The sequence below is a fragment of the Roseomonas genomospecies 6 genome (assembly GCF_008365375.1).
Taxonomy (GTDB): domain Bacteria; phylum Pseudomonadota; class Alphaproteobacteria; order Azospirillales; family Azospirillaceae; genus Azospirillum.
On record NZ_QOKW01000011.1, the window covers coordinates 56,577 to 114,247 of the forward strand.

Below are 57,671 nucleotides of genomic sequence, written 5' to 3' on the forward strand. Positions count from 1 at the left end.
CTGCTGACGCTCTACGACCTGCTGGCCCTGCGCCATCTGCGGCGGCCCCTGCCCTACCGCTGGGTGGCCTTCACCGCCTTCACAAGCTACGCCTTCAGCCACAGCCTGGGTTTCGCCAGCATCATCGGGGCCGCGGTGCGCTACCGCCTCTATGCCCCGCATGGGCTGAGCGGGGTGGAGGTGGCGCAGGTCACGCTGTTCGTCGTCACCACCTTCATGCTGGGGCTGGCGACCGTGATGCCGGTGGTCATGCTGATCGACCCCACGGCCCTGAAGGCGCTGCACGTCCCGCCGGGAAGCGCCGTTCTGCTGGGGCTGGCCGCGCTCGCGGTACTGGGGGCCTATGCGGTGGGCGGATTCTGGCTGCGGCGCCCCCTGCGGCTGTTCGGGCACGCCGTCGCCTTTCCCCGCCCGGCCATCGCGCTGCGGCAACTGCTGCTGGGGCTGTGCGATCTGTCGCTGGCGGGGCTGGTGCTCTGGCTCTGCCTGCCGCCGAGCGATGCGGTGAGCTACGCGGACGTTCTGGTGGCCTTCGGGCTGGCGCTGGTCGCCGGGATCATCAGCCATGTGCCGGGCGGACTGGGGGTGTTCGATGCCATCGTCCTGGTCAGCCTGACCCCGGCCATGCCCGGCAACGACGTGATGGCGGGGCTGCTGGTCTTCCGGCTGATCTATTATCTGGCGCCGCTGGTGATCGCCGGGCTGATGTTCGGCGCGCTGGAAGCCTTCCAGGCCCGGCACCGGATCGGCGGCCTGTCGCGCGACCTGTCCGCCGCCGTCAGCCCGGCGGTGCCGCTGGTGCTGGCCGCCTGCATCTTCATCACCGGGGCCTTCCTGCTGTTCTCCCGCGCCACGCCGGAGGAGACGCTGCCCTCGCCCTTCGACGCCACCGCCCTGCCCCTGATGGAGATGTCGCATTTCACGGGCAGCGTGGCCGGGGTCCTGCTGATCCTTCTGGCCCATGCGGTGCAACGCAGGCTGCACGCCGCCTGGGTGCTGTCGCTGGTGCTGCTGGCGACCGGCTGCGCCTCGGCGCTGCTGAAGGGCGGCGACTGGCAGGAGGCCATCGTGCCGGGGTTGATCTTCCTGGCCCTGCTGCCCGCCCGCAAGGAGTTCCACCGGCGCGGCAACATCCTGCGCAACCCCCTGACGCCGAGCTGGTTCATCGCCACCGGCGTGGCGCTGGCCAGCGCCTTCTGGCTGGGCCTGTTCTCGTACAAGCACGTCGCCTTCAGCGACGAGCTGTGGTGGCACTTCACCCTGCACGGCGACGCCTCCCGCTTCCTGCGGGCGTCGGTGGCGGTGGGGGTGATCGCACTCGGCGCGGCGCTGGTCCATCTGGTCTCGGCGGCCAGCCGCGACCGGCGGGACGAGGCCGCCCCCCGCTCCCTCACCGCCGCCAGAAGGACGGACTGAGCACCACCAGCACCGTGAAGAACTCCAGCCGCCCGAGCAGCATCCCGATGGACAGCGCCCATTTCGCCGCCTCCGGAAGAGTCGCGAAATTGCCGACCGGACCGATGACCGGTCCCAGGCCGGGACCGACGTTGCTGACCGCCGTCGCCGCCCCCGACAGGGCCGACACCAGATCAACCCCCAGGAAGGCCAGCACGAAGGCGAGGATGAACACCGTCGTCAGATAGACGAAGCCGAAGCTCATCACCGAGACCATGATCTCGGCGCTGACCGGCTTGTCGTTGTAGCTGAGCGGGATGACCAAGCTCGGGCTGTAGAGGCGGCGCTGGAGCGAGCGCAGCACGATGAACAGGATCTCGAACCGGAAGATCTTCAGACCGCCCGAGGTCGATCCGGTGCAGCCGCCGACGAAGGTCAGGATGAAGAAGGTCACCGACGCCATCGGCCCCCACCGCTCGTAGTCGATGGAGGCATAGCCGGTGGTGGTGACCACCGAAACGACGTTGAACGTCGAATGACGGATGGCTTCGTCCCACGGCATGTCCCGCGTCAGCGTCAGCCAGGCCGAAAGACCGAAGGAGACCGCCGCGAGGAACCCGACATACCAGCGGATCTGCGTGTCCCGCCAGAAGCTGGCCGCCCGCCCCTGGGCAAGGCTGATGAAGCGGACGAAGGGCATCCCGCCCAGCATCATGAAGACCACCAGAATCCATTCGATGGCCGGGCTGTTCCAAGCGGCGACCGAGGCGTCGCGGGTGGAGAAGCCACCGGTGGACACCGCCGTCATCGCGTGGTTGACGGCATCGAACCAGGTCATGCCCGCATAGGCGAGCGTCACCGTGCACACCGCGGTCAGGGACAGATAGATCCAGCCGACCGCGATGGCGAGGTCGCTGGCGCGCGGCGTCACCTTGTCCGACCGGTCGGAGGATTCGGAGCGGAAGAGCTGCATACCGCCCACCCGCAGGAAGGGCAGGATGGCGATGGCCATGCCGATGATGCCGATGCCGCCCAGCCATTGCAGCAGCGACCGCCACAGCAGCAAACCCGGCGGCAACCGGTCCAGGCCGGAAATCACCGTCGAACCGGTGGTGGTGAGCGCCGACATCGCCTCGAAATAGGCGTCGGCCGCCGACAGCTTGATCTGGGACACCATGAAGGGCACCGCGGCGAAGGCGCACACGATGATCCAGGCCAGCGCCGTCAGCAGGAACGCCTGACGCAGGTTGAGCGACATCCAGTCCATCCGGTTGGCCAGCATGAACTGGACGCCGAAGAACAGGGTCAGCGCGAAGGCGATGGCGAACACCATCCAGTCCGGATTGCCGACCGCCAGATCGACGGTCATCGGAACCAGCATGGCGACGGCCAGGACGCTGAGAAGCGCGCCGATGATGTAGAAGACGGGGCGGGTGTCGATGACAGTCATGCACAGGCCATGGCCAATCGGAATTGCGGCCTAAATTGTCACGATTGCGACCGTTCGGCATTCCCGAACCGCGTCCCTCGGCATTTTTCCGGGCAATTTTTTCATTGGAACCGCCCCATGCGCGGTTCTGGACGCGGCGACGTCCCCCGCGTCTCCCCATCAACGGCCCGTACCCCGAAAGATGTCGGGAATCGGACCTGTTTCCCCCCGGTCGGAATCGGCGGGGGGCTAGACGGCGGCGGGTATCCTGTGCACACTCCGCCCCGCTTCCGGCTCAAATCGTCGAGCCTTCCCGGACGGTCGGGACCCGCAGAAAACTGGAACAGACAATGGACTGGCGGCGTGCTTTCGGACGATGCCCTGATCTTTCTTCGACATTCCATCAAGACCGTGTGGACTCTGGAGATCCTGCTGATCTTGCGGCGTGATCCGGACAGGGCCTGGAATTCGGAGGATCTCATTCGCGAATCGCGCAGCAGCACGCTCATCCTCCAGGAAGTCTTTGAGAATCTCGAGCAGGCTGGGCTGATCGCCATGGAGGAAAACTGCCGCTTCCGCTACCGCGGCGTGAGCCCGCTCCCGGAACGGTTGGTGGAGGAGATCGCGTCGGTCCAGGCCCGGCGCCCCGCGGCGATCACGAAAGCCCTTCTGTCGGTATCGTCGGGCAAGGTCCGGACCTTCGCCGATGGGTTCCGCGGCGGCAGAAGCTCGTAAGGCCGCGATCATAAATTCACCCGCCGGTACAGGGTTGGATTTTGCTAAACTGCCGCCCGACACGCCTTGCTGTTCAGACCAGCGTTCCCCGGAGTCTCCATTATGCCGTTTCACCATCCGGCCCGCGCGCGCTCCCTCGCCGCCCTCGTCCTGGCCGGCTCCATGGTGGGCGCCCTCGCCGGTGCCGCCCACGCCGCGACCGCGGACCGCAACCCGTCGCCCGCGCCTCAAGGCACGGTCCAATCCGCTCCCGCCGCCGCTCCCGATGCGGCCCCCACCGCGGCCCCCACCGCGAAGGTCACGGGCTTCCGCTCCGCGCGATTCGGCATGTCCGCCGATGAGGTTACGAAGGCCATCACCAAGGATTTCAAGATCGCCGGCAACGACATCCGCCGCGAGACCAACGCGACCGAGCGGACGACCAGCCTGATCGTCAAGGTGGACGATCTCCAGACCGGCGCCGGTCCGGCGGCCATCGCCTACATCCTCGGCCATTCGACGCAGAAGCTCTTCCAGGTCAACATCCTGTGGGGCGGCGCGGTGAACCCGAAGATCGACCCCAACGCCCTGGTCGGCGCCGCCAACGCGCTGCGCAACTACTTCGTGGCGCAGGGCTACCGGCAGGAAGGGATGCTGCTGAACGCGCCCGTCGGCGACGGGTCGCAGGTGGTCGTCTTCCGCGGCACCGACGCCCAGGGGCGCATGTCCCTGCTGACCCTCTCCGTCCCGCCGAAGCCCTCGGACGATACCCCCGCCCTGCCGCCGTCGCTCCAGCTCTCCTACATCGAGAAGCCGAACGAGCCGGACGTGTTCAAGATCGAAAAGGGCTTCTGATCCGAGTTTTCCGAGCGATCCAGGCATGAAAAAGGGCGGCGCCGTCGTGGTGCCGCCCTTTCCATTCCCGGCAGGCCGGAAAAAACATCAGCCCTTGCGGGCGAGACGGTCCACCAGGCCCGACCAACTGCTGACCGAAATCAGGTGGGCGTAGACCAGCCCCAGCCAGCCGCGGTCGCGCCATTCCACCAGCGTCTCGGCGGGAAGCTGGTTGAAGGCCGCCTCGTCGATCACCTTGAAGCCAGCGAGGCTCAGCCGCTCACCGTTGTTCAGGGTGATGTCGGCGCGCTTCTCCGACAGCAGGCCGGCGCCGGTCACCGCCGCGACGAACTCCGCGGTGTAGCCGTTCTGGGCCTGGACCTCCTTGACGAACTCCAGCGCGTTGCTGGTCAGCGCGGACGGCTGCCCATCGACGAAGAAGGGGTTGTCCCGGCCCGGAACGACGGCGTCCGCCGCCTCGTCGATGCACAGGGTGAGCTGGGACTTGTCTTCGCTCTCCAGGAAGATGAAGGGGTAGCGGCGGACATAGGCGGGGATGTAGGCCCCCTCCTCCCAGACGCCGTCCGCATCGACGAACAGGTTCTCGCCCGTGCGCAGGCCGAGCAGCGCCACCGGCTGCACCACCGGGCCGTCGGAGAACAGGATCGGGAACTGCTTGCAGGCCGCCGCGAACTCCGCCGCCATCAGCGGCACGGAGTTGGTGCCGGCCGCGAAGGCGTAGTTCGGCTCGGCCCGCAGCGACAGGTCGGCGTCGCGGGCAGCCTGCAGCGGACGGGGGCTCTTGTAGAACAGGGGCAGGTTCGGGTCGGTCATCGTGCGCTATCCAAAGGGTAAAGGTCTGCCGGTGGGGAAGGCGCGCCTCAGCGCGCCTCCTCCTTCTCCGTCTGCTGGTTGCCGGTTGCGGACGGCGCGGGGCCGCCGTTGGTCAGGACCTCCGGCTGCGCGCCGGCACGCGTGGTGGTCGGGACGGCCCCCGAGCCGCCATTCCCCGGGTTGTTGGACAGAACCTCCGGCTGGGCACCCGCCCCGGTCAGGGACAGAACCTGCGGCGCGGCGTAGGCGGCCAGCGCGTTCGGCGTAAGGCCGGCGCCGGTCATCGTGCCGGTGAACAGGCTGGTGACGCCGGGGGTGCTGGGAACCGGAACCTCCACCACGACGGTGGCGGCGACCCGGCTGACCTGCTGCGTCGGCCCCCAGGGGGTGTTGTTGATGAAGTAGGGGGCGGCGCGCAGCGGGCTGTCGATCGCGCTGGCGGCCAACGCGTCCGTCTTGCCGGCCACGGTGCCGAACATCCGGGCGGAACCGGCCTTGGGAACGGTCAGGCTCAGCACGTCGATCTTCTGCAAGGCGCTCCCAGACTCCTGTCCGACGATCAGCGCCCCGCCGTCGGACGCCATGGTCAGCATCGTGGCCTTGCCCTGGAGCCCCGCCATGGTGATGGGGCCGCCCGCCGTGATGGACGCCTGCCCGTCCGGCAGGGACGCCACGGCGCCCAGCGTGATCGGGCCGTTCTTGGCCGTGATGCTGGCGGGCAGAACAATGCCCGATCCACCGGATTGGGTAAAGCCTTCCTCCGTGACAACCGTGGCATCGCGCCCGAACACCACCCGGCCCGCACCGTCGGTCATGGCGAGGGCCAGGGAGCCCGCGCTGTTCACCGCCGCGCCGAAGGTGAAGCCGGCACCGCTCAGGCGGAGGCCGCCCGTGCCGGTTGCGGTCAGCGCCTTGGCGAAGCGGCTCTCCCCGCCTGCCGTCTGGGTCAGCGAGCGCACGGTCACCGCCCCGTCGTGGAAGACGCCGCCCAAAGCCCGGACCGTGACGTCGCCCATCAGGCCCGAGGCGCCGACGTCGCCCGCCGCCCGGATCGCCGCGCCGTTCAGCGACAGCGAGGAGCGGTCGGCGCTGTCGATGGACCCGCCGAACACGAGGTCGCCGCCGGTGCTGGTCAGGACGCTGTCGCCGGCCACCGCCAGGGCGCCGCCGAAGCTCTGCGCGCCGGTGGTTGCGACGGTGGCGCCGGTCAGGCGGGTGCCGCCGCTGACGGCGATCTGCCGCAGCGCGCCGGTTTCGCCGAAGACCCCGGCCAGGACGGCGTCGCCGTTGACCGTCAGCCCCTGCGCCCCGGCCCCGGCGGCGTTGCCGCCGTTCAGCAGGGAGACGGTCCCGCCCGTCAGGACGGTGTCGGCTCCCAGCGTCACCGCGCCGCCGTAGCTCTGCTCCGCCACGGTGGTGACCGCGCCGCCGTTGAGGGCGGCGGTGCCGGTCACCGACAGGCGGCTCAGCGCCTGCGTGCCGCCGACGGTGCCGTTGATCACGGCGTTGCCGGTGATGGTCAGCCCCTGCGCGCCGCGGGTCGCGGCGTCCAGGCCGCCGGCCAGAACGACCGTGCCACCGGTCAGCCGGGTGTCGGTCCCCAGAACCGCCCGCTCCCCATAGGTCTGGGTGCCGGTGGTGTCGACCGAACCGCCGTTCAGGGCCAGCGTGCCCGCCGCGTCGGTGACGACCGAGGCCGCGCGGACCGACTGGGCGAAGCGGGTCTGGCCGGCGCTGTTCACCGTCAGGGCGCCCAGCCGCTCGGTCCCGCCGACCGCGCCCGCGAAGACGGCGTCGGCGGTCCCGCTGGTGACGGTCAGGGCCTGCCCGCCGTCCAGCGTCCCGGCGAAGGTGACGCCGGTGCCGGTCAGGGCCGACGGGGAACCGGCCAGACGGACCGCGCCGCCGTAGGTCTGCGCCCCGCTGGTGACCGCCGTGGCGCCGTTCAGCAGCGTCTCGCCGTTCACCGTCAGCGCGGCCAGCGCCTGCCGGGTGCCAAGCGCGCCGGAGAGCGCCGCGTTGCCGGCGATGGTCAGGCCCTGACGGCCCGCCTCAGCCGCATCGACGCCGCCGGACAACGACACGAGGCTGCCGGTCAGCACCGTGCCGGCCCCCAGCGTCACCGCGTCGGCGTAGCTCTGCGCCCCGGTGGTGTCCACGCTGCCGCCGTTCAGGATGGTGATCCCGGTGGCGTCGGTGGTCAGCGAGGCCGCCTTCACCGCACCGGCGACGATGGTGGCCCCACCGCCGTTCACGGTCAGGGCGCCCAGACGGCTGGTGCCGCCGACCGCGCCGCCGAGCAGGATGTTGCCGCTGCCGCTGGTCAGCGTCAGCGCCCGCCCGCCGTCGAGGGTGGAGGCGAGGATGATCCCGCCGTTGCCGGTGATCCGGCTGTCGCCGTCCAGCGTCACCGCCTTCGCCGCCGTGAAGGCCCCGCCGGACTGATAGGCGCCGTTCAGCGTCACGACGTCGTTATAGGTCTGCGCACCCGTGGTGGTCACCGACTTCAGGCTCGTCGTGCCGTCCGCGTCGGTGGTCAGGCTCGCCAGGGCCGTCGTGCCGCCGACCGCGGCGTCGAACCGGGTGGCGCCGCTGCCGTTGACGGTCAGCGCCCGGGCGCCGTCCACCGTGCCGCTGAAGGTCACGGCACCGCTGCCGGCGTTGACCGTCGCGGCCCCCGCCAGCGTCACCGGCCCGGCGATGGTGAAGGCGCCGTTGCCGGTCGTGTAGCTGCCGATCAGGCTGGCCGGCCCGCCGTAGCTCTGCGCACCCGCCGTGGTCACGTCCGTAAGGCTGGTGTAGCCCGTGCCGGTGGTCAGGCTGGACAGCGCCGTCGTGCCGCCCACCGCCGCGTTGAAGATCATCGCCCCGGTGGAGTTCACCGTCAGCGCCTGGGCGCCGTTCACCGTCCCGTTGAAGGTGATGGTGGCGTAACCGGCGTTCACCGCCGTGGCCCCGGCCAGAGTCGCCGCACCGTTGACGGTGATCGCGCTGTCGGCCGCGCCGTAGGTGCCGTCCAGGGTCACCGCGTCGTTGTAGGTCTGCGCGCCGGTGGTCGTCACCGACTTCAGGCTGCTCGTGCCACCCGCGTCGGTGGTCAGGCTCGCCAGAGCCGTGGTGCCGCCGACCGCCGCGTTGAACTGCGTCGTGCCCTTGCTGTTGATGGTCAGCGCCTGGGCGCCGTCCACCGTGCCGGCGAACAGGACGCTCGACCCGCCGTTCACCGTCGTGGCACCGGCCAGAGTCGCCGCACCGTTGGCGGTGAAGGCGCCGCCGCTGGCGTAGGTGCCGTTCAGCGTCACCGCGTCGTTGTAGGTCTGCGCGCCGCTGGTGGTGACGTTCAGCAGGCTCGTCGTGCCGCCCGCGTCGGTCGTCAGGCTCGCCAGAGCCGTCGTGCCGCCCACTGCCGCGGTGAACTGCGTCGTGCCCTTGCTGTTGATGGTCAGCGCCTGGGCGCCGTCCACCGTGCCGGCGAACAGGACGCTCGACCCGCCGTTCACCGTCGTGTCGCCGACCAGCGTCGCCGCACCGTTGGCGGTGAAGGCGCCGCCGCTGGCGTAGGTGCCGTTCAGCGTCACCGCGTCGTTGTAGGTCTGCGCGCCGCTGGTGGTGACGTTCAGCAGGCTCGTCGTGCCGCCCGCGTCGGTCGTCAGGCTCGCCAGAGCCGTCGTGCCGCCCACTGCCGCGTTGAACTGCGTCGTGCCCTTCCCGGCGATGGTCAGCGCCTGCGCCCCGTCCACCGCACCGGCGAACAGAACGCTCGACCCACCGTTCACCGTCGTGTCGCCGGCCAGCGTCGCCGCACCGTTGGCGGCGAAGGCGCCGCCGCTGGCGTAGGTGCCGTTCAGGGTGACCGCGTCGTTGTAGGTCTGCGCGCCGCTTGTGGTGACGTTGCGCAGGCTCGTCGTGCCGGCGGCATCGGTGGTCAGGCTGGCCAGCGCCGTCGTCCCGCCCACCGCGCCGGTGAACTGCGTCGTGCCCTTGGTGTTGACCGCCAGGGCGTGGGCACCGTCCACCGTGCCGCCGAACAGGACGCTCGACCCGCCGTTCACCGTCGCATCGCCGGCCAGCGTCACCGCGCCGTTGGCGGTGAAGGCACCAGTGGCGTTGTAGGTGCCGTTGAGCGTGGTGGCGGCGTTGTGGGTCTGCGCGCCCGTGGTGGTGACGTTCAGCAGGTTGACCGTGGCGCCCGCGTCGGTGGTCAGGCTCGCCAGAGCCGTCGTGCCGCCCACCGCCGCGTTGAAGTGCGTCGTGCCCTTCCCGGCGATGGTCAGCGCCTGGGCGCCGTCCACCGTGCCGTTGAAGGTGGCGGTCCCGGCGTTCACCGTCGTGGTCCCGGCCAGGGTGGCCGCGCCGTTGACGGTGATCGTGCTGCCCGTCACCGTGTAGGTGCCGTCCAGCGTCACCGCGTCGTTGTAGGTCTGCGCGCCCGTGGTCGTCACCGACTTCAGGCTGCTCGTACCGGCGGCGTCGGTCGTCAGGCTCGCCAGGGCCGTCGTGCCGCCCACCGCACCGGCGAACTGCGTCGCGGCCTTGCTGTTGATGGTCAGCGCCTGCGCCCCGTCCACCGTGCCGGCGAACAGAACGCTCGACCCACCGTTCACCGTCGTGTCGCCGGCCAGAGTCGCCGCACCGTTGGCGGCGAAGGCGCCGCCGCTGGCGTAGGTGCCGTTCAGGGTGACCGCGTCGTTGTAGGTCTGCGCGCCGCTTGTGGTGACGTTCAGCAGGCTCGTCGTGCCGGCGGCATCGGTCGTCAGGCTGGCCAGCGCCGTCGTGCCGCCCACCGCGCCGGTGAACTGCGTCGTGCCCTTGGTGTTGATGGTCAGCGCCTGGGCACCGTCCACCGCACCGGCGAACAGGACGCTCGCCCCACCGTTCACCGTCGTGGTCCCGGCCAGCGTCACCGCGCCGTTGGCGGTGAAGGCACCAGTGGCGTTGTAGGTGCCGTTGAGCGTGGTGGCGGCGTTGTGGGTCTGCGCGCCCGTGGTGGTGACGTTCAGCAGGTTGACCGTGGCGCCCGCGTCGGTGGTCAGGCTCGCCAGAGCCGTCGTGCCGCCCACCGCCGCGTTGAAGTGCGTCGTGCCCTTCCCGGCGATGGTCAGCGCCTGGGCGCCGTCCACCGTGCCGTTGAAGGTGGCGGTCCCGGCGTTCACCGTCGTGGTCCCGGCCAGGGTGGCCGCGCCGTTGACGGTGATCGTGCTGCCCGTCGCCGTGTAGGTGCCGTCCAGCGTCACCGCGTCGTTGTAGGTCTGCGCGCCCGTGGTCGTCACCGACTTCAGGCTGCTCGTGCCGGCGGCGTCGGTCGTCAGGCTCGCCAGGGCCGTCGTGCCGCCCACCGCACCGGCGAACTGCGTCGTGCCCTTGTTGTTGACCGCCAGCGCGTAGGGTCCGTCCACCGTGTTCATGAACAGCACGCTCGACGCGCCGTTCACCGTCGTGTCACCGGCCAGCGTCGCCGCGCCGTTGGCGGTGAAGGCGCCGCCGCTGGCGTAGGTGCCGTTCAGCGTGACCGCGTCGTTGTAGGTCTGGGCACCCGTGGTGGTGACGTTGCGCAGGCTCGTGGTGCCGCCCGCGTCGGTGGTCAGGCTGGCCAGCGCCGTCGTGCCGCCCACCGTGCCGGTGAACTGGGTCGCGCCCTTGCTGTTGATGGTCAGCGCCTGGGCGCCGTCCACCGTGCCGCCGAACAGGACGCTCGACCCGCCGTTCACCGTCGTGGCGCCAGCGAGCGTCGCCGCACCGTTGGCGGCGAAGGAACCGCTGCCGGTGTTGTAGGTGCCGTCCAGCGTCACCGCGTCGTTGTAGGTCTGCGCGCCGGTGGTCGTCACCGATTTCAGGCTGCTCGTCCCGGCGGCGTCGGTGGTCAGGCTCGCCAGAGCCGTCGTGCCGCCCACCGCCGCGTTGAACTGCGCCATGCCCTTGTTGTTGACCGTCAGGGCGTGGGCGCCGTCCACCGTGTTCATGAACAGGACGCTCGACGTGCCGTCCACCGTCGTGTCGCCGGCCAGAGTCACCGCACCGATGGCCGAGAAGACCGCGCCGGTGGTGTAGGTGCCGTCCAGCGTCACCGTGCCGCTGTAGGTCTGGCCGCCCGTCGTCTTCACCGACTTCACGCTGGCCGTCCCGCCGGCATCGATGACGAGGCTCGCCAGAGCCGTCGTGCCGCCCGCCGTTCCGGTGATCTGGGTCGCGCCGCTGCTGGTGAGCGTCAGGGCGTAGGCCCCGTCCACCGTGCCGTTGAACCGCAAGGCCCCGCTGCCAGCGTTCACCGCCGTGGCGCCCGCCAGCGTCGTGGCGCCGGTCACGGTGAAGGCGCCGTTGCCGGTGGCGTAGGAGCCCTGAAGGGTGGTGGCGCCGGTGTAGGTCTGCGCGCCCGCCGTCGTGACGTTGTGCAGGCCGATGGTGCCGGCGGTGGCCGAGAGGAAAGCCAGGTTGCTGGCCGCTCCGCCCAGCGTCACGCCGCCCTGCGCGGCGTTCAGCGTCGCCCCGAACCCGCCGCCGTTCAGCGTGCCGGTCACCGTCACATCGCCACCGGTCGCGGTCACCGTCCGGTTGGCGCCGGCCAGCGTCAGGTTCCCCGTGACCGCCACCGACTTGCCGGACAGAGTCCCCGACAGGGTGGTGTTGCCGGTGTAGCTCTGCGCGCCCGTGGTGTTGACGTCGCCCAGCCCGATGGCGGTGCCCTGCACCGTCACGCTCGCACGGGTGGCGTCCGGACCGGTGCTGCTCACCGCCTTGGTCAGGGTGACCGCGCCGCCCGTGGAGGTCAGGGTAATGGAGCCGCTGCCCCCGGCGGTGATGCCGGTGGTGGCGTTGCCGTCGGTGATGGCGCCGCTGGTGGTGACGGAGATGTCCCCGTTCGCGGTGGTGAGGTTGCCCAGGGTGAAGCCGGCGCCGGCCAGATAAATGCCGCCCGTTCCCGTCACCGTCGCCGAGACGTTGGCGATGGACGTGGCGAAGGCGCTGGCGCTGGTCCCGATCCCCGTGCCGGAGGTCAGGTTCAGGGTGCCGCCGGTCAGGCTGGTGCCCTTGTTGGTCAGGATGCTGCCGCTCGGCGCCGACAGGGTGATGACCCCGGTCGGGCCGGCGTTGACCGTGCCGACCGTCAGATCGCCCGCCATCGCGACCAGGTTGACCGTGCCGGTGCCGGTCACCGAATTGGCGGTCAGGCCGGCGCTGCTTTTGGCGCCGACGCTGCCGTTGGCGCTGAGGGTCGCGGCCGTCAGGGTGCCGGTGTTGTTGACGGTCAGGCCCTTGCCGGAACCGGTCAGGCTGGCGTCGATGGTGCCGACCGTGGTGTTGAGGACGGTGTTGCCGCCGTTGGAGCCGCTGGCGAAGGTCAGCGAGCCGGCGGTGATCGACAGCGACCGCGGCGTACCGCCCGCGTCCACCACGTCGGTGGCGCCCTTCAGCGTCAGCGCGCCCGTGCCGATGTCGATCCCCGCGTCCGGCAGGGTCAGCACGCCTCCGGACTGGAGCAGCAGGTTGCCGCTGGTCATGGACAGGCCGGCGCTGGCGTCCAGGTTGCCAGCCGTCCGGATGTAGGCCGAGCCGCCCGCCCCCAGCGTGACGAGGTTGTTGCCCAGCGTCAGCGCGGTCGTGTTGATGTTGTCCACCGAGATGACCGGCGTGGTGCCGTTGGCGGTCAGGCCGGTCAGGCTGGACACGTTCATCTTGACCGGCGTGCCGGCCCCGGTGGCCGCGTCGGTGACCGTGCCGATGCTGCCGCCGTTGGCGGTCAGGCTGGCCGAATGGCCCGTCACATGGGTGCCGGTGCCGCTGCCCAGGATGGAGCCGGCGGCGGTCAGGGCGACCGCGCCGCTCGCGGCGTTGGCCGACGCCGACTGCACCGTCATGGTGCCGGCGGAGGCGATGGTCACCGACCCGCTCGACGCGCTGGCGGAGGTGACGGTGACGCCGGCGGTGGTGGCGTCGGTCACGTAAATGCTGCCGGCGCTGCTGGACAGGGTCAGGCTGCCGGTGGTGGTCTGCACCGCCCCGGCGGAGGTGCCCACGCCCTTGGCACCGGTCAGCGACACCGAGCCGCCGACGATCCGTGTTTCCGCAAGGCCGTCGTCGTACACCCCGCCCCCGGTGGCGCTGAGGGTGACCGCGCCCGTGCCGGCGTTGATGATGCCCGCGATGATGTCGGCGTTGGCGGCGGTGGAGGCGATGGTGATCGCCCCGCCGCCCGTGCCGGCGTTGACCACCTGGAGGCGGTCGCCGGCCAGCACGTCGATCTTGCCGCCGGTCGTCGCGGCGTAGGCGAGCGTGGTGGCGCCGGTCGTGCCCAGATAAATGTCGCCCGACCCGCCGCTCACCTGCACCTGCGCGCCGCCCACGCCGACGCGGGCCGTGGAGGTGCCGATGCCGCCCGCGCCGTTCAACTGGACGGTCTTGGCCGTGATCGTGGACCCGCCGTTGGCGGCCAGGATCTTGCCGCCGCTGCCGGTGGCGCTCAGCGTGACGGTGCCGTTGGTGGCGCCCGCCGACACCGTCCCGGCGGTGATGTTGCCGCTGGTGGCGGTCACGCTGATGGAGTTGCCCGCCGCGTCGGTGGCGATGGCGACGTTGGTCAGGGTGATGCTGCTGTTGCTGGACACCACCACCGGGCCGTTGGAGACCGTGGCGTTCAGCCCGCCCGAAAGCTGGCCCGACAGGTCGAGATAGAGGCCGCCCGTGCCGGTGACGTTGGCGGTCAGCGACCCGGTGCCGGACGCCGTCACCTTCAGCCCGGACTGGGCCGTCCCGATGCCGGCCCCCGCCGTCAGCGTGGCGTTGCCGTTGCCGATGCTCAGGCTGGAGCCGCCGCTGACGATCCGGCCCGTGGTCGCCGTCAGGGTCAGCGCCTTGGTGGTGTCGTAGGAGAGGCTGCCGACGGTCAGGTCACCCGCCGTGGCGGTCACCGTCAGGGCGCCGCCCGTGCCGATGGAGCCGAGGCTCAGCGCGCCCGCGTTCTTCACGAACAGGCCGCCGGTACCGCTGCTGGCCGTCAGGCTGGAGACGTTCAGCCCCAGCGCCGTCCCGCTGCTGCCGATGGCGCTGCTGTTGCCCGGCTGGTCGGTCTCCTTCTGCGCGACCAGCGTCAGGGAGCCGGCGGTGATGGAGGAGGAGCCGTTCACCGCCGTGATGTTGCCGGCGGTCGCGTTGCTTCCGCCCGCCGTCAGACTGACCGTGCTGGCGGCGCCGGTGTTCATCGTGCCGATGGCGATGGCACCCGCCGCCTTGAAGGTGAAGTCCAGGCCCGTGCTGTCGGTCAGCGTGGTGAAGGTGGTGGTGGTTCCGTTGTCGGCGGCGTTCCAGCTCAGGTTGGTGGCCGTCAGGGTCATGTCGCCGGAGGAGGCCCCCCCCATCGTGGCCGCCGTGCGGTCGATGGACAGCTTGGCGAGGTCCTGCGTGCCGGCGACCTTGAAGGTGCCCGGCGTCTTCAGCGTCAGGTCGGAGGTGGCGACGGTGAGCGTCGAGCCCGTGTCGGCGATGGCGCCTTTGGCCGCGGACAGCAGGACGCTGCCGCCGGCCACCAGATTGCCGCTGCTCCCGAGGATCTTGCCGTTGTGGCTGGTCAGCGACACCGCACCGGTCGTGGTGATGGTCCCGGCGGTCAGGGTGGAGGTCCCGTTGGAACCGGTGCTCAGCGTGATGGCTCCGCCGCCGCCGCTGGTCACGGATTGGGCGGTCAGGCTGTTGTATTCGCTCACCGCGATGCTGCCGGCGGCGCTGGCGGTCAGGGTGGTGGTGCCGCCGTTGTGGGCGTTCGTGGAGATGGCGGAGACGCTGCCGATCGACCCGGCCGCCGTCAGGTTCACCAGATTGCTGCCGCCGATCGAGCCGCTGAGGATCGAGCCGCCCTGGTTGTTGATGACCGCGTTGGCGCCGTTCATGCCAATCGTGCCGAGCGCGATGTCACCGGTAGAGTTGGTCAGCGTCAGCGCGCCGCCCAGGTTCATGGAGTCGATGACCGTCGGGCCGTGCAGATTGATCACGGCGCCGTTGTTGGCGTTCACCGACAGGTTGCCGGTGGTGATGGCGATGAACTCGCCCCCGTTCGCGCCGACCACGCCGGAGGAAGAGAGCAAAGTGGCGATGCCCGCGTTGATTTTGAGGACCGAATGGCCGTTCCCGACGATGCCGGGGGATGCGATCAGGGAGATCGTGCCGGTCTTGCCGACGTCCAGATTACCGACGACGATCTTCTCGTGGCTGTCGGCGGAGAACCGCAGGCCGCTGCCGTCGGTCAGCGAGGCCAGCAACGTCTGGGTGCCGCTCTCGGCGCCGGTCAGCTCGATGGCCCCGCCCGCCGTGTTGACCGAGGTCAGGCTGTAGGTGCGGTTGGTGAAGGTCGACGACGTGCTCTTGAGGTTCAGCGTGCCGATGCGGGTGTCGGATTCGACATGGAGGTCGCCGGTCACGTTGAAGGTCGCGGAGGACGCCGACAGGTGGATCTTGTTGCTGGACAAGCCGATGGCGCCGTTGCCGGCGGTGAGGGTCGCGGTGCCCGCGGTGATGCGGTTGGCCGGGTTGCCCGCAACCGCCGACGAAGCACCCAGGATGCTGCCCGTGGTGGTCAGATCGACGGTGCCCCACGTCTGCACGTTCAGCGTGCCGATGGACAGCGCGTGCTTGGTGTCGAGCTTGAAGGCCAGACCCGTGCTGTCGGTCAGTTCGCTCAGGGTCGTCGTGTTGTTGTCGTCCGTCAGGGTGAAGACGAGCTGCGGCGCGGTGATCTGGTAGGTGCCGAACCCCGTCGTCCGGTTGCTGGTCAGCGACAGCGCGGTCAGATCCTTGCCGTTGTCCACGAAGGCATCGGTCCCCGTGGTCAGCGCCAGCGTGTCGGCCATCGTCTGGATGTGGCTGGACGCCGCACCGGCGGCGCCGATGGCCCCGGTCGAGGTGAGCGTGACCGTGCCCGCGGTCAGCATCGCGTTGCCGTTGCTGAGGATGCTCTGTCCGGTGCCGGTGGTCTCGATGGTCACCTTGCGGGCCAGACCGCCATTGACCGTCCCGAGGACGACGCTGTTGTCGCTCTTGAAGGAGAAGTCCAGGCCGCTGCTGTCCACGACGCTGGACAGGGTGTACTGGCTGCCGGTCTTGTTGTCGGTCAGCGCGAAGGTCAGCCCTTCCGAGCGGATGTCGTAGACGTTCTGCGTGCCGGCGGCGGCGTGCTTCACCTCCAGGCCGAGCGCGTAGAGGTCGGCGCTGTTCGTCAGGTAGACGTTCCGTCCGGCGGTCACGGTCAGGGTCTGCGTCTCGGTCAGCAGCGGCGTGCCGGACGCGCCGATGGAGCCGCCTTCGACCTTCAGCGTCACGCTGTCCGCACGCAACGGCGCGGTTCCGGTCTGGAGGAGCGACCCGTTGCCGGTCACGGCGATGTCCGCGGAGGAGCCGGCCGCCACGTCCTTCAGCGTCAGGGTGCCCGAATTGCTGAGGTCCAACGAGCCGGTCAGCTTGGCCGACAGCGTGCCGATCTGGGTGTTGAGCTTCTGGCTGCTGCCGGCGGAGGCCGCCGTCAGCATCAGGCTGCCGGCGGTGATCAGGGAACCGCTGTTCGTCGCATTGATGGACGAGCCGCCGGTGACCGTCAGATCGACCGTGCCGGTGGAGCCGACATCGATCTTGGAGACCCGCAGAGCCTTATCGTTGCTGATCGCCAGCTTCAGCCCGCTCTGGGTGACGTTCACCACCTCCAGGCCGTTCACGGTCGAATCGCTGAAGGACGCGGACAGGCCGTTCGAGCCGATGTAATAATCGTTGCTGGCGCCGCCGGACTTCTGGTGCCGGGTGTCGATTGTCAGTTCGGACAGCGTGGCGTTGTTGTTGTTGACCTTCAGGTTGCCGCCCGACGCGACGGCCAGCTTCGTCGTGCTGGTCTGCACCATGGTGGTGCCGCCGACGTTGCTGTTGGTGCCGAGCGCGGTCAGGGAGACCCGCCCCGCCGTGATCGTTCCCGACCCGTTGATGGACGGCCAGCCGTTGACGCCCCCGGTGGAGATCAGCGTCACCGAACCGGTCGTGCTGGTTCCGGCGTCCATCGTCCCGGCGATGATGCCCCGATCCACACTGTAGCGCAGATCCATGCTGCCGCTGCCCGACGACAGCGCCAGCGTCTGGAGGCTGTTGCTTTCGCTCACCGTGAAGCTGCGGCCGGTGCCGAGATTGCTGAACTGGTAGGTGCCGCCGTCGCTGCTCGATTTGTGCGAGACCGTGATGTCCAGCGCGGTCAGCGCGGTGTTGCTGTTGTCGATGTAGATGTCGCCGTTGCTCGCCAGGGTCAGCGACGAGGCCGCCACCTTCATCGCCCGCGTGCTGGACCCGATGGAGCCGCCGCCGGTCCCGGTGCCGTTGGCCGACAGGGTGACGGCGGACGCCAGGATGCTTCCGCCGCCGGAGAGGGTGATGTTCGAATTCGCGCCGCCGCCCGCGGTGGTCAGGCTGACCGAGCCGCCGGTGGCGACGATCTCGGAGACCACGATGTTCTTCTTGCCGGTGAAGCTGAAGTGGCTGCCGCCCGCCCCGGTGACGTCGATGATGTTCGCGGTTCCGCTGTCGGACAGCGTGTAGGTCTGGGCACCGGTCCCGGCGATGGAGAAGAGGCTGGAGGTCGAGTTGCCCGTGGTGGTGTTCGTGCTGGTGACCGCCAGGCGGTTCAGGGCGCGCCCGTTGTTGGTGACGTGGATGTTGCGCCCGGCGGTCACCGCCAGATCCGCCGTGTCGAGGCTGATCGCGGTGCCGGATGTGCCGATGGAGGACGTGGTTCCGGCTTCCAGCGACACCTTGCCCGCGGTGATCTTGCTGCTGCCGCCGCCGCTGGTGAGCGCGCCGGACGAAGCGATGGCGACGCTGCCGCCGGCCCCGACATTGACGGTGCCGACCTGGACCGCGCGCAGCGATTCGAAGGTGAAGTTCAGCGCGCCGGTGCTGGTGACGGTCTGGATCGTGGACTGCGACGAGTTGTCGGACAGGGTGAAGGTCTGCCCGCCGACCGTGCTGATCCCGATGGTCCCGCCGTAGTAGCTGCCGCGCTTCACCGTCAGGTCGGTCAGCGCCAGCGTGTCGGTGATGCCGACGGAGCCGCCCGCGGTGATCGACAGATCCGTGGTCGTCAGGTTCAGCGCGCGGGTGCCGCCGACATTCTGGTTGGCGTTCAGGATCACCTTGCCCGCGATGATGCGGGTGGTGCTGTCCGTGTCGCCTTCGATGCTGCCGCTGCTGTTGCTCAGATCGACCGTTCCGGTGCCGTTCTTGGCGTTGATCGCCGCGACGTTCATCGTCCCGCCGGATTGCGAGACGGTGACGTCGCCGCCCGCCGTCAGGCTGTTCACCGCGACCGTGCCGCTGCCGAGGCCGAGCCACATGGAGCCACCGGCGCTCGCCACGACCGTTCCGCCCTGCAAGGCGAGCGCGTTGGCCGAGGAACCGATGTCCTTCCCAGCGGTGAGGGTCACCGTGCCGGTGCCGCTGCGCAGCGTGGCGCTGTTCGGGTTCAGGATCGACCCGTTGGTCGCCGTGACCGTGATGTTGCTGCTGCTGCTGATGCTGGGGGAGAAGCTGGAACCGAAGGCGATGTCGCCCCAGGTCGCCGTCACAACGATGGGGTTGTTGACGGCGCTGAAGAAGCTGCTTCCCAGCGTGACGAGGTTCTTCTGGTTGGCGACGCCCGTCGAGGTCGGCAGGGTGACGTAGATGCCCCCATCCGACGCGCGGGCGTTCAGGACCGGAGTGACGACGTCCAGATACCCGGTCCCGGTGCCGCTGCCGATGGCCTTGCTGGCGATCAGGTTGACCGCCCCGGCCAGCACCACCGTGTCCTTCGACCCGTCGTCCAGGATGGAGCCGTTCGTCGTCTCGAAGCTGGCGATGCTGTACGCCGTGCCCGGATCGGGCGAACCGCTCTGAAGGACGCCGGTCGCGTTGGTCAGGTCGACCCGGCCCAGACGGATGTCGCGGTCGCCCTTGAAGGAGAACATCAGCCCGGTGGTGTCCACCAGCGTGCCCAGCGAATAGCCGTTGGTGGCGCTGTCGGTCAGGCTGAAGGTGAAGTTCGGCGCGGTGATCGAATAGCCGTTCACCACGGTGGCGTCCGCGTGCGCGCTGGCGATGGTCAGCGCCGTCATGTCGGACAGGTTGGTGACGTGCAAGTCGCCGCGGGTGGTCAGCGTCAGCTTCGTGGCGTTGAGCGCCAGCGGAGCGGCGGCGGCGCCCAGGTTGCCGGTCGCGGCGCTCAGCGTCACGGTGCCGGCGTCGATCCGCGTGTTCGTGCTGCCGTCGTCCAGGATGCTGCCGCCGGTGGAGGTCAGCGTGACCGCGCCGCCCGCTCCCACCGTGGCCAGATCGCCGACCACCAGCGTGGCGTCGCTGTTGAAGCTCAAGGCGTTCAGCTTCGGGCTGCCGACCGCTTCCAGGATGGTCGTGGTGCCGTTGTCGCTGACCGTGAAGTTGAAATAGTCGGAGGTGAGCTGAAGCGCGTTGGCGGTGGTGCCGACGTGGCGGTTGGTGATCGACAGGCCGGTCAGGATCGTGCCGCCGTTGTCCAGATACAGATCGCCGACGTTGCTCAGCGTCAGCACCGCCGCGGAGGTGCGCAGACGGGTGGCGGCGGTGCCGATGGTGCCGCCCGCGCTCAGGATGACGGTGTTGGCGGACAGCCGGTTGTTGGCGTCCTTGCCCAGGATGGACCCGCCGGACGCCGTCAGGGTGATGGTGCCGGTGTTCGCCGCCTTGATCGTCCCCACCGTGGCGTCGCCGCCGTTGACGGTGAGCGCGACCGTGCTGCCGGCGGAGACGATGGAATCCAGGGTCACGGCACCGGACTGGGTGACGGTGACGTTGCCCGTGCCGTTGGTGATCGAAAGCGTCTTCGCCGTGCTGTTCAGCGAGACGCTGGAAGAGTCGCCCCCGGCGACGACGGTCACGGCGTTGCCGGTGACTCCGGTCCCGGACTGGACGGTGACGTCGCCGTTGGCGGTGGTGAGGGTGACGTTGCCGTTGGCCCCGGCGTCCACGGTCGCGGCGGTGATGGACGACCCGGTGCCGTTCGCCGTGACCGCGATGTTGCTGGTCCCGTTGGCGCTGGTCATCGTCCCGATGGCGGTGGCGCCTTTGGTCGTGACCGCGATGTCGCCGTTCGTCGAGACGATGGAGTTGAGCGTCGCCCCTCCCGACGTCGCCAGGAAGACGCCGCCCGCGCCGGAGGTGGCGCTGACGGTGGAGGCCCCGGTGGTCAGCGCCGTGCCGGCGGTGCCGATGCTGCCCGCGGCGTTCAGGGTCAGGGTGCCGGTGCCGAGGGTGGTCGCGGCGTCGGCGTCGTTCAGGATGCTGCCGCCGGTGCTGGTGAGGATCACCGCGCCGCCGCTGCTCACCGCACCCACCGTCAGGGTGCCGGAGGCGGTGACGGTGGCGGCGCCGCTGGTCGTCAGGTCGGCGAGAGCCAGCGCGCCGGTGTTCGACACGGAGATGCCGCCGCTGCCCGCCGTGGCGGTCAGGCTGGTGCCGGCGGTGTTCAGCGCCTGCGACGAGGTGCCGATGCCGCCGTTGGTGCCGGTCGAGCCGAGGGCCGTCAGCGCCAGAGCGCCGCCGGTCAGCAGGCCCGTGCCGGTGCCGGTGATGGTGCCGGTGGTGCTGGTCAGCGTGACGGCGCCCGTGCCGGCGTTGACCGTGCCGACCTGGATGTTGCGGTCGCCGCTGAAGCCGAAGCTGTTGAGGCCGCCGGTCTGGACGACCGTATCGAGGGTGTAGCCGCCCGCCGCGTCGGTGACCGCGAAGCTCAGGCCGGTGGAGGTCAGGGCGAACTGGCTGTTGCCCCCCGCCGCGCCGTGGGTGCTGGCGATGGAGAGATCGGTCAGCGTCCGGTCGTTGGTGACGAACAGGCTGCCGCCGGTGACCAGGGAGAGCTGGCTGGTGCTGGTGGAGAGCGCGGCACCGCTGGCGCCGATGTCGCCGCCCGCGGCCAGGGTGACCGCGCCGCCGACGATCCGCCCCGCCGTCCCCGCCGTCAGGGGGCCGCCCAGGGCGCGCACGGACACCGCCCCGGCGGCCCCCGTGCTGGGCGTGGTGTCGATCAGGTTGGCGAGCTGGACGCCGCCGGTGGCCGACAGACGGACGGAGCCGCCGCGGGTCGTCAGCTTGCCGATGTTGGTCAGGTTGCTGGCCAGGCCGTTGGCCTCCAGCACGATGTCGCCGCCGTTGGTGCGGATCTCGTAGCTGGCGTTCGCAAAAGCGATGCCGCCGCTGGTCAGCGAACGCAGGGTGAAGCTGTGGCCCGACGCGGTCTGGAGATCCAGACTGGTGTCCACCGTGATGAGGCCCGACGCCTCCAGCACGATGTTGGCGTTGTGGGCGATGCTCTCCAGCACCTGTTTGGAGATGGTGTTGACGTTGTCGCCGCTGCCCTGGTTCGGGTCGTTGACGCCGATCGTGCCGTCCGCCGCGGCGCCGTTCTGGCTGCCCCCGGCGGAGCTGACGATGCGCAGGCTTTCCGGGTCGAGAAGGAAGAGGCCCGCCGCCCCCTTCGGCGCGGACAGGTCCACGCTGCCGGTCAGGCTGATGTCCTTGTGGCTGGACACCTCGGCGAAGCCGCCGTCGCCGCCTTCCGAGCCACCACGGGCGGAGATTCTACCAGCGTGCCTTGTGCTTTTCTGCGACAGCACCGTCACGCTGCCGCCCTTGCCGGACTTCACGGCGTCGGCGGACAGGGTGGCGCCCGCCTCCACCGTCACCTTGTCCGACCAGGTGCCGGAGCGGCCCGTCTTGCTGCCGATGGCGACCTCGCCGCCGCCCTTGTTGCCGGAGGCGTCGATGCGGGCGTTCTTCTTCACGGCGATTTCGGCGCCGGTGGCGACGACGGTGCCGCCGGTCTGCCCCTCCCCGCGCCCGCCGGCATCGACGGTGCCGCCGATGTTGACCGTGCCGTTGTCGCCGCCGGACAGGACGATCTTGCCGTTGGCGCTGCCGACCGAGGTGGCCTTGATGACGCCGTCGGTGTTGATGACGTTGTCGATCACGCCCTTCACGGCGCGCGCCGACAGGGTGACGCTGCCGCCTTCCGCGGCGATCTCGCCGGAATTGACGACCAGCGCCGCGACGGGCTTGCCGTCCGCGTCCTTCGCCACCGTCTTCACGGCGGAGCTGGCGTCGAAGCTGATCAGGCCGTCGCCGTGGAAGTCGAGCGTGAAGGTCTCCGCACCGCCCAGCGCAACCTTGCCCAGCTTTGCCCGGATGACGCCGGAATTGCGGACGTGCGGCGCCACCAGCGCGGCGAGGCCGCTCTCCTTGACGGTGATGTCGCCCTCGTTCACCACCATGGCGTTGGGCTTGGCGGAGGCTTGGTCGAACTGGTACTTGCCCGCCATGAAGTTGGCGTCGGAGATGTTGGCGGTGGTCGCCACCAGCCCGCCGACGTCCACCTTGGCCCCGGCGCCGATCACCACGCCGTTGGGGTTGACCAGCATGACCGTGCCGTTGGCCGACAGGCTGCCCATGATCTTGGACGGGTCGTTGCCGGTGACCCGGTTCAGCGTGACGCTGGAGGCCGAGGGCTGCTGGAAGGTGACCTTCTCACCGGCGTCGATGCTGAAGGACTTCCAGTTGATGATCGCCTTGTCGGTGGACTGGAGGATCTCCATCGACTTCGGGGTCGCCGACCGGATGGTGGCCGCGCCCGCGGTGACGGTGCCCTCCAGCGGGTTGGCGTAGGCGGTACCCGCGAACAGGGTGGACAGGGCGACGCCGATCACGCTGCGCAGCGCCAGCCGGGCGAAGTCGATCCCCCGGGCCTTCGCCGCGCGGCGCTGGCGCCGGGTGCCGCCGCCGCGCTGGGGCGCCTCCGTCGCGGACGACAGCAGCAGCCGCTGGCGCAGCGTCTGGCGGTGGCGGCGCGCGCCGGGAATCTCGGTGATGCCGGGAGTGGTGGTGGTGTTGCCCTTGCCCATGTCCTGTTTCCCCCGGCCCTATCAGTATTGCGCTGTGACGTTGAAGAAGACCCGCATGTCCTTGTCGCCCTCGGTCGCGACGCGGCGGGTCAGCGGCTTGTCGATCTCAAGCGTCGCGAACAGCCGCTCCACGAGGCTGGCGCGGACGCCGCCGCCCACGGAGACCAGCGAGTTCCGGCTGTTCTGCTCCAGGCTGGAGCGGTTCCACACCTCGCCGCCGTCCATGAAGCCGTAGATCTGGACACCCTGCGCGAAGGCGTTGTCCGGCAGGACCGGCGTGTAGCGAAGCTCCAGCGACCCGGCCCAGCCGGTGTCGCCGGAAATCTCGCCCTCGTCGAAGGCCCGGCCATAGCTCGGGCCGCCCAGCGCGATCTGCTCGCTGGCCAGCAGCGGCGTTCCCGCGGCCTGCACCGTGGCGGTGGCCAGGATGCTGAAGTTGGCCGGCAACTGCTGCACGCGGGTGACGTCGGCGGTGAACTTGGTGAAGTCGCTGCGTCCGCGCTCGCGCGAGGCGTAGGTGGAGCCCAGCTTCGTCGCGCCCATGATGTCCAGCCCCTGGTGCACGAGGCCGCGCACCGCGGTGATGCCGTCCCAGCCGTCGGTGCGGTCGTAGCTGAGGCCGCCGCGCAGGATGCGCAGCCGGTCGCGGTTGAAGCGGTCGCCGGAAATGTCGGTGTTCACGTCGCGGTATTCGAACTCGCCGACCGCGCGGAGATTCTCCAGGCGCGAGCGGATCACCGGGTAGCTGAGCGACCCCACGCCCGCGGCCACCCAGCTTTCCACGTCCAGCGGGTCCAGCGTCAGGCCGGGCCGGGATTCGGAGTAGGAGCCGTTGGCGGAGAAGGTCAGCCCGTCGCCGTTCAGCAGCGCCTGGTAGCCGCCGCCGACCGACCAGGCCCGCGACAGCGGGGAGGACACCCGGCCGCTCAGGTTCACCGTGTCGGCGTTCGGCCCGAAGGAATTCAGCGCCGCCGTCGCGGTCGTCTGGGCGGTGCCGAGATAGGGCGTGTTGCGGTTGTTGACCGACACCAGGGCGTCCACCGCCTTGCGGTCCGTCTTCACCACGACCACCGAGCCGCCGAGCGTGTCCGGCGCCGGTTCCAGGCTGGCGCGCACGGTCAGGCCGGCGAGGTCGTTCGCCAGCAGAAGGCGGCGCTCGACGTCGGCGACGTTGACCGGCTTCACGCCGCGCAGCGGCTCCACCAGCCGCTTCACCGCGGCCAGCGCCGGGCCGATGTCGTCGGGATAGGCGATGTCGGAGACGAAGCCCTCGACCACCTGAAGGCGGAAGGTCCCGTCCTCGATCGTCTGGGCGGGAACGATCACGCGGCTGGTGATGTAGCCGTCGTTGCGGTAGCGGAACTCGATGTCGTTGGCGATCCGGAACAGGTCCGCCACCGACACCTCGCGGCCCAGCAGCTCCTGATAGGCGGTCCTCAGGCTGTCCTGGCTGTAGGCCGTGGCGCCCTCGATCGTGACGTCCCGCAACATAAGGCGGTAGTTCTCGGCCCCCGCCGGAGCCTCCGCCGCGGGTGCCTTCGGCACCGTCACCGCACCGCCCGGCACGGAAGGCAGCGGCATGACCGGGCGCGGTGCCTCCGGACGCGGTTCGGCACCCGACGGCAGCCGTGGCGGCAACTGTTGCGAGAGTGCTGGGCCAGCCACACCAACCAGAGCAGAGCAGAGCATACTATAAAACGCATCCACCAAGACGCTTTATTATTATCAACAAATTCTCTGTGGGTAGAGTTTGAAACAGCGGTGTTGGTGGACGAGCTCATGGGACCGGCGCCTTCGCGGGATAGTCGTTGCTAACCTTTGGTTAACGAAGATCGCGATGGATCTCCATTCTAGGTAGCCACTTTTATCATACGATTTTGGTGGAGGCGGTAGTCTTAGTTTGTCTGAATTTGTGACATTCCCATCCCGCCGCGAAATCGGCATGGTTGGTTTGCCGTTCCGCAGGTTGCGCGTATCCGAAGGCAAGCTTCGGAACCGCCACAAATCAGCCGTTGTGGAGACCATGGTGCGCACACAGGATCGCGGGTTGCCATGGCCGGTGCGCCTATCGCCTCGGATCACTCCATCAATGAGAAGCTGCACCACGGCGCCTTGCTCATCATACACTTTGGATTGCAGAGGGCCGATGGGTTGCCGATCGTCCTGAAGCGGCTGGAGCGGCCCCGCCCCCAACGGCGCCGCCATGTCCCACCTGCGCCGCGAGGAAGGCCGGCTCACCTTCGATGCCGCCTTCGATCCGGCCACGGGCGGCTGGACGAAACCCTGACCGTCCGAAACCCTGACCGTCCGGGCGCGCTTCACGCTTGCATCCCGACGGTCGCGCCCGAGGCCCCATCTTCGTCGCCGTCTTGATGGCGGCGGGGTGCGGCTTATCGCCGCCTCGTGGCGCCGTGTCTTTCAAAACGGCCGTTTGATTTCACGGCGCCGATGTCATTTTTGACGTACAATTTTAAATTTGACATCTCTATTTGTAATTATGCTCGAAAGCTGTAATGAATCAGCCATTCCTTCGCAATTCCGCAGAAAACGTGACTTTATGCAATGAATTTCCTCTTTCTTCGCTGTGTTCCGCTACCAAAGCCGCGCCGTTCCCGCCGCACGGGCGGGGTGCGGCGGCGATCCGGACGCATTTGCTGCGCCTTCGATCATTTTCCGCTGGTGTGCGGTCCTGAAATCGCCTAAAAGCGGCTTCCCGCTGCAAGGCGGCGACAGGAGTGTAGCTCAATTGGTAGAGCACCGGTCTCCAAAACCGGGGGTTGGGGGTTCGAGCCCCTCCACTCCTGCCATCCGGCACAGAAATCGGATGGCGTCACACGCGCCAGCGTGGCTTCCCTGAAATATAGAAATCCGGAAACAGTCGTCGGTTCCCGGATCAGGGTTTCTCTCCCCTTCGCCACTACATCCTTGTCATTTCAGCTCTGAACGGCCCGGCGCCGGACGGCATTATTATCGTCATTCCGATTCTGCGATGCGAAGGCATAGAATCGGCGCCCCCGCGTGCTCACGGATAGCCAAAGCTAGATTATCACGACAGAGTGCGGTTGCGTATGGATATGCTCTTTTTCAGATAATGACGTACGAAATACATAGGTATTTCGAAAAAAAGTATATCCGGTTCGTTCACACGTAGAACTTGGCGAGCGTCCCTTGTGCAAAACGCGCAAGGGACGTCATATGCAGCATAGAGCGCAACCTCTGGGGGATGCCCCCACCGGAACGGCGTTGGACCGGCGGCGGGAACCGAAACGCCCCTGGCCTTCCCTATCCATGGCCGGATCAGGCCGGCTCCTCTCCCGCATCGGCGAGGATCTCCACGAACTCGACGATTCCGGTCTTTTGGAGCGGATCGCAACCGGGGACCGGACCGCCTTCTGGGTCTTCTGGTGCCGCCATTACACCGACCTGTTCTGGACGTATCACAGGTTGTGCAAAGGAAACAGGCAGGAAATCCACGACTGTCTGAGCGGGCTTTGCATCAGCCTCTCGGAGGTCCTTCCCCTCTACGCGCGGTCCATCCTGAAGACGCGCACCTGGCTGCGGCGCACCGCCATCAACCACTTCATCGACCGGCATCGCGCCCACCAGCGCCACCCGGTCCTGGTCGGCTCCCTCGTCGAGATCGCCTCCATCGCCGACGGCGCCAGCGGGCGGGACACGATGGACCCGGAACGCACCAACGCCGACCGCGCCCTGCTGAGCAAGGTCATGGAGTCGCTGGACGGCATCCGGGACGAGCGGATGCGTCAGGCCGCCCGCATGCGCTTCATCGAAGAGCAGCCCTACGCCGACATCGCCGCGGAGCTGTCCATCTCCGAGGAGCTGGCGCGCAAGTGGATTCAACAGATCCGCAGCTATCTGCGCAGCGCCGTACCCGACCACCGCGACCTGCTGGCGAAGCCGCCGCCCGACACCCCCCAGACGCGCCGCCCCACCAAGCACGGCGTCCTGACCAGGACCCGCCCGCCCAAGGCGATGAAGCCGGCGCTCTGACCTGCACCGCACACCCGAGCGCGACCATTCCCAACCCGCCGACCTGTCCAAAGACCCAACAACCGGAGCCATCCATGCCCGACCAGACCATGCCCGCCCCCGCCGTCCAGTCCGCCAACCGAAAGAGCGCCAAGTCGATCAGCCTCGCGCTCCAGGGGGGCGGCGCGCACGGTTCCTTCACCTGGGGGGTGATCGACCGCATCCTGGAGGATGGGCGCCTGACCATCGATGGCATCGTCGGCACCAGCGCCGGCGCCATGAACTGCGCCGTCACCGCCTATGGCCTGACCATCGGCGGCCACGAGGGGGCGCGGACCAAGCTGCGCGAATTCTGGCGCCGCATCTCCGACGAGGCGAAGAAGGGACCGCTCCAGCCGACCCCACTTGACAAAATGTTCAGCAAGGGGAACATGGACTTCTCCCCGCTCTGGCAAATGTTCGACGCGCTGTCGCGCATGATGTCACCTTACGAGCTGAACCCTATGAACACGAATCCACTGCGCGACGTCCTGTCGGACGTGGTCGACTTCAAGCGTCTGCGCAAGGCACCGGCCTGCAAACCCTTCATCGCGGCGACCGATGTCTGCGCCGGCCGGCTGAAGGTGTTCGGCCCGAAGGAGATCTCGGTGGATGCGGTGCTCGCCTCGGCCTGCCTGCCCTTCCTGTTCCAGGCGGTGCAGGTCGGCAACGCCTTCTACTGGGACGGCGGCTATTCGGGCAACCCGCCGCTGTTCCCGCTGATCGAGCAGTGCGACAGCCGCGACCTCCTGATCGTGCAGATCAACCCGGTCCGCGTGCCCGTGCCGCCGCGCACCGCCCGCGAGATCATGGACCGCGTCAACACGCTGAGCTTCAACTCCAGCATGATGCGTGAGCTGCGCGTGGTCGACTTCGTCTCGAAGCTGATCGACTCCGGCGAACTCAGCCCCGAAAAGCACAAGAAGATGCACATCCACACCGTCGATGCGGAAGAGGTGGTGGAGAAGCTGGGCGTCACCAGCAAGCTGAACGCCGACTGGGACTTCCTGATGTACATGTTCGAGACGGGACGCCACAAGGCCGATGAGTTCCTGGACCATCACTTCGACAAGATCGGCAAGGAATCCTCGACCGACATCAGCGCGAAGTTCTTTGCATGACGGGAACGCGGACAGGCCGGCGGGGCAGCACCACCGTCTGGGCGGACATCGACCTGCACGCGCTGGGCCGGAACCTGGAACGGCTGCGCCGCGGCCTTCCGTCCGGCCAGGCCGTCTTCGGGGTGGTGAAGGCGGACGCCTACGGCCATGGCATCGGACCGGTGGGGCGGGCGCTCCAGCGGTTCGGGATCGACGGGCTGGTGACCGCCGACATGGGCGAGGGCATCGCCCTGCGGCGGGCCGGCGTGACGGCCCCCATCCTGGTCATCGACCCGCCGCTGCCCAGCCAGCTCCGGCTGCCCGCCCTTCACCGGCTGAGCGCCACCGTCACCAGCGTGGCGGAGGCGCGGGCGCTCGCCACCGCCGCCAACCGCGCCGGACGGACGGTCGGCGTGCATGTCCGGGTGGACACCGGCTTCGGCGGCTTCGGGGCGCCGGGGCCGGGCCTGACCGACGTGCTGGCCGCCGTCTCCACCGCGCCGGCGCTGCGGCTGGAGGGGCTCTACACCCACCTGTCCGGTGCCTACGGCCCGTATGAAGACGGCGGACTGGGGGAGCTGGAGCGGTTCGGAGAGACGGTTGGGACGGCGCGGACCGCCGGACTGCTCCCGCCGCTGGTCCACGCGCTCAGCAGCCCGACGCTGGACCGGTCCGCCCTGACCGGGGCCGCGAGGAACATCGGCTGCACGGCGGTGCGCTGCGGCGCCGCCCTGTTCGGCATCCGCATGGCGGGCGGGCAAGGCGACGCGCCCGCCCCCTTCGCTCCGGTCATGAGCGTGAAGGCACGCGTCTCCCGCGTGACGGCGCTGGAGCCGGGCGACTTCGCCGACTACGCCGCAGCCAGCGCCGCGCCGCGAAGCACGCCGGTGGCGGTGATTCCCTTCGGCTTCTCCGACGGCCACCACCTGCACCGGCTGACCGGCGGGGTCCTGCTGATCCGGGGGCGCCCGGCGCCGATCCTTGGGCGCGCCTTCATGAGCAACCTGCTGGCCGACCTGACGGACATCCCCGGCGTCCAGCCGGGGGACGAGGCCGTCCTGATCGGGCGGCAGGGGGATCACCGCATCACGCTGGAGGACGTCGCGGCGCGTTCCGGCCTGCGCCCCAGCGCGGTGCCGCTGCTGGGGCCGCGGGTCGCCCGCCGCTACCGCTCCAACACCGTGGAAGAGGACCGAAGAGAATGAGACGACATCCTCGACCCGCAGGCCAGCCCAGGGGCGCGACGATGACCCGCCGCTGCTGGCTGGCCGCCGCCGCCGCCGGTCTCGGCACCCTCGGCCTGCCGACCGCCGGCGTCGCGGAACTCCGTCCCACCCCGTCCGCCAGGGACATATCCCGGCGTCGGCGCATCGGCTACGCCGAGTCGATGCCCTACGGCAACTATGCCTCCACACTCGCCGCCATCCTGCGCGAACTGGAGCGGCTGGGCTGGACCGGCGACCTGACGGGCATGCCCTACCATCCGGGCCAGACCGACACCGCCGCTCTGTGGTCATGGCTTGCCGGGCATGCCGGCAGCTCCGCCCTGGAATTCGTCGCGGACGCCCACGTCACCAACCTGACGCCCGGCGATGCCGCCGCGCTGATGAAGCGGCTGAACGACGACCAGGACATCGACCTGATGATCGTCATGGGAACGGTTGCCGGCATCGCCCTGGCGACCGACGCGCACCGGGTGCCGGTCCTTGTCTTCTCCTGCACCAACCCGATCGCCGCCGGGATCGTCGCGTCGGAAACCGACACCGGGCGCGACCATGTCTGGGCCCATCTGGACCCGCAACGGTTCCTGCGCCAGCTTTCCGTCTTCCACAAGACCTTCCAGTTCCGGCGGCTGGGCATCGCCTACGACGACAGCCCGGCGGGGCGGGCCATCGCCTCGCTTCCCGACATCGAGACCGCCGCCGCGCGGCTCGGGTTCGAACTGGTGGAACGGCACGTCCGCGCCCCCGCCGACAAGCACGACCAGCAACGCTACGAAGCCGATCTGAGCGCCGCCTGGGACGCGCTGTCCCGCGAGGCGGACGCCATGTACATCACCTACGGGCGCTGGCCGCTGGACCGCTTCGCCGCACTGATCCAGCCCTTCCTGCAACGCCGCATCCCGACCTTCTCGCAGCTCGGCCCCGAAGAGGTTGAGCGCGGCGCGCTGATGAGCATCGCCCGCGCCGACATGGCGGGCATCGGCCAATTCGGCGCCGCCACCATCGCCCGTACCCTGGCCGGCGAGCCGCTGCGGCGTCTGCCGCAGGTCTATTTCGACACCCCCTCCATCGCCTGGAACCTCGCGACCGCCGAGGCGATCGGCTATCGAATTCCCTTTCCCGCTCTTCTGACGACCGACTCGCTTTATGGAGTGCCTTGACCATGGCCGTGGCTGTGGCCAGGACCGGCTTCCGCGGCTTCGTGGTGTCCACCTTGCTGGTGTGCGCCACGATCGCCTTCACCCTCAGCATCAACTTCGGAGCGTTCCGCCAGAATTATGCCAGCACCCTGATGGCCGCCTATGCGGTCGTCGGCGACAAGGCGGTGGGCAACATCCAGGAGGCTCTGGGCTATGGCAAGCGGCTCGACCGCTTCTATGGGATGGACGCGATCCTGAAGCAGATCACCCTCAATCTGCCCTGGGTCCTGGACGTCAAGGTCGCCATGGCGGATGGGCGCATCGTTCAGACGACCGAGGGCGACGGGGCGGACCGGATGGCCGAATCCACCCGTCGCCGCGCTGCCGCCGAACTGGCGAAGCGGGGCCAATGGTCCGAACACAACGCGGCAAGCGGCACCTATTCCCTCTACATCCCGATCCGCACGCCCGGCGAGCAGGACCTGACGGGTTTCCTGATCATGGAGTCGGACGGCACGCTGGTCGAAGCCCGCGTCGAGGAATTTCTGGATTCGATCCTCCCGTTGCTGCTGTGGACGGGGCTGGGAACGATCGCACTGCTCGGCCTGTCCAGCGCCGCCGTGGCGTGGCTGGCGCGGCGGAAGGCCGGGCAGCGGACGGCTTGGCTGGAACGGAACCGCCGGCGGCTGTCGCTGGCCGCTTTGCTGGCCATGCAGGTCGCAACGAGCGCGGAATATTACTCCATGCTGTCGAACGGGCACATGCTGGCCGCCGAACAGGCGACCCACATCGTCGCCCGCATGGTGCGCAACGACATCCGTTCGATCACCGAGCGCGGCCCCGACTATGAATCGCTGCACGGCATCGACGCCTATTTCGATCGCATCCGCGCGAGCCTGCTCACCGTCCAATCGATCGAGCTGCTGGAGTCCGACCGCAAGCCGACGGTCACTGACGACGCGGACGACGACCTTCCTCTCCTGTCCATTGACGACCTGACGCTGCGCTGGCCGCTGCCGCCGGACCGGAACGATCAATCCCGCGATCTGGTGATCGTCGTCGACGGCGACCGGATCGTCGGCGAGATGTCCGGATTCGGGCTGGACATGGCGACCGTCCTCATCACCTCGATGCTGTTCATGTTCGAGTTGCATCGTGTCCTGGGCGACCGGCAGAAGAGCCGGACCCGGAACGCGATGCCTGGAACCGCGGACTTCGCCCGGTCGATCCGCTTCGCGACGTTCCTGATGTATTTCGGGACTTTCCTGTCGGTGTCCTTCGTGCCGCTGATGATGGGCAGGTTCGACGGCGATCTGTTCGGCCTTTCCCCGTCCCGGGCCGCCGCGGCTCCCCTGACGGCGGAGATGCTGTGCGGAGTCGCCGCGGCGCTGGCCGCCGGGTGGCTGACCGGGCGGTTCGGCTGGCGGGCCGTCGCGCTCGCCGGCTTCTCGGCGGCGGCGGCCGGGAGCGCCCTGGCGGCGGTCGCCGCCGACCCGCTGCCGTTCGTGCTGGCCCGCGGGCTGAGCGGGGCGGGAACCATGGCCGGGCTGATCGCCACGAACGCCCTGATCGGGCGGCTGCGCGCGATGACCGACACGCCGGCCCTGCAATCCGGCATGTTCGCCGGGATGTATGCGGGGGTGAATTGCGGCGCCGTGTCGGGCGCGCTGCTCGCCGCGAGTCAGGGGCCGGTGGCGGTCTTCGCGGCGGGCGCCCTAATCCCGCTGGCCGGGCTGTTCTACACGGCCTTCGGCATCCCCCGCCTGCCGGAGCCCACCCCGCCGACCGCGCATGGCGCGCCTGCGGCGGCTGCCACCCCGTGCGCGGGAGCGGAGCGCCCGCCGCGGCGGATCAAGGTGCCGCTATTCCTGGCGCTGATCTCCCTGCCCACCGCCGTGGCGGCGATGTTCCTGCCCTTCTATCTGCCGCTGTTCATCGCGGACATCGGCCTGTCCTCGTCGACGGTGGGGCGCGCCTACCTGCTGCATGGCCTGTGCGTGATCCTGGCCGGTCCGCTGCTGACGCGGCTGGCGGCGCGGCGCCTGCCGGTTCCGGGTGTGACCCTTCTGTCCGCGGCGATGATCGCCGGGGCGCTGACTCTGTTCGGCTTTCAGGCGTCGCTGTGGACGGCCTTCGGTGCGGTGTTCGTGATCGGGCTGGCGGAGAGCTTCGGCCTGTCCGCCCAGATCCGCCATGTCGAGCTTCTGGCGGCGCGGGAGGCACGGCGGCGCGATTCCGTTCTGGCCCTGCACGTCAACACCCGCAAGCTGGGGCAGGCCGCCGGGCCGCTGCTGTTCGGCACGCTGGCCGCCGCCGTCCCGCTGGGCGCCGGACCGGAGGGGGTCGGCGCGATCGGCGCGCTGCTGGCCGGCAGCCTGCTGCTCTTCGCCCTGCTGACGTGGCGGCGGGCCGTCCCGTCCCACCCGCGGACGGAGGACGGACGATGACCGGCCTGCGCTTCGCCCCCCTGGCCCCGGACGCGCTGAGCGCCGTCCTGGCGCTGCAGCGGGAGGCCTGCGGCCCGCTGATGCACCCGCTCACCGAAGCCGAGCTGTCGGACATGCTGGCCGGGCCGGAGAAGGGGCGCGGCGCGGTGCTGGGAGCGCATGCGGAGGAGCAACCCGGCGGGGGGCTGGCCGCCTTCCTCGCCATCCAGTTTCCGGGACGGTCCGCCCACAATCTGGGCCGCGACTACGGCCTGCCGGACGGGGAACTGGACCGGGCGCTGCATTTCACCGGCGTCCTGGTGCATCCGGCGCGGCGCGGGCAGGGCCTGCACCGGCGCCTGATCGAAACCGCCGCCCGCGACGTCCTGCCGCCGGGCCGGCACCGCTACTGGTTCGCCACCGTCCGGCCCGAGAACACGGCGAGCGTGCGTGGGATGCTGTCGGTCGGCATGCGCGTCTTCGCGCGCAAGCCCAAGCACGACGGGCACGACCGTCTTCTGTTCGTCCGCGACCTCTCCGCCCCGGCCGGCGGCTGACGCTCCTCCCCTTTCCCACTGGCCCCTTGGCCCACCGGAGACCGCCCGATGTCTCAACCCCCTTACCGGCCCCCTTACCGGATTCGCCTGCGCGTGGGAATCGCGCTGGCCTTCCTGATGACGACGGTGCCGCCGATCGCGGTGATGCTCAGCTACCTCTATCACGAGAATTCCCGCACCGCGCTGGAGGTGGCGTCCCAATCCATCGGGCGCACGACCCAGACGGTCACCAACGACCTGCACGGTCTGGTCAGCCCGGTGGCCCGCGTGGCCGAGGCGATGGCCGGATTCGGGCGGATCGACCGCAACGGGCTGCGCCGCATCGAATCGCTGCGCTACTTCTCCGGAGCGCTGGCCACCATGCCGCAGCTCGCCTCGCTCTATGTCGGCTTCGCCGGGGACGGGGCGTTCTTCCAGATGGTCCGGCTGGCGCCCGAAGGCGGACACTTCGGCCCCGCCGACCCGCCCCCCGAGAGCGCGCTAGCCCTGCGCATGCAGGACGCCAGTTCGGGCCGCTTCGCCGATTCCTACTTCTATCTGCGCTCCTGGGGACAGGTGACCGGCGTGGAGCGGGCCGAGGCGACGGAGGACCCGCGCACCGCCCCCTGGTACGAAGCGGCGCACAGGTCCGGGGCGCCGGTGATGTCCGACGCCTTCGTCCTGCCGGCGACCCGGCGCCCTGTGGTCACCGTCTCCTACCGGATGGCCACCGACGACGGCGTGCCCATCGGCGCAATCGGGGCCGATGTGGCGCTCGACGCTCTGGCCGCCCGGCTGGACGCCCTGCGCATCGGGCCGTCCGGGGCCGTCTTCGTGATCGACGGGCACGGACGGGTGATCTGCCACAACCGGGCCGAGCTGCTGGTGGACGACGAGGGAACGGCGACGGCGCTTCACCGCGCGGAGTCCTTCCCCGACCCGGTGCTGGCCGGCGCGGTGGAGCGCCGCAAGGCCGGGGCCGGCGACCGCTTCATCGCACCGCTGGGGCCGCAGGGCCGGGACTACATCGTGGAGTTCGCGACCCTGACCGACGGGGTGGGCGCGGGCTGGACCGTCGGCGTGGCTGTGGAGGTGGACGAGTTCGTCGGCTCCATCCGCAGCGCCACCTACCGCATCGTCGTGATCGGCGGCGGGCTGCTGGCGGTCTCGGTGCTGCTTCTGCTGTGGCTGTCGCACCGGCTGACCCGTCCGATGCGGGACATCGTGGCGGAGACCAACCGCATCCGCCAGTTCGACCTGAACGGCCGCTTCGCCGTCCGCACCCGCGTGCAGGAGGTGGCCGAGCTGGCCGGCGCCGTGGAGACCATGAAGGGCGGCCTGCGCCGCTTCGGCGCCTATGTGCCGAAGGCGCTGGTGCGCGACATCATCGTGACCGGCGACGGCGGCGATCTCGGCGGGGAGACACGCTCCCTCAGCATCCTGTTCAGCGACATCGCGGGCTTCACCGCGACCAGCGAGGCCATGCCGCCGCAGCAGGTGCTCGACCGGCTGACCACCTATTTCGAGCGGATGACCGCCTGCATCCACGGCCATGGCGGCACGGTGGACAAGTTCATCGGCGACGCGATCATGGCCTTCTGGAACGCCCCGCGCCCCGACCCGGACCATGCGGAGCGGGCCTGCCTCGCCGCACTCGGCTGCCTGTCGGTCAACCACGCCATCAACGAGGCCTGCCTCGCCGCCGGAACGCCCCCCATGCCGACCCGCTTCGGCCTGCATCTGGGAGAGGTGGTGGTGGGCAACGTCGGCTCCTCCGACCGCATGCAGTACACCGCGCTCGGCTCCCATGTGAATCTCGCCTCGCGCATCGAGGGGCTGAACAAGGTCTACGGGACCAGCATCCTGGTGACGGGGGCGGTGGAACGCGCCGTGCGCGGGCGCTTCCTGTTCCGGCCCGTCGATCTGGCCGTGCCGTCGGGCCTGTCGGCCCCGATCGAGCTGTTCGAGCTGGTCGGCTCGCTGGACCCCCATTCGGCCTTCGCCCGCCCGTCCGAAACCCACGACCTCTGCCGCCAATGGCATGTCGCGGTGTCGCTCTACCGCAGCCGGCGCTGGTCCGCCGCGCTGGAGCTGCTTCACCCCCTGGCCGACGAGCCGGAGGTGGCGGCGCTGGCCCGGATCTACATCGCGCGCTGTGAACGGCTGATCGCCGACCCGCCCGGCGACGGCTGGGACCCCGCCGAGCATTTCAAGACCAAATAGCCCGAAGAGGACGCGATGACGAACACATGGACGGCGCGGCTTATGGCCGCCTGCACGGGACTGGCGCTGGCGCTCGCCGCCGCCGGGGTGTCCGCGGAGACGGTCATCAAGCTGGCCCACCCCAACCGCAACGACGCCTTCGACAACACCGCCGGAGCGATGGCGATCGTCTTCAAGAACCATGTGGAGATGGCCACCCAGAGGCGCGTGCGCGTGGAGATCTTCCCCGAAGGTCAGATGGGCCGCGACGGTGACGCGGTGAAGCTGGTCCGCCAGGGGACGATCCAGTCCGCGATCTCCTCGGTCGGCGGGGTGGCACCGCTCTACCCGATGCTGGCGGTCATCGACCTGCCCTTCGCCTATTCCTCCGTCGCCAACGCCTACGACGTCTTCGACGGCCCCTTCGGCCAGCGGCTGGCCGAGGAGATCCGACGCAAGGCGGGGCTTGCCGTGCTGGGCTTCGGCGATCCCGGCGGGCTGTTCACCATGACCAACTCCAAGCGCCCGATCCGCATGCCCGAGGACATGAAGGGCCTGAAGATCCGCATCATGGACCTGGAGACGCACCGGATCATGATCGGCAGCCTGGGCGGCACGCCGGTCAACGTCGCGTGGTCGGAGCTGTACAACGCGCTGGGCACCGGCGCGGTCGACGGCCAGATGAACCCCGTGCCGATCGTCCGCTTCGCCCGCTTCGACGAGGTGCAGCGCCACCTGACGCTGAGCAACCACCTGTTTCTCCCCTACATCTGGGTGATGAACACCAAGTTCCTGGACGATCTCGCCCCGAGCGACCGTGCAGCCGTGATGAACGGCGCCCGGCTGGGAGTCGTCGCCAGCCGCGGTCTCAGCCGCCTGATCGAATCCTCCGACCGCGGCCTGCCGCCCCTGGCCCAGCGCATGGAGGTCCACACGCTGACCCCGCGCGAGGCGGAGGCGTTCCGCAAGGTCACCCAGCCCGCGGTGCGCGAGGCCATCGAGCGGCGCTTCGGTGCCGAGGGGGTGGAGATGCTGGCCGCCTTCGAACGCGCGATCCGCGAGGAGCGGACGCCGTAGGGTGTATCCCTGAGTTCAGGTCATCCCATCCGCCGGACCGCTCCCCCCGCCAGAGTGCGCAACTGGCCGGCGGGGCTGCGGTCCGCCTCGCTTTCCGCCCGCTCTCCCGCCGCCGCGATCACCGAGAGGCGCCGCGCCAACGCCCGTTCGGGCGCGCAGACCTCCTCGCACAGCGCCCGCATCTCCGCGATGGAGGGGCGCCATTTCTGCGTCCGGCGCCAGTTCCGCGCCGCCGCGTCGACCGCCCAGGCCGGGAATTCCCCCAGATCCTCCGCCCAGTCGAGCGCGACCAGATGCTCCACCTCCGGCGCGGTTCCCTTGGCCGGGTAATGGCTGAGCAACGCCAGGACCCGGGCCAGGAGATGGTCCGGCGAGGCCGGGGCCAGGATGGAACCGGTCAGCTCGCCGAGCGCGCGCCGCGCCATCTGCGCGTGCTGGCCGGTCACCCCGTCGGGCGGGCTCCAGTCTTCCGTCACCCCGTCGAAGCCGCGGTCGCCGAAGCGCGGGCGGCGCTCCACCTGTCCGGCGGCCAGGATCTCCCGCAGCGGCGCCGGAAGGGCGGTGGTCAGGACGACCCTACGCTCCGCGGCGGGAGCCGTGGGATCGAAGGCGGGCGGCGGACGCGACGGCAAGGGCGTCACGACCGATGGACTCCCATGCGGGGCGGGCCGCGGCTGTGCACTCATGGCGTTTCCTCAGCTCCAGCGTTGCGGGGTGGGGCCGCCGTCGCGGGCGGCCTTCAGCTTCGCCGCGGCGGCCATCCAGGCGCCGAGCTTCAATTCGGGTGCCGGAGCGGCGGGGACAGGCCGTCCGCCGGCGGATGGAGCGGCAGGGCGGATCATCGGCGCCTTTCCGGCGGCGGCGTCCTGCGCCAGCCAGGCTTTCCAGGCGGCTCCGACATCGCGGTAGCGGTAGCCGTGCGCCCGGCAGCGCAGCCGGAAGCCTTCGGCGTGGCGGTCCAGATCGACCCCGGCAAAGCGGGCTTCGGCCCAGGCCCGGTCGCCGGCGTCCGGCGCCCAGTCTTCCGGTACAAAACCGGCCGTTACTGCCTGCGCCGGCCCGCGCGAAGCGTGCGAGTCCGGAGTCTGTTCGGATTCCGGCTGTTCCTGTCGCATCGGCGCACAAGGGGAGTCGGCGGACGCGACATCCTTGGCGACGGGCTGCACAGGGGGCTTTCCGGGAGGCTTTCCGGCGCGGCCCTCCTCCGCCCCGGCCGCCGGAATCGGCCCTTCGCCGGGAACCAGCCGCAGCCGGTACAGGCAGGACAGGCGCCCGCCCGAGGCGGAACGGCGGGCTTCCATTTCGATCACCCCGGATTCGGCGAGGTGGCCGAGGATGCGGTTCACGGTGCTGCGGCTGCGCTTCAGCGCCGCGGCGAGGGTCGCCTGCGACGGCCAGCACTCGCCGCGGGCGTTGGCGTAGGTCGCCAGCGCCGCCAGAACGGCCAGACCGTCGGCGTCGATGGCGGGATGGCCGAGCCACCAGGCCGGGATGCGGCCCCAGCGCCCGGTGTCGGCGGGCGGGCCTTCGTCCGGTGGAATGTTCGTCGGTGCGTCGTCACGGGGTGTCATACGGGGGCTCCGCAAGGCGATGGGAACCGGCTCCGCGGGCAGAAGCGGGCCGGTGGCTTTGCGGATGAGGATTCCCGGCGGCGCGCGGCTCTTCAAACCGCGGGCAAAAGCTCCATAGCCAAGCATGGAGCGGTAGCCCGCGCTCCTGAAGCCCTTGCCCGCGCTCCTGGAGCCTTTGCCCGCCACCCTGGAGCGACAGCCCGCGCCTTGCCGCCGAATCGGAATCCTGGAGTGGAAACCCGCGCCCCTGGAGCGATAGCCCGCGCCCCCGGAATCCCGGCGATGGAGCCATGGGCCGCGGACGCGGCGGGAGGCCATGGAGCTTTTGCCCGCGGTTTGCCGGAGCGATGCCGCTTCGCCATGGAGCGATAGCCCGCGGCTATGGAGCAACAGCCCGCGCTTTTCCCTGCCCCGGTTCCATGCCGGAATTCCGGCGGCGTGCAGCGGATGGAGCTTTTGCTCGCGCCGGTCCCGCACCGTCCGGGGTGGCCCCATGGAGTCCCGACTCGCGGCGGGGAAAGCGCCCATGGAGCGATAGCCCGCGCCTTCGCCCCCGAACCCGCGCAGCGATTCGCGCGGGGAAGGCGGAGTCGCCAGGAATTCCGAAGGAAATCAGAGGCCCGCCGGGGAAGCGCGGGTTATCGCTCCATACCCGCGGGCTATCGCTCCATGGGTGCGGGCAAAGGCTCCATACCGAAGGAGGTCGCCCATCACGAAGCGGTTGTCAGAGCGCGCATCCCGCCGCATGGTCATAACCGGGCAAGGAGGGATTGGATGAGCAAGATCGCGACACCCGGCGCGCTGCAACTGGTGCTGTTCGAACTGGAGGACCGCTCCCAGTCGCACCTGATCGCGCTGTACGATCTGGCGCCGCGCTACGTCTTCGCCTCGCGCGACGGCGGGCGGTCCGCGGAAACCGCGCCCGCGAAGGGCAATTTCGTCGCGTCCATCAAGCGCGAGTTCACCTACCGCGGCAGCACCTTCCACCTGACCATCCAGCCCGCCCGTCTGACCAAGATGGTCAACCGCGACATGGTCAACCGGGACGACGGGGCCGCCCAGGCCGACGGCCAGACCGAGATAGAGTACGAGGTCTTCCCCGCCGAGCGCGAGCAGGTGGTGGAGCATGTGGTTCGCCGCCTCGCCATGGACCGCTCGCGCCTGTCGCTGGGCGGGGAGAACCGCGACAAGGTGCAGATGCGCTTCACCCTCTATGAAATCCAACGGGAGCTGAAGGCGGTCGGCCACACCCTGTCGATCCGCGACATTCGGGAATCGCTGACCATCCTGGCGCGCTCGCGCATCATCATCGGCAAGCCGGCGGAGGGCGTGAAGAAGGGGCGGGGCGCCAACCTGCTGGAATCCACGGCCTTCCCGGTGCTGGCCATCCGCTCCCGCCCCGACCTGATCGGCGATGAGGGCGGCGACGAGGAAACCCACCTGCAATTCAATCCGCTGGTCTCCTCCGCCATCCGGAACCTGGAGTTCAAGCCGGTCAGCTACCAATGGCTGATGCGGCTGAAGAGCCCGGTCTCCCGCTGGCTCTACAACCGTCTGAGCGCCGAGTATGATTACTCGGGGGCGGAGGCGCCGGGCGATCTGGGCGCCAAGGCGATGACCCTGTCCGCGGACGAGATCATCAAGAACAGCGGCATGAATGTGTGGAGCCGCCGCCGCGACACGTTGCGCGCGGTGACCGCCGCCGTGGACGCCCTGGTGGAGGAAGGCATCCTGACCAGCGCGGAAAAGCTCTACGACAAGATCGGCGCCCGCATCGAGGGGATCACCTACGTGATGCTGCCCAGCGCGAAGTTCCTCGCCCAGGTGCGCAAGGCGCAGGCGGTGGAGAGCGCCAACGTGGCGGCCATGCGGGCGATCACCGGCGACGACCGCCGCCCCACCGATTTCGTGCCGGTCACCCCCGCCGCCACGGTGGAAACCCGCGCCCGCCGGGCCAAGCGGTTGACCCAGGAGACTCCTCTGCTGCCGATGGCGGAAGCCGGTTGACCGGAGCCGGTCCCGGCGTCAGCCAGGGTCGGCGGCGGCGTTCAGCGAATCGCGCAAGCGCAGCAGCGCGTCGCGCAGTCCGGCGAGATCCGGCAGCGGGCAGTTCGCCGCCGCGGCGATGTGGTCCGGCAGCGCCGTGGCCCGTTCCCGCAGGGCGGCGCCCTGCGCCGTGAGATGGATGCGCACCAGCCGCTCGTCCGCCGGGTCGCGCGCCCGGGTGACCAGCCCCTGCCCTTCCAGCCGCTTCAGCAGCGGGGTCAGCGTGCCGCTGTCGAGCAGCAGCCGTTCCCCCACCGCCTTCATGGTCTGGCCGTCCTCTTCCCAGAGAAGAAGCATGACCAGATACTGCGGATAGGTCAGTTCCAGCGCGTCCAGCAGGGGGCGGTAGACCCGCGTCATGGCGAGATTCGCCGAATACAGGGCGAAGCAGGCCTGATTGGCGAGAAGAAGCGGGTTTTCGTCGTCGGTGCTCATCGTTCTGGAATTCATGGTTCGGGAATTCCCAGCCAGGGAAACGTCGCAGGCGTGTTGCGCGCGACCCCATAGCGCATGGGGGTATGGCGCGCAACACGCCCGAGACCATGGAACCCTGTTGCGCGCCTCGTTACGCGACCGCGGTGTTCACCGCGATGTTGCCCTTGGTCGCGTGGCTGTAGGGGCAGACCTTGTGCGCGCGGGCCACCAGATCCTCGGCCGCCGCCTTGTCCAGGCCGGGCAGCGACACGGTGAGGTCCACCGCGATGCCGAAGCCTTCGCCGTCGTCGCGCGGGCCGATGCCGACCTGGGCGGTGACCGTCACGTCCGCCGGCACGGCGATCTTGTCGCGGTTGCCCACGAACTTCATGGCGCCGAGGAAGCAGGCCGAATAGCCGGCGGCGAAAAGCTGCTCGGGATTGGTGGCGCCGCCCTTGCCGCCCAATTCCTTCGGGGCGGCCAGCGCCACCGACAGCAGGCCGTCGTCGGTCTCCGCCTTGCCGTCACGCCCGCCGGTGGCCGTCGCCTTGGTCGAGTAGAGGATCTTCATCGCGTGTGCTCCTTCGAACAGATGGATCGTTTCGGATCGGGGATGCGGGTTGCCGCTTGTTGCCGGAAGGAAGCATCACGCAAAATCGAATTGCGCGCAATGAGAATGGTCATGCGCTATCGAATTGCGCGCAATGCATCGCCCGCATGGCGACAGGCACGCGCTTCGCAGGGACGGGCGATCAGGGAAGGCGGTGGTAGGACGCGATGACGCTGCCGTTGCGGCCGCACCAATGGCCGCTGGCGGCTTGGTTGGGCTCCAGGTCGGGGATGGCGATCCCGCCGCCCTCCTCCGCGACGAGGATCAGGCCGCCGCCCTCCGCGTCGGGCGTGCCGACGATCAGGCGCCCGGCGTCGTCCAGCCGCCCGATGCCCGAGACATTGCAGATCCAGCGTCCCGCCGTGGGTTCGGCGCCGCTGACGGTGACGGCCACCGTGCCGTCGCGCAGGGCCATGGCGGCGATGCCGATGAACCCCTCATGGTCGAAACGGCCCACATAGCGTCCGGCGGGGGACGGTGCCGCCGGATCGGTCCGGAAGGACAGGACCGCCACGCGCCCCTCGTAGGCGCGGCGCAGGCAGGAGGCGTCGGCTCCGCAGGAGTCGCGCTCGCGCAGCCACGCCCGCTGGTCGGCCTTCACGGCGGCCCCGGCGGGACCCTCGTCCGGGCTGGCGCCCGACAGGCTTTCCAGCGCGGCGCGGTAGGTCGCGGACAGCCGCTCGTCCAGCGCGGAGAGCGCCGGATCGGCGCAGATCGCCTTCTCCGTGGGCGTGGCGGCCTTCGAGCAGGGGAAACCCGCGGCCATGGCGGCGGACGGCAGGGCCAGAAGGCCGAGGGCGAGCAGCGCTGGGCGGAGCATGCGGTGTCCCGTTCGGTGGTCGGGTTTCGACTCTGCCTTGGTTGCGGAAGACGGTCAACCCGCCCGCCGGGGATCATCCGGCTTGGTGTGTTTCCGGCCCGGTCGGAAAGCGGGACCCTGGGCATCGCAGCGCTGCGGAAGTTCCCGCCGTCACAGCGCTGCGACCATTTCTTTTAACAGCGCTGCGATGATTTGTGTTCTTGAGTGATGATGCCCCATTCTATTCTGGCTTGTGCGCTGCATCATAGTAATGGAAGCCATGCGTTATCGGCGCGTCGTCTTTCCGGACGGCGATGCCATTATATCCAGGCAGGCAACGCCGCTCCTTCGCCGGCATCGCGCAGGCCCCTTCCACGGCCAGCCGCCGACCCCGACGCCCAAGCGGCACTGCCGAAGACATTCCCATCGAACCGCGGCCCCTGATGCCGCCACGAGGACAGCCATGAACGCCGATTCCTTTGCGAACCCCCTGTCGTCCACGGAACTGCGCAACATCCGCCGTCAGGCGGACGCCATGCGGGCGGCCTATCTGCGCAGCCTGTTCCGCCGCCTGGCCGCCGCCTTCAGCCGCCCGGCCACTCCGGCGAACGGCGGGCTGACCGCCGCCCGCTGACGCGGACGGTCCGGCCGCGGCATTTCGCCCGCACATTCCCCTGCACGCGGCCCATTTCGGCAAGATTCGTTAAGATTTTGCCGCGTATCATTTAATGATGATACCTAAAATGGTTGGTCCGGGGCGAGCGGGAAAATGCAGGTTGTAATCGTCGATGACGATCCGGGCACGCTGTTCATCACGAGCGCCGTCATCCGGCGGATCGACGACGCGGAGCCCGTCGGGATGGGCAGCCCGCTGGAGGCCCTGGACTGGCTGGCCCGCAACACGCCCGACCTGATTCTGATGGACAACGTCATGCCGGAGATCGACGGCATGGCGATGCTGGAGCGCATCCGCGCCCAGCGGCATCTCGCTGACGTTCCGGTGGTGATGATCACCGCCGATACGTCGGTGAAGCTCCGGGTGGCCGCCCTTGAAAGCGGCTGCACCGATTTCTTGACCAAACCCATCGTCGTGCCGGAACTGCTGGCCCGCGCGCAGAATCTCCTGAGCCTGCGGCTGGGCCAGCGGATGCTGCGCGATCAGGCCGCCGTGCTGCGCACCCGGGTGGAGGAGGCGACCGCCCAGCTCCGCCGGCAGGCCCAGGAACTGGTGGCCCGCCTCGCCCGCGCCGCGGAATACCGCGATCCGGAAACGGGCCTGCACATCGAGCGGATGGCGAACTACTCGCGCGTCATCGCCGAAAGCCTGGGACTCGACCCCGAGGACTGCGCCCGGCTGGCCGAGGCCGCGCCGATGCACGACATCGGCAAGATCGGCATCCCCGACGCCATTCTGCTGAAGCCCGGCCGGCTGAACGACTGCGAAATGCAGGTGATGCGGCAGCACCCGTCGATCGGCTACGCGGTGCTGCAGGGAAGCGAGCACCCGCTCATCAGCGAAGCCGCGGAGATCGCGTTCGGCCATCACGAGCGGTACGACGGCACCGGCTATCCGAGGGGCCTGCGGGGCGAGGAGATTCCGCTGGCCTGCCGCATCGTCGCCGTCGCCGACGTCTTCGACGCGCTGACCACCACCCGCCCCTACAAGAAGCCTTGGCCGCTCGACATGGCCAAAGCCTACATCGTCGAGCACAGCGGCACCCATTTCGACCCCGCCTGCGTGGACGCCTTCCTGCGCGCCTGGGATTCGGTGTGCGCCATCCACGCCGCACACCCGGAACCGGAGTTCTCCGGGCCGGACAGCGCCGCGTTCCGGTAGGCGGGAGAGCCCCATGCAGGACGCGTCCACCCTCTTTCCGCCGTCGCCGGAGCCTTCGTCGCCCGACCACGCCAACCGGGCCTACGCGCGCCGGTCCAGGGCGTTGGTGTCCGGCGTGTGGGTCGCCGCGCTGCTGCTCGCCGCGGCGGCCTGGGCCGCGGCTCTCTACCTGACCGAGCGCGACCAGCGCGACGCGCTCCAGCGGGCCGCGCGCGACACCGGCAATCTGGCGCACATCATTGCGGAGCAGACCACCCGCGCCATCGCCGGGGCCGACCGCATCCTGTCCTTCATCGGCTACGACCTGCACCGGCTGGGCAGCCAGAGCCCGCTGCTGCGCGACGTGATGCGGAACGCGACGCTGGATTCGGACCTGCTGCTGCAACTCGCCTACGCGGACGGCAAGGGCGACCTGATCCAGACCAGCGTGGACAACGCCCCGGCCAGGGTGAACCTCGCCGACCGCGAGCATTTCCGCGTGCACAAGGAGGGCTCCGTCCAGGGGCTGTTCATCAGCCGCCCGGTCTTCGGGCGGGCCTCCGGCAAATGGTCGATCCAGCTCAGCCGCAAGGTCACCGCCCCGGACGGCGGGTTCGGCGGGATGATCGTCGCCTCGCTGGACCCCTTCTATTTCGGACGCATCTTCGACGATCTCGACGTGGGCCGCGAGGGCATCGTCGCCATCCTGGGGCGCGACGGCATCCTGCGGGCGCGCAGCGTCATGGACGACCGGATCATCGGGCTGGATCTCACCACCTCCACCATCTTCCAGGAGGCCATGGAGCGGACGGACGGCTTCCTGCGCTCCGTCAGCCCCGTCGACGGGGTGGCCCGCCTCAGCAGCTTCCGCCGCCTTCAGAACTATCCGCTGATCGTCATCGCGGGCCTGGGCGAGGCGGAGTTCATGGCGGAGACCCGGGCGCGGCAGCGGGCCTATCTGGTCGGCGCGGGCCTGACAAGCGCCCTGCTGTTCATCCTGGCGACGCTGGTGACGTGGCAGAGCCGCGCGCAGGGACGCGCCCACGCCGCGCTGGACGAGACCGCCCGTCATCTGCGCGGCAGCAAGATGAAGCTGCGCGACATCGCGGAAACGGCGTCGGACTGGTTCTGGGACATGGACGCCGATCTGCGCTTTTCCGGCATGTCCGGGGCCTTCGCCGGATCGATCCGCGATCCCGGTCTGTACCTGGGCCGCCGCTGCGCGGACATCGCCCTGCGCGAGGCGGGCGACGAGGCCCATTGGGAGGAGCACCGCCGCAGCCTGGAGGACCGGCAGCCCTTCCGCGGCTTCGAGTTCGCGGTGCGCGCGCCGGACGGCGGCACCCGCATCTGGTCGCTGAGCGGCAAGCCGGTCTTCGACGAGGCCGGGGCCTTCGCCGGCTACCGCGGTTCCGGTTCCGACGTGACGGAGCGGCGGCAGGCGGAGCGGTCGCTGGCCGACAGCGAGCGGCGCTACCGCGCCATGTTCGCGGCGGTCGGGCAGCCCATCGTCGTCGCCGACCAGGAGGCCGTGATCACCGGCTTCAACCCGGCGGCGGAGGCCCTGTTCGGCGTCCGCGAGGCGGAGATGATCGGGCGGAGCGTCGCCGTCCTGATCCCGGACGGGCAGGCCGACGGCTGCGACCGCCTGTTCCGGCCCCTCCTCTCCGGAGATCGGGACCGGCGGGGCAGCGTGATCCGCGAGCTTTCGGTCCGGCGCGCCGATGGCACGCCGGTGCCCACCGAAATCGCCCTGTCGAGCTGGCTTGCGGGCGGGCGGGAGCATTTCATCGGAGTCTTCCACGACCTGTCCAAGGCCAAGCAGATCGAGGCCGACCTGCGCCGCGCCCGCGACAGCGCCGAACACGCCAACCGGATGAAGAGCGAGTTCCTGGCGACCATCAGCCACGAGATCCGCACGCCCATGAACGGCGTGCTGGGCACGCTGACCCTGCTGGACGGCGAGGGACTGAATCCGGAGGAGCGGCGTCTGGCCGGCGTCGCCCGCCGTTCGGCGGAAAACCTGCTGCGGCTGCTGGACGACATCCTGGACTTCTCCAAGCTGGAAGCCGGGCGGATCGCCATCGAGGAGGAAACCTGCGCGCCCGCCGACCTCGCGGAGGCGGTGATGGCGGTGTTCCAGCCCTCGGCCACGGACAAGGGGCTGTCCCTGTCCTGCCGCATGCTGCCCACCGTTCCGGAGGCGGTGGTCACCGATCCGGCCCGCCTGCGGCAGATCCTGTTCAACCTCGTCGGCAACGCGGTGAAGTTCACCAGCGCCGGCCATGTGGCCGTCCGCGCCCGCCGCGGCGCCGACCTGCCGGACGGGCGGTTCCTGCTGGAGTTCGAGGTGGAGGACACCGGCATCGGCATCGCCGCGGAGTCCATCCCGTCCCTGTTCGACCGCTTCACCCAGGCCGACAGCTCCATCACCCGCCGCTACGGCGGCACCGGGCTGGGGCTGGCGATCTGCCGGGAGCTGTGCGGGCTGCTCGGCGGGACCATCTCCGTCACCAGCGCGCCGGGCAGGGGCAGCCTGTTCCGGTTCTCCGTCGCCTGCGCGCCGGGCGACCCGGCGGTCCTGCGCGGCGCCGAGGCGGACGCGCCGCCCGCCGATCCCCTGCCCCCCTTGCGGGTGCTGGCGGTGGACGACAACGCGGTGAACCGGGACATCGTGCGCGGCCTCCTGATCCGCGGCGGGCACAGCGTGGTCGCCGCGGTGGACGGGGACGAGGCGGTGCGGACCGTGGAGCGGTCGGAGGAGCCCTTCGACGTGGTGCTGATGGACATCCAGATGCCGGGCATGGACGGGCTGACCGCCACCCGGCTGATCCGCGCCCTGCCCGCCCCGCGCAACCGGGTTCCGGTGATCGCGCTGACCGCCCATGCTTCGGGCAGTTCGATTCCGGAATGCATGGCGTCGGGCATGAACGGGTTCGTGCCGAAGCCGCTTCGCCCGTCCGCCCTCGACGCGGCGATCCGCGCGGTCATCGGCAGCGCCGCTCCCGCACCGGTTCCGGCGGCGGCTCCGGTGGCGGCTCCAGCGGCGGATCTGCTCGACCGCGAACAGGTGGACAGCGTGGCCGAAGCGCTGGGGCCGGAGATCTGGCGCGAGGCTCTGGAAGGTTTCGAACACACCGCGCGGGAACAGGTGACGCGGATCGCCGCCGCCCTGACTGCCGGCGAGGAGCATCGTCGGGCCGCCCATACGCTGAAGGGACTGTCCTGGAACGTCGGTGCGAAGCGGTTGGGAGACCTCGCCTTCGCGGTGGAGAAGGCCCCGCCCGAAGAGGCCCTGGCCCTGGCCGGCAGCCTGGAGGATGTGCTGAAGGACAGCGTGGAAGCGCTTTCCGAACCGGTTTGAGGGACTGATCCGTCTGGGTAGTAAGAGCGGTCGCGTTGGGCCCCCACCCAACCCTCCCCCACCTTCGGCGAGGGAGGGCTATTCTCCTTCCCCCGCGAAGTGGGGGAAGGCCGGGATGGGGGCCCGGCGCGAGAACTTCCCCCACAAATCCCAACACCCCCAAACCCTGTCCGGGATGTGCGTTTTCGCACAGGCTCGGGTGGGTGGCGGGGGCACTCTCCAGCCGCGCCGCGAAGCGGTGGCCTGACCGTTCCATCCCGGCAGGCCACCCGACCGCGCCCCGTTTCCTGCGGCATGGAGTGCTCCGACGATGGCTCTGCTCGATGATCTTGTGGTGCAGACCGCCCTGTTTCCGCTGGTTGCCGGCGTGGCCGCGGTCGGCATGGCCCGCGTCGCGGGCGGCCGGTCGCGGGGGCCGCGGCTGGCCGCGGCGGGCGTCGCCGCCGCCTTCCTGGCGGCCTATGCGCTGATCGTCGGGCTGCCGGCCCTGCCGCCGCCCTCCAGCATGGGCCGCCTGTTCTGGAGCGCCGCCGCCGGGCTGCTGATCGGCGTCGGCGCCGATCTGGCCGGGCTGGACCGCCGCCGCGGCACGCTTCTGCTCGGCGCCTGGGTGGCGGTGTCGCTGCTGTGGATCGCCCTGCCGGTGCTTCCGGGCGGCCTGGACACCATCACCGCCGCCGTCCTGCTGCTGGCGGGCGGGTGGATCGCCCTGTCCCGCACCGCCGCGGAAAGCCAGGGTGCGGCCACGCCGGGCGTCGCCCTGATGGCCGCCGCGGTCGCGGTTGGCGGGGTGGCGCTGGCCGGGGCGTCCGCCTCCGTCGCTCAGCTCGCCTTCGCGCTGGCCGCGGCCACCGGCGGCCTGCTGTTGTGGAACTGGCCGGTGGAGCGCCATGGCTGGGGCAACGCCGGTCAGGCGGCGCTGGGCATCCTGGTGCTGCTGGCCGCCACGCTGACCTTCTTCTCCTCCGCCCACGCCGAAGCCCTGCTGCTCGTCCTTCCGGCCTTCTTCGCCGACCGGCTGCGCGACCGCCTGCCTCTGCCGCGGACGGCGGCGGGACGGGCCATGGGCACCGTGGCGCTGACCGTCCTCGCCCTGGTGCCGGCTATCGCCGCCGTGGGCCTCGCCTTCCTTCTGTCCGCCGGTTCCGACGTGTCCGGCTACTGACTCACCTGAATCTCCTCCTTCCTCAGACAAAGGACCCCGATCATGAAGCGTCTTCTCGCCGCCGCCGCCCTGAGCACCGCCCTCGTCGCCCTGCCGCTGACCGCGCAGGCCGCCCCGGTCGCCTACAAGCTGGACCCGGCCCACACGGCGGTGGTGTTCGTCGTCGACCATCTCGGTTTCTCCAAGGCGGTGGGCCGCTTCAACACGGTGGCCGGCGAGCTGTCCTTCGACAAGGACGCCGCGGAGAAGAGCGCTCTGACCGTGTCCATCGACACCGCCAGCGTGGACACCAACCACGCCAAGCGCGACGAGCATCTGAAGTCGCCGGACTTCTTCAACGTGAAGGAGTTCCCGAAGCTGACCTTCAAAAGCACCAAGATCGAGAAGACCGGCGACAAGACCGGCAAGCTGCACGGCGACCTGACCCTGCTGGGCGTCACCAAGCCGGTGATCCTGGACGTCACCTTCAACAAGGACGGCGTCAGCCCGGCCAGCAAGCTGGAGACGGTCGGCTTCTCCGCCCGCGGCACGATCAAGCGGAGCGACTTCGGCATGAAGTACGGCGTGCCGAACGTCGGCGACGACATCCAGCTCATCATCGAATCCGAGGCGGTGAAGGGATAACCCCCGTCCTCAATCCTCCTCCGCCGCCTGCCTGATCCGGTCGCGCAGGCGGCGGGTGTCCAGAAGGACCAGCGCTCCCCGCCGCTTCTCCAGCAGCCCGTCGCGCTCCAGCGCGCTCAGCTCCCGCGAGACCGCCTCGCGCCGGGTGCTGACGCGGGCGGCAAGGTCGGCGTGGGGCGGCGGCGGGGAGACGGTGGCGGTGTGCTCCCCCCGCCCGTCGGGCCGGGCCAATCGCAACAGCTCCGCATAGATGCGGTGGCGCACGTCCAGCGTGTTGAACTCGTTCACCCGCGTGGCGAGCTTCCGGATCTCGCCGGCCAGCAGCACCATCACCTGATCGCAGACGTCGGGGTACCGGTGGATGCAGTCGCGGAACAGCGGCGCGGGCATGCAGGCGACCGTCGCGTTGGTCACGGCGACGATGCCGGCGGAGCGCGCCTTTCCGTCGATGGCCGCCAGCTCCCCGAAGAATTCCCCCGCGGGGATGTCGCGCAGGATCACCTCCCGTCCGGAGATCGCGCGGATCGTCACCCGGACCAGACCGGCGGCGACGACGAAGACGTCGGTCCCGTCATCCTCGAAATCGATGATCCACTGCCCGGCTTCCACCCGGCGCCAGACGCAGCGGTCCTCCAGCGCCCGCAACTCGGCGGGGGAGAGGGAACGGAACAGCGCCGCTCCGGCCAGCGTTTCGGTCCGGCGCTTCATCGACGGTCCTGGATGTCGGGCAGTGGCATGGCGCGGAATGATCTCATAGGATGCCAGGGGACGCCACGCACAAGCCGAGCCAACAGCCCGAGCCCGCCGACCGACATGGACGAACGCCCCATCCGCCGCCCGGAACCGTTCATGAAACGCCGGATCGAACGACCGTTGCGCCTGTTCACCGGCCTGACGCTGTTCACCTTCGTCATCACCCATTTCCTCGCCCACGCCGTCGGCCTGCTGCTTCTGCCGGCGATGGAGGCGGCGCGCCGCACCCTGCTGTGGGTGTGGGACACGCCGCCGGGGCAGGCGCTGCTGGCCTTCTCCTTCGTCACCCACGCCGGTCTGGGGTTGTGGGCGCTGTACCGCCGCCGCCACCTGCGCATGCCCGCCGGAGAGGCGTGGCAGCTCGGGCTCGGCCTGACCATTCCGCTCCTGCTGATCTCCCACGGCATGACAGGGATGTTCGCCGACGATCTGTACGGCGACCCGCTGACCTATCCGCGGGCGATCGTCCTCTATTGGATCACCGCGCCGGAAACCCTGCTGTGGCGGCAGCTCCTGCTGCTGGTGATCGTGTGGATACACGGCTGCATCGGGGTGCGCGGCTGGCTGATGCTGAAACCCTGGTACCGGCGCCGGGCCTCCCTTCTGGGCGCCTTCGCCATGCTGCTGCCGACGCTGGCGATTGCCGGAGTCTTCAACGCCGGCTGGGACGCGGAGCGCCGGGCCGCCGCCGACCCCGCCTTTCTGGAGCAGTTCCAGCCGCCCCCCGCCGGAACGCCGGAGGCGGAGAACCGGGCCGCCCTGGCGGCGCTCAGCGGTGCGGTGTTCAACACCTATGTCCTGCTGCTGGTCGGCACGCTGGGCCTGCGGCAGTTCCGCAACTGGCGGGCGCGGGCGACCAGCCCCGTCCGCATCGTCTATCCCGGCGGGCGCATGGTGACCGTCCCGCGCGGAACCTCCGTCCTTGAGGCGAGCCGGGCCAACGGCATTCCCCACACGGCGCTGTGCGGCGGGCGCGGGCGCTGCTCCACATGCCGCATCCGGGTGACGGAGGGAATGGACGCCCTGCCCCCGCCCAACCCCACGGAGCGCGCGGTGCTGGAGCGGATGAAGGCGCCCGCGTCGGTGCGGCTGGCCTGCCAGCTCCGTCCCGTGGCGCCGCTGTCGGTGACTCCGCTGCTGGCGGCGCGGGACAACGGGCGCACCTTCGCCGTCTCCGCCCCCATGGACAGCGGGCGGGAATTGGCGATCACCGCGCTGTTCGTGGATTTGCGGGGATCGACCTCGCTGGCGGCGGAGCGGCTGCCCTTCGACGCGCTGTTCATCGTCACCCGCTACGTCCAGGTGGTCACCGACGCGATCCGCCGGCATGGCGGCTACGTCATCGCCATTGCGGGCGACGGGGTGATGGGCATGTTCGCCGACGAGGAGGCCCCTGCGGCCGCCGCGGCCAGCGCGTTGCGCGCCACGTCCGACCTGTGGCGGGACATCGAGGTGCTGAGCCGCGACCTTGCGGAGGAGCTGGACCAGCCCTTGGCCTTCGGGGCGGGTCTGCATTCCGGCCTTGCCGTCGTCGGGGCGGTGGCCTGCTCGGAGGACGGGTCGCTCCAGTTCATCGGCGACACCGGCAACGTCGCGGCGCGGCTGGAGGAGATGACCAAAAATCTGGGTGCGACGGTGGTCTTTTCCGACGCGGTGGCGGAGCTGGCAGGTTTCCGGCGGCTGGAGCATCTGGATCGCCGGGACGTGGCGATCCGGGGCCGCGACGGCACGCTGGGGGTGCGGACGGTCAACCGCCTGGAGGACCTGAACAGGGTGTTGAAGGGCGAGGTTCCTGCTTTCCCCACCCCGGCCCTCCCCCGCTGGGCGGGGGAGGGGGAGTCGTGATGGATCAGAGCAGGTGGGCCTGGGTCAGCACCTCGTTGCCGCCGCGCCAGATCATGTCGAGCGCCACGTAGGTGATGATGAGGAGACCGACCCAGCCGATCCAGCGGTGCTTGTGCAGGACATGCGCGATCATGTTGGCCGCGGCCCCCATCAGCACGACGGACAGCAGCAGGCCGATGACCAGGATGGTCGGGTGATCCTTGGCGGCACCGGCCACCGCCAGCACGTTGTCGAGCGACATCGACACGTCCGCCACGATGATCTGCCACACCGCCGCGCCGAAGGTGGTCGTCGCCACCGCCGCGCCGACCGCGGCGTCCCCGGGCCCCGTCGCCGCCAGCGCCTCGTCGGGGGCCACCTCGTCCGCCCCGTGGGAGCGCAGCTCGCGGAACATCTTCCAGCAGACCCACAGCAGCAGGATGCCGCCGGCCAGGGTCAGGCCGATGATGGCGAGAAGCTGGGTGGTGATCAGGGCGAAGAAGATGCGCAGCAGGATCGCCGCGCCGATGCCCCAGAAGATCACCTTGCGGCGCTGCTCCAGGGGCACCGCGGCGGCGGCCATGCCGACCACGATGGCGTTGTCGCCGGCCAGAACGAGGTCGATGGCGATCACCTGCCCAAGGGCGGTGAGCTGCGACCAGAGATCGACGCTTTCCATATCAAAATCTCTTCGAAAGCTGCGGATGGGCTCAGTTGCGGTGTGCGGTCATCTCTTTTCTTGGGGCTTGCGCCTGAAACAGCGGCCCTGGGGCTTCTGTCGCACGAATCGAACCCTGGCGCAGCAGGTTTAGCGTGCAGCGGTGGAATGCAGCGGGCTATGGGCGGGATCAGTCCGGAGCGCGCAGCCGGTAGCCGACGCCGGTCTCGGTCAGGATGTGGCGCGGTCGTTCCGGTTCCGGCTCGATCTTCTGGCGGAGCTGGCGGATGTAGATGCGCAGATACTGCACGTCCGTGTCGCCGCCCCAGACCTCCTTCAGGATGAAGCGGTGGGTCAGGACCTTGCCGGCATGGGCGATCAGAAGGCGCAACAGGTCGTATTCGCGCGGCGAAAGCTTCACCTCCGCGCCGCGGACGGTCACGATCCGCCGGACCAGATCGACGGCAAGATCGCCGCCGCGGAACAGCGGGCGCTCCCCCTGCTGCTGCAGGCGGTGGCGCAGGGCGGCGCGGATGCGGGCCAGAAGCTCGTCCATGCCGAAGGGCTTGGTGACGTAGTCGTCGGCGCCGAGGTCCAGCGCCTCCACCTTGCCCGCCTCGTCGGTGCGGCTGGACAGCACGATGATCGGGGCGGCCACGCCGTCGGCGCGCAGGCGGCGGATCACCTCCAGCCCGCCGACGCCGGGCAGGCCGAGGTCGAGCACCAGAAGGTCCGGCGGGCGCCGCCGCACCTCCTCCAGCGCCGCCGCGCCGTCCTCCGCTTCGGTGATGTCGTAGCCCTGGGCGGTCAGGGTGGTGCGCAGGAAGCGGCGGATCGGCGGCTCGTCGTCCACGACCAGGACGCGCAACGGCAGGGATTCGGACCTCATGGCGTCCCCTCCTCTTCCTCAAGACCCGGCAGAGCGGCGGCGGCGGGCATGGTCAGGGTGAAGACGGCGCCGGGGCGGTCCTTGCGGTTGCCGGCGGCGATGCGGCCCCCCATCGCCTCGACGAAGCCGCGGCAGATGGCCAGCCCCAGCCCGGTCCCGGCGCGCTGCCGGTCCTGCGCCTGGACGCGGTAGAACGTGTCGAAGATCCGCTCCACATCCGCCGGGGGGATGCCCTCGCCCTCGTCCAGCACCTCGATGCGCACCTGTCCATCCTCCCGGAATGCCCTGACCTGGATGAGCGAGCCCGTGGGCGCGTATTTGGCCGCGTTGTCCAGCAGATTGAAGAGAACCTGCTCGAACAGCACCTCGTCCACCTCCAGCATCGGCAGGTCGGCGGTCAGATTCACATCCACCCTGTGTCCGGCCAGGATGCGCCCCGCCCGCTCCAGCGCGCTGCCCACCGTCTCGGCCAGATCGACCGGGCCGGTGCGGGGGCGGATCGCGCCGGATTCCAGGCGGGTCATGTCCAGCAGGTTGGCGATGAAGCGGTTCAGCCGCTCCGCCTCCTCCTGGATGGTGGTGGCAAGGTCGCGGCGCGACGCCTCGTCCATGCCCGCGCCGTAGGCGGTCAGGCTGGTCGCCGACCCCAGGATGGAGGCCAGCGGCGTGCGCAGGTCGTGGGAGATGGAGGTGAGAAGGGCCGAGCGCAGCCGTTCCGTCTCGGCGGCCAGACGGGCGCGGTCCACATCCTCCGCCAGCGTGACCCGCTCGATGGCGAGTGCCGCCTGATCGGTGAGCGCGTCGAGCAGCCGGCGCTGGTCGGGGGTCAGCAGGGCGCCGGGCTTGCCGGTGCGGGCGGTGTCGGTGTCGATGCCGACCACCCCGACCGGGCCGCGCCCGGTGCGCAGGGGAAGGAACAGCCACTTGGCGCCGGGCAGCGTGTCCGACCCGCGTCCAGCGGGCCGGTTGTTCTCCCAGGCCCAGACGGCGGCGGCGAGGTCGGCCTCCCGCAGCTCGTCCTCCGGAGGGTAGCCGGCGCGGACGGATACCGTATCCCTGTCGGGCAGCAGCAGGACCACATGCACCTTCAGCATCGCCGCGATCTGGTGGGCGGTGGCCCACAGCAGGTCGTCCATGGTGATCACGCCGGCCAGCTTGCGGCTGAAGCTGTAAAGATCCTCGGTCGTCTTGGCGCGCAGCCGGGCGGTGACGGCCTGGGCGCGCACGCGGGCGGTCAGGTTGCTGGCGATCACCGCGACCACCGCGAAGAAGAACAGCGCGACGATGTTCTCCGGATCGGCGATGGAGAGGGTGTAGAGCGGGTTCAGGAAGAAATAGTTGAAGGCCAGGATGCTGGCGACGCAGGCGTAGAGCGACGGCCCCAGCCCGCCGGTCACGGCGCTGGCCAGCACCGCCGTCAGGAACACCAGCCCGATGTTGCCGACGTCCAGGATCAGATGCAGGAGGTGCCCAAGCCCCAGCGCCAGGGTGACGTAGCCGGTGGCGGCGGCGTAGGGCCACCAGGACAAGGCGGGCCGCCTGGGTGCGGCGGTCCGCACCGTCTTCGGCGGGATCGGATCGGCGGTGCTGCCGGCGATGACGTGGACGCTGATGTCCCCGGCCCGGCGGATCAGCCGGAAGGCGACGGAGCCGCGCAGCAGCTCCGCCCAGGGGCCGCGGTGGGATTTGGCGATGACGATGTGGGCGACGTTGTTGGCCCGCGCGTAGTCCACCACCGTGTCGGACACATCGCCGCCGGGGATGGTGACGGCCTCGCCACCCAGCTTCTCGACCAGCCGCAGCGCGTCGGCGATGCGGTCCCGTTCGGCCTCGGTCAGGCGCAGGCTGTGCGGAGTCTCCACATGCAGTGCGGTCCAATGGGCGCGCAGCCGGTCCGCCTGACGGCGCGCGTAGCGGACGACGGCGGCGCAGGCCGGGTCCTCGTTCACGCAGACCAGCAGCCGTTCCCCCGCCGCCCAGGGACCGGCGATGGCGTGGGCCTGCATGTGGGTGAGAAGCTGCTCGTCCACCCGCTGGGCGGTGCGGCGCAGCGCCAGTTCGCGGAGCGCCGTCAGGTTGCCGGGGGAGAAGTAATGGCGGATGGCGCGCTCGGCGGTGCGCGGGACGTAGACCTTGCCGTCCTTCAGCCGCTGGATCAGGTCGTCGGGCGTGATGTCGATGACCTCGATGTCGTCGGCGCGGTCGAGGATGGAGTCCGGCACCGTCTCGCGCACACGGACGCGGGTGATCCGGGCGACGACGTCGTTCAGGCTCTCCACATGCTGGATGTTCATCGTCGTGTAGACGTCGATCCCGGCGGCGAGGATCTCCTCCACATCGAGGTAGCGCTTGGCGTGGCGGCTGCCGGGGGCGTTGCTGTGGGCCAGCTCGTCCACCAGCACGATGGCGGGGCAGCGGGCCAGGATGGCGTCGAGGTCCATCTCGTCGAGCAGGCGGCCCCGGTGCTCGACCTCGCGCCGGGGGACGATCTCCAGCCCGGCGAGCAGCGCCTCGGTCTCCCGCCGGCCATGGGTCTCGACCACGCCGGCCACCACGTCCACCCCGTCGCGCCGCTTGGCCTGGGCGGTCAGCAGCATTTCGTAGGTCTTGCCGACTCCCGGCGCGGCGCCCAGGAACAGCTTCAGCCGCCCGCGCCCTTCCCGCGCCGCTTCGCGCAGAAGCGCCTCGGGAGAAGGCCGGGTGAGGGCGACGGGGCGGTCGTTCGGCATGCGGCGGGTGGCTTTCGGAACGGATCGGCCATCGGCATTCAGCTAATGCTTCGCCGCGGCGGCGTCGAGAGGGCGGTGCGTGTTCGCCGCGGTGTCCGGAAACTTTCTCCGCGAGGAAGGGTTGGACGGACGGAGCGCCGCAGCCGGGCGCCGGAGGATGGGAGGAGAGAACGGATGAAGCTGGACGGGTCCTGCCACTGCGGCGCGGTGCGTTTCTCGGTGGACGCCTATGCGCCGGTCCCCTATCTGCGCTGCTACTGCTCCATCTGCCGCAAGACGGCGGGCGGGGGCGGCTACGCCATCAATCTGGGGGCGAAGGCCGACACGCTGACCGTGACCGGGGCGGAGCACGTCACCGTCTTCCACGCCCGCATCGACGGGCAGGAAAGCCCCGGGGAGCGGCGCTTCTGCTCCCGCTGCGGCTCCGCCCTGTGGGTCAGCGACCCGCGCTGGCCGGAACTGGTGCACCCCTTCGCCAGCGCCATCGACACGCCCCTGCCGGAGGCGCCGGCCCACGTCCACATGATGCTGAGGTCCAAGGCGAACTGGGTGCCGGTCCAGGCCGGGCCGGGGGACGAGCGGAGCGACGACTATCCCCCGGAATCGCTGGAGGACTGGCACCGGGCGCATGGGCTGCTGGACGGCGGGACCTGATCCCGCCGCCCAGGAGCACGCCTTCAGGCCGCTACGCCTTCAGCTTGTAGCCCGTCCGGAAGATCCACCAGACCGCGACCAGGCAGACCGCCAGGAACAGGGCGGTCATGGCGAGGCTGATCCCGACCGGCACGTCGGCCTGCCCGTAGAAGCTCCAGCGGAAGCCGCTGACCAGATAGACGACCGGGTTGAACAGCGTGATCTTCTGCCACAGCGGCGGCAGCATGCTGATCGAATAGAAGCTGCCGCCCAGGAAGGCCAGCGGCGTGATGATGAGGATCGGCACGATCTGCAGCTTCTCCCAGCCGTCCGCCCAGACGCCCAGGATGAAGCCCAGCAGGCTGAAGGTGACCGAGGTCAGCACCAGGAAGGCGACCATCCAGACCGGGTGCTGGATTGAATAATCCACGAACAGCCGTGCCGTCAGCAGGATCAGCACGCCCAGGATGATCGACTTGGTGGCCGCCGCCCCGACATAGCCGACCACCGTCTCGAAGGCGGAGATCGGGGCCGACAGCACCTCGTAGATCGTGCCGGAATAGCGCGGCATGTAGATGCCGAAGGAGGCGTTGGACACGCTTTCCGTCAGCACGGACATCATCACGAGGCCGGGCACCAAAAAGGCGCCGTAGGTCACCCCGTCCACCGCCGTGAAGCGCCCGCCGATGGCCGCCCCGAAGACGATGAAATAGAGCGAGGTGGAGATGACCGGCGCCGCGATGCTCTGGAACAGCGTGCGCCAGGTGCGGGCCAGCTCGAACAGGTAGATGGCCTTGATCGCATGAAGGTTGATGGGGGATGTCATGCCCGCTCCTTCACGAGGCTGACGAAGATCTCCTCCAGGGAGCTTTCCTCGGTGTGGAGGTTCGTGAAGTCGATGCCGTGGTCGCCCAGCT

At 69.8% G+C, this 57,671-nt stretch carries 34 protein-coding genes and 1 tRNA gene (2 of these 35 cut by a window edge); 20 read left to right on the plus strand and 15 right to left on the minus strand.

Going from position 1 to position 57,671, the window contains the following annotated elements; all coding sequences use genetic code 11:
• A protein-coding gene (locus tag DS843_RS15395; RefSeq protein ID WP_149469777.1) for a lysylphosphatidylglycerol synthase domain-containing protein crosses the window boundary here: on the plus strand, positions 1-1,416 show its 3' portion. Its footprint begins 246 nt before the window's first position; 1,416 of the gene's 1,662 nt are visible here — the last part of the coding sequence; its start codon lies beyond the left edge, outside the window; it ends in the stop codon at positions 1,414-1,416.
• Here DS843_RS15395 and DS843_RS15400 read toward each other — a convergent pair.
• Positions 1,391-2,845 carry a TrkH family potassium uptake protein gene (locus DS843_RS15400; protein ID WP_149469778.1) on the minus strand — a complete coding sequence of 485 codons (1,455 nt, stop codon included), beginning with the start codon at positions 2,843-2,845 and terminating at the stop codon, positions 1,391-1,393. The two genes, DS843_RS15395 and DS843_RS15400, sit on opposite strands and share 26 nt — an antisense overlap.
• Before the next feature lie 342 nt (positions 2,846-3,187).
• Between DS843_RS15400 and DS843_RS15405 the strand changes: the two genes are divergently transcribed.
• A complete protein-coding gene (locus DS843_RS15405; protein ID WP_149469779.1) occupies positions 3,188-3,559 on the plus strand; it encodes a hypothetical protein in 372 nt (123 codons plus the stop codon).
• Positions 3,560-3,661: 102 nt separating this feature from the next.
• Positions 3,662-4,393 (plus strand): hypothetical protein, encoded by a 732-nt coding sequence (locus tag DS843_RS15410; protein WP_149469780.1) that lies wholly within the window; start codon positions 3,662-3,664, stop codon positions 4,391-4,393.
• An 87-nt stretch (positions 4,394-4,480) separates the two neighbouring features.
• Here the strand turns inward: DS843_RS15410 and DS843_RS15415 are convergent, their stop codons facing one another.
• The 3 genes from DS843_RS15415 to DS843_RS15425 are packed head-to-tail and all read right to left on the minus strand — an operon-like array spanning position 4,481 to position 24,708.
• Positions 4,481-5,206 (minus strand): SapC family protein, encoded by a 726-nt coding sequence (locus DS843_RS15415; RefSeq protein WP_149469781.1) that lies wholly within the window; start codon positions 5,204-5,206, stop codon positions 4,481-4,483.
• A 47-nt stretch (positions 5,207-5,253) separates the two neighbouring features.
• Complete coding sequence (locus DS843_RS15420) at positions 5,254-23,127, minus strand: filamentous hemagglutinin N-terminal domain-containing protein (protein ID WP_149469782.1); 17,874 nt, start codon at positions 23,125-23,127, stop codon at positions 5,254-5,256.
• Between the two features lie 21 nt (positions 23,128-23,148).
• Positions 23,149-24,708 carry a ShlB/FhaC/HecB family hemolysin secretion/activation protein gene (locus DS843_RS15425; protein WP_286192118.1) on the minus strand — a complete coding sequence of 520 codons (1,560 nt, stop codon included), beginning with the start codon at positions 24,706-24,708 and terminating at the stop codon, positions 23,149-23,151.
• 1,150 nt (positions 24,709-25,858) lie between these two features.
• On the opposite strand from DS843_RS15425, the gene DS843_RS15430 reads away from it, so the two are divergent.
• The 9 genes from DS843_RS15430 (at position 25,859) to DS843_RS15470 (ending at position 36,859) form a co-directional block, all read left to right on the plus strand.
• Positions 25,859-25,934 (plus strand) — tRNA-Trp (locus DS843_RS15430).
• A 481-nt stretch (positions 25,935-26,415) separates the two neighbouring features.
• Positions 26,416-27,138, plus strand: coding sequence for an RNA polymerase sigma factor (locus tag DS843_RS15435; protein ID WP_149469783.1), 723 nt, complete (start codon positions 26,416-26,418; stop codon positions 27,136-27,138).
• Positions 27,139-27,212: 74 nt separating this feature from the next.
• Complete coding sequence (locus DS843_RS15440) at positions 27,213-28,277, plus strand: patatin-like phospholipase family protein (protein WP_149469784.1); 1,065 nt, start codon at positions 27,213-27,215, stop codon at positions 28,275-28,277.
• Positions 28,274-29,461 (plus strand): alanine racemase, encoded by a 1,188-nt coding sequence (gene alr, locus DS843_RS15445; protein WP_149469785.1) that lies wholly within the window; start codon positions 28,274-28,276, stop codon positions 29,459-29,461. The genes DS843_RS15440 and alr overlap by 4 nt, the downstream gene beginning before the upstream one ends.
• A 41-nt stretch (positions 29,462-29,502) precedes the next feature.
• Positions 29,503-30,639 (plus strand): ABC transporter substrate binding protein, encoded by a 1,137-nt coding sequence (locus DS843_RS15450; protein WP_286192119.1) that lies wholly within the window; start codon positions 29,503-29,505, stop codon positions 30,637-30,639.
• A 2-nt stretch (positions 30,640-30,641) separates the two neighbouring features.
• Positions 30,642-33,065, plus strand: a complete 2,424-nt coding sequence (locus DS843_RS15455) for an MFS transporter (RefSeq protein WP_149469787.1) — start codon at positions 30,642-30,644, stop codon at positions 33,063-33,065.
• Complete coding sequence (locus tag DS843_RS15460) at positions 33,062-33,601, plus strand: GNAT family N-acetyltransferase (protein WP_149469788.1); 540 nt, start codon at positions 33,062-33,064, stop codon at positions 33,599-33,601. Before DS843_RS15455 ends, DS843_RS15460 begins: the two co-directional genes overlap by 4 nt.
• A gap of 48 nt (positions 33,602-33,649) precedes the next feature.
• Positions 33,650-35,803: an adenylate/guanylate cyclase domain-containing protein gene (locus DS843_RS15465; protein ID WP_149469789.1), complete on the plus strand. Its 2,154-nt coding sequence runs from the start codon at positions 33,650-33,652 to the stop codon at positions 35,801-35,803.
• A gap of 15 nt (positions 35,804-35,818) precedes the next feature.
• Entirely contained in the window at positions 35,819-36,859 is a 1,041-nt protein-coding gene (locus tag DS843_RS15470) for a TRAP transporter substrate-binding protein (protein WP_149469790.1), read from the plus strand.
• Between the two features lie 20 nt (positions 36,860-36,879).
• On the opposite strand, the gene DS843_RS15475 is transcribed toward DS843_RS15470, so the two are convergent.
• Both DS843_RS15475 and DS843_RS15480 read right to left on the minus strand, forming a co-directional pair.
• Positions 36,880-37,545: a hypothetical protein gene (locus DS843_RS15475; RefSeq protein WP_149469791.1), complete on the minus strand. Its 666-nt coding sequence runs from the start codon at positions 37,543-37,545 to the stop codon at positions 36,880-36,882.
• Positions 37,546-37,554: 9 nt separating this feature from the next.
• Positions 37,555-38,430, minus strand: a complete 876-nt coding sequence (locus DS843_RS15480; RefSeq protein ID WP_286192120.1) for a helix-turn-helix domain-containing protein — start codon at positions 38,428-38,430, stop codon at positions 37,555-37,557.
• Positions 38,431-39,204: 774 nt separating this feature from the next.
• On the opposite strand from DS843_RS15480, the gene DS843_RS15485 reads away from it, so the two are divergent.
• Positions 39,205-40,437 (plus strand): plasmid replication protein, encoded by a 1,233-nt coding sequence (locus DS843_RS15485; RefSeq protein WP_149469793.1) that lies wholly within the window; start codon positions 39,205-39,207, stop codon positions 40,435-40,437.
• A gap of 18 nt (positions 40,438-40,455) precedes the next feature.
• Here DS843_RS15485 and DS843_RS15490 read toward each other — a convergent pair whose 3' ends face one another.
• From DS843_RS15490 to DS843_RS15500, 3 genes are all read right to left on the minus strand, one after another.
• The gene (locus DS843_RS15490) at positions 40,456-40,911 is read right to left on the minus strand and encodes a MarR family winged helix-turn-helix transcriptional regulator (RefSeq protein ID WP_208852249.1); all 456 of its coding nucleotides are present in this window, start codon (positions 40,909-40,911) and stop codon (positions 40,456-40,458) included.
• A 130-nt stretch (positions 40,912-41,041) separates the two neighbouring features.
• Positions 41,042-41,461 (minus strand): organic hydroperoxide resistance protein, encoded by a 420-nt coding sequence (locus tag DS843_RS15495; protein WP_149469795.1) that lies wholly within the window; start codon positions 41,459-41,461, stop codon positions 41,042-41,044.
• Positions 41,462-41,642: 181 nt separating this feature from the next.
• Entirely contained in the window at positions 41,643-42,320 is a 678-nt protein-coding gene (locus DS843_RS15500) for a lysozyme inhibitor LprI family protein (protein ID WP_149469796.1), read from the minus strand.
• A gap of 442 nt (positions 42,321-42,762) precedes the next feature.
• Here DS843_RS15500 and DS843_RS31215 point away from each other — a divergent pair, with 442 nt between their 5' ends.
• The 5 genes from DS843_RS31215 (at position 42,763) to DS843_RS15520 (ending at position 49,268) form a co-directional block, all read left to right on the plus strand.
• Positions 42,763-42,933 carry an RSP_7527 family protein gene (locus tag DS843_RS31215; protein WP_167525319.1) on the plus strand — a complete coding sequence of 57 codons (171 nt, stop codon included), beginning with the start codon at positions 42,763-42,765 and terminating at the stop codon, positions 42,931-42,933.
• A 135-nt stretch (positions 42,934-43,068) separates the two neighbouring features.
• Positions 43,069-44,136 (plus strand): HD domain-containing phosphohydrolase, encoded by a 1,068-nt coding sequence (locus DS843_RS15505; RefSeq protein WP_149469797.1) that lies wholly within the window; start codon positions 43,069-43,071, stop codon positions 44,134-44,136.
• 13 nt (positions 44,137-44,149) lie between these two features.
• The gene (locus DS843_RS15510; RefSeq protein ID WP_149469798.1) at positions 44,150-47,479 is read left to right on the plus strand and encodes a PAS domain S-box protein; all 3,330 of its coding nucleotides are present in this window, start codon (positions 44,150-44,152) and stop codon (positions 47,477-47,479) included.
• 310 nt (positions 47,480-47,789) lie between these two features.
• Positions 47,790-48,644 carry a hypothetical protein gene (locus DS843_RS15515; protein ID WP_149469799.1) on the plus strand — a complete coding sequence of 285 codons (855 nt, stop codon included), beginning with the start codon at positions 47,790-47,792 and terminating at the stop codon, positions 48,642-48,644.
• A 42-nt stretch (positions 48,645-48,686) separates the two neighbouring features.
• Positions 48,687-49,268: a YceI family protein gene (locus tag DS843_RS15520; protein WP_149469800.1), complete on the plus strand. Its 582-nt coding sequence runs from the start codon at positions 48,687-48,689 to the stop codon at positions 49,266-49,268.
• Positions 49,269-49,277: 9 nt separating this feature from the next.
• Here DS843_RS15520 and DS843_RS15525 read toward each other — a convergent pair whose 3' ends face one another.
• A complete protein-coding gene (locus tag DS843_RS15525) occupies positions 49,278-49,976 on the minus strand; it encodes a Crp/Fnr family transcriptional regulator (RefSeq protein WP_149469801.1) in 699 nt (232 codons plus the stop codon).
• 141 nt (positions 49,977-50,117) lie between these two features.
• Here DS843_RS15525 and DS843_RS15530 point away from each other — a divergent pair, with 141 nt between their 5' ends.
• Complete coding sequence (locus tag DS843_RS15530) at positions 50,118-51,866, plus strand: adenylate/guanylate cyclase domain-containing protein (RefSeq protein WP_286192121.1); 1,749 nt, start codon at positions 50,118-50,120, stop codon at positions 51,864-51,866.
• A gap of 4 nt (positions 51,867-51,870) precedes the next feature.
• Here DS843_RS15530 and DS843_RS15535 read toward each other — a convergent pair whose 3' ends face one another.
• The 3 genes from DS843_RS15535 to DS843_RS15545 all read right to left on the minus strand — a co-directional run bounded on the left by DS843_RS15535 (position 51,871) and on the right by DS843_RS15545 (position 56,121).
• Entirely contained in the window at positions 51,871-52,524 is a 654-nt protein-coding gene (locus DS843_RS15535) for a TerC family protein (RefSeq protein ID WP_149469802.1), read from the minus strand.
• Between the two features lie 169 nt (positions 52,525-52,693).
• Positions 52,694-53,392 (minus strand): response regulator, encoded by a 699-nt coding sequence (locus tag DS843_RS15540; protein WP_149469803.1) that lies wholly within the window; start codon positions 53,390-53,392, stop codon positions 52,694-52,696.
• Positions 53,389-56,121, minus strand: coding sequence for a sensor histidine kinase (locus DS843_RS15545; protein ID WP_149469804.1), 2,733 nt, complete (start codon positions 56,119-56,121; stop codon positions 53,389-53,391). The genes DS843_RS15540 and DS843_RS15545 overlap by 4 nt, the downstream gene beginning before the upstream one ends.
• Before the next feature lie 174 nt (positions 56,122-56,295).
• On the opposite strand from DS843_RS15545, the gene DS843_RS15550 reads away from it, so the two are divergent.
• Positions 56,296-56,775 carry a GFA family protein gene (locus DS843_RS15550; RefSeq protein ID WP_149469805.1) on the plus strand — a complete coding sequence of 160 codons (480 nt, stop codon included), beginning with the start codon at positions 56,296-56,298 and terminating at the stop codon, positions 56,773-56,775.
• Positions 56,776-56,806: 31 nt separating this feature from the next.
• Here DS843_RS15550 and DS843_RS15555 read toward each other — a convergent pair whose 3' ends face one another.
• Together DS843_RS15555 and DS843_RS15560 are read right to left on the minus strand one after the other, a co-directional pair.
• The gene (locus DS843_RS15555; protein ID WP_208852250.1) at positions 56,807-57,580 is read right to left on the minus strand and encodes an ABC transporter permease; all 774 of its coding nucleotides are present in this window, start codon (positions 57,578-57,580) and stop codon (positions 56,807-56,809) included.
• Positions 57,577-57,671 carry the final stretch of an ABC transporter ATP-binding protein gene (locus DS843_RS15560; protein ID WP_149469806.1) on the minus strand. The gene runs 832 nt beyond the window's last position, so the window shows 95 of its 927 coding nt (coding positions 833-927); its start codon lies off the right edge, out of view; it ends in the stop codon at positions 57,577-57,579. The genes DS843_RS15555 and DS843_RS15560 overlap by 4 nt, the downstream gene beginning before the upstream one ends.

Coding starts and splice junctions, on each gene's coding strand:
- DS843_RS15400 (WP_149469778.1), bottom strand. CDS start 2,845: ATGACTGTCATCGACACCCGCCCCGTCTTCTACATCATCGGCGCGCTT.
- DS843_RS15410 (WP_149469780.1), top strand. CDS start 3,662: ATGCCGTTTCACCATCCGGCCCGCGCGCGCTCCCTCGCCGCCCTCGTC.
- DS843_RS15415 (WP_149469781.1), bottom strand. CDS start 5,206: ATGACCGACCCGAACCTGCCCCTGTTCTACAAGAGCCCCCGTCCGCTG.
- DS843_RS15420 (WP_149469782.1), bottom strand. CDS start 23,127: ATGGGCAAGGGCAACACCACCACCACTCCCGGCATCACCGAGATTCCC.
- DS843_RS15425 (WP_286192118.1), bottom strand. CDS start 24,708: ATGCCGCTGCCTTCCGTGCCGGGCGGTGCGGTGACGGTGCCGAAGGCA.
- DS843_RS15435 (WP_149469783.1), top strand. CDS start 26,416: ATGGCCGGATCAGGCCGGCTCCTCTCCCGCATCGGCGAGGATCTCCAC.
- DS843_RS15440 (WP_149469784.1), top strand. CDS start 27,213: ATGCCCGACCAGACCATGCCCGCCCCCGCCGTCCAGTCCGCCAACCGA.
- alr (WP_149469785.1), top strand. CDS start 28,274: ATGACGGGAACGCGGACAGGCCGGCGGGGCAGCACCACCGTCTGGGCG.
- DS843_RS15450 (WP_286192119.1), top strand. CDS start 29,503: ATGACCCGCCGCTGCTGGCTGGCCGCCGCCGCCGCCGGTCTCGGCACC.
- DS843_RS15455 (WP_149469787.1), top strand. CDS start 30,642: ATGGCCGTGGCTGTGGCCAGGACCGGCTTCCGCGGCTTCGTGGTGTCC.
- DS843_RS15460 (WP_149469788.1), top strand. CDS start 33,062: ATGACCGGCCTGCGCTTCGCCCCCCTGGCCCCGGACGCGCTGAGCGCC.
- DS843_RS15465 (WP_149469789.1), top strand. CDS start 33,650: ATGTCTCAACCCCCTTACCGGCCCCCTTACCGGATTCGCCTGCGCGTG.
- DS843_RS15470 (WP_149469790.1), top strand. CDS start 35,819: ATGACGAACACATGGACGGCGCGGCTTATGGCCGCCTGCACGGGACTG.
- DS843_RS15475 (WP_149469791.1), bottom strand. CDS start 37,545: ATGAGTGCACAGCCGCGGCCCGCCCCGCATGGGAGTCCATCGGTCGTG.
- DS843_RS15480 (WP_286192120.1), bottom strand. CDS start 38,430: ATGACACCCCGTGACGACGCACCGACGAACATTCCACCGGACGAAGGC.
- DS843_RS15485 (WP_149469793.1), top strand. CDS start 39,205: ATGAGCAAGATCGCGACACCCGGCGCGCTGCAACTGGTGCTGTTCGAA.
- DS843_RS15490 (WP_208852249.1), bottom strand. CDS start 40,911: ATGAGCACCGACGACGAAAACCCGCTTCTTCTCGCCAATCAGGCCTGC.
- DS843_RS15495 (WP_149469795.1), bottom strand. CDS start 41,461: ATGAAGATCCTCTACTCGACCAAGGCGACGGCCACCGGCGGGCGTGAC.
- DS843_RS15500 (WP_149469796.1), bottom strand. CDS start 42,320: ATGCTCCGCCCAGCGCTGCTCGCCCTCGGCCTTCTGGCCCTGCCGTCC.
- DS843_RS31215 (WP_167525319.1), top strand. CDS start 42,763: ATGAACGCCGATTCCTTTGCGAACCCCCTGTCGTCCACGGAACTGCGC.
- DS843_RS15505 (WP_149469797.1), top strand. CDS start 43,069: ATGCAGGTTGTAATCGTCGATGACGATCCGGGCACGCTGTTCATCACG.
- DS843_RS15510 (WP_149469798.1), top strand. CDS start 44,150: ATGCAGGACGCGTCCACCCTCTTTCCGCCGTCGCCGGAGCCTTCGTCG.
- DS843_RS15515 (WP_149469799.1), top strand. CDS start 47,790: ATGGCTCTGCTCGATGATCTTGTGGTGCAGACCGCCCTGTTTCCGCTG.
- DS843_RS15520 (WP_149469800.1), top strand. CDS start 48,687: ATGAAGCGTCTTCTCGCCGCCGCCGCCCTGAGCACCGCCCTCGTCGCC.
- DS843_RS15525 (WP_149469801.1), bottom strand. CDS start 49,976: ATGAAGCGCCGGACCGAAACGCTGGCCGGAGCGGCGCTGTTCCGTTCC.
- DS843_RS15530 (WP_286192121.1), top strand. CDS start 50,118: ATGAAACGCCGGATCGAACGACCGTTGCGCCTGTTCACCGGCCTGACG.
- DS843_RS15535 (WP_149469802.1), bottom strand. CDS start 52,524: ATGGAAAGCGTCGATCTCTGGTCGCAGCTCACCGCCCTTGGGCAGGTG.
- DS843_RS15540 (WP_149469803.1), bottom strand. CDS start 53,392: ATGAGGTCCGAATCCCTGCCGTTGCGCGTCCTGGTCGTGGACGACGAG.
- DS843_RS15545 (WP_149469804.1), bottom strand. CDS start 56,121: ATGCCGAACGACCGCCCCGTCGCCCTCACCCGGCCTTCTCCCGAGGCG.
- DS843_RS15550 (WP_149469805.1), top strand. CDS start 56,296: ATGAAGCTGGACGGGTCCTGCCACTGCGGCGCGGTGCGTTTCTCGGTG.
- DS843_RS15555 (WP_208852250.1), bottom strand. CDS start 57,580: ATGACATCCCCCATCAACCTTCATGCGATCAAGGCCATCTACCTGTTC.